At 61.2% G+C, this 56926-nt stretch carries 57 protein-coding genes (2 of these 57 cut by a window edge); 34 read left to right on the top strand and 23 right to left on the bottom strand.

The window, feature by feature from the left end:
• From CAF87_RS19940 to CAF87_RS19905, 8 genes are all read right to left on the bottom strand, one after another.
• Positions 1-3848, bottom strand: the 5' portion of a protein-coding gene (locus CAF87_RS19940) for a TcdA/TcdB pore-forming domain-containing protein (RefSeq protein WP_085732728.1). The gene continues 3286 nt to the left of window position 1, outside the view; 3848 of the gene's 7134 nt are visible here — the first part of the coding sequence; its start codon is at positions 3846-3848; its stop codon lies beyond the left edge, outside the window.
• A gap of 337 nt (positions 3849-4185) precedes the next feature.
• Complete coding sequence (cobJ, locus tag CAF87_RS19935; RefSeq protein ID WP_085732727.1) at positions 4186-5889, bottom strand: precorrin-3B C(17)-methyltransferase; 1704 nt, start codon at positions 5887-5889, stop codon at positions 4186-4188.
• The gene (locus CAF87_RS19930; protein WP_371850980.1) at positions 5889-6623 is read right to left on the bottom strand and encodes a precorrin-2 C(20)-methyltransferase; all 735 of its coding nucleotides are present in this window, start codon (positions 6621-6623) and stop codon (positions 5889-5891) included. Before CAF87_RS19930 ends, cobJ begins: the two co-directional genes overlap by 1 nt.
• Entirely contained in the window at positions 6620-7246 is a 627-nt protein-coding gene (locus CAF87_RS19925) for a precorrin-8X methylmutase (RefSeq protein WP_085732726.1), read from the bottom strand. Before CAF87_RS19925 ends, CAF87_RS19930 begins: the two co-directional genes overlap by 4 nt.
• Positions 7239-8537, bottom strand: coding sequence for a precorrin-3B synthase (gene cobG / locus CAF87_RS19920; RefSeq protein WP_256576033.1), 1299 nt, complete (start codon positions 8535-8537; stop codon positions 7239-7241). The genes CAF87_RS19925 and cobG overlap by 8 nt, the downstream gene beginning before the upstream one ends.
• A gap of 130 nt (positions 8538-8667) precedes the next feature.
• Positions 8668-9330, bottom strand: a complete 663-nt coding sequence (locus CAF87_RS19915) for a hypothetical protein (protein WP_085732724.1) — start codon at positions 9328-9330, stop codon at positions 8668-8670.
• 52 nt (positions 9331-9382) lie between these two features.
• Positions 9383-10198, bottom strand: coding sequence for a hypothetical protein (locus CAF87_RS19910; RefSeq protein WP_139831736.1), 816 nt, complete (start codon positions 10196-10198; stop codon positions 9383-9385).
• 125 nt (positions 10199-10323) lie between these two features.
• Entirely contained in the window at positions 10324-10956 is a 633-nt protein-coding gene (locus CAF87_RS19905) for a hypothetical protein (RefSeq protein ID WP_085741434.1), read from the bottom strand.
• Between the two features lie 252 nt (positions 10957-11208).
• Here CAF87_RS19905 and cbiE point away from each other — a divergent pair, with 252 nt between their 5' ends.
• The 23 genes from cbiE (at position 11209) to CAF87_RS19790 (ending at position 33741) form a co-directional block, all read left to right on the top strand.
• On the top strand, positions 11209-12420 hold the full coding sequence (gene cbiE, locus CAF87_RS19900; RefSeq protein WP_085732721.1) for a precorrin-6y C5,15-methyltransferase (decarboxylating) subunit CbiE: 1212 nt from the start codon (positions 11209-11211) through the stop codon (positions 12418-12420).
• Positions 12413-13510: a cobalt-precorrin-5B (C(1))-methyltransferase gene (locus tag CAF87_RS19895; protein ID WP_085732720.1), complete on the top strand. Its 1098-nt coding sequence runs from the start codon at positions 12413-12415 to the stop codon at positions 13508-13510. The genes cbiE and CAF87_RS19895 overlap by 8 nt, the downstream gene beginning before the upstream one ends.
• A complete protein-coding gene (locus tag CAF87_RS19890) occupies positions 13507-14235 on the top strand; it encodes a cobalt-precorrin-6A reductase (RefSeq protein WP_085732719.1) in 729 nt (242 codons plus the stop codon). The genes CAF87_RS19895 and CAF87_RS19890 overlap by 4 nt, the downstream gene beginning before the upstream one ends.
• 177 nt (positions 14236-14412) lie before the next feature.
• The gene (locus CAF87_RS19885; RefSeq protein WP_085732718.1) at positions 14413-14814 is read left to right on the top strand and encodes a DUF2946 domain-containing protein; all 402 of its coding nucleotides are present in this window, start codon (positions 14413-14415) and stop codon (positions 14812-14814) included.
• 48 nt (positions 14815-14862) lie between these two features.
• Positions 14863-15342, top strand: coding sequence for a copper chaperone PCu(A)C (locus CAF87_RS19880; RefSeq protein ID WP_085732717.1), 480 nt, complete (start codon positions 14863-14865; stop codon positions 15340-15342).
• A 21-nt stretch (positions 15343-15363) separates the two neighbouring features.
• On the top strand, positions 15364-15798 hold the full coding sequence (locus tag CAF87_RS19875) for a DUF2946 domain-containing protein (RefSeq protein WP_085732716.1): 435 nt from the start codon (positions 15364-15366) through the stop codon (positions 15796-15798).
• An 84-nt stretch (positions 15799-15882) separates the two neighbouring features.
• Complete coding sequence (locus CAF87_RS19870; protein ID WP_085732715.1) at positions 15883-18003, top strand: TonB-dependent copper receptor; 2121 nt, start codon at positions 15883-15885, stop codon at positions 18001-18003.
• Positions 18004-18082: 79 nt separating this feature from the next.
• Complete coding sequence (locus CAF87_RS19865; protein WP_085732714.1) at positions 18083-19462, top strand: PepSY domain-containing protein; 1380 nt, start codon at positions 18083-18085, stop codon at positions 19460-19462.
• Positions 19463-19653: 191 nt separating this feature from the next.
• Positions 19654-20442 (top strand): ABC transporter ATP-binding protein, encoded by a 789-nt coding sequence (locus CAF87_RS19860; RefSeq protein WP_085732713.1) that lies wholly within the window; start codon positions 19654-19656, stop codon positions 20440-20442.
• Positions 20439-21386 carry an ABC transporter substrate-binding protein gene (locus CAF87_RS19855; RefSeq protein ID WP_085732712.1) on the top strand — a complete coding sequence of 316 codons (948 nt, stop codon included), beginning with the start codon at positions 20439-20441 and terminating at the stop codon, positions 21384-21386. The genes CAF87_RS19860 and CAF87_RS19855 overlap by 4 nt, the downstream gene beginning before the upstream one ends.
• Positions 21383-22393 (top strand): iron ABC transporter permease, encoded by a 1011-nt coding sequence (locus CAF87_RS19850; protein ID WP_085732711.1) that lies wholly within the window; start codon positions 21383-21385, stop codon positions 22391-22393. Before CAF87_RS19855 ends, CAF87_RS19850 begins: the two co-directional genes overlap by 4 nt.
• 205 nt (positions 22394-22598) lie before the next feature.
• On the top strand, positions 22599-23864 hold the full coding sequence (gene urtA, locus CAF87_RS19845) for an urea ABC transporter substrate-binding protein (RefSeq protein ID WP_085732710.1): 1266 nt from the start codon (positions 22599-22601) through the stop codon (positions 23862-23864).
• Positions 23865-23947: 83 nt separating this feature from the next.
• Positions 23948-25450 (top strand): urea ABC transporter permease subunit UrtB, encoded by a 1503-nt coding sequence (gene urtB / locus CAF87_RS19840; protein ID WP_085732709.1) that lies wholly within the window; start codon positions 23948-23950, stop codon positions 25448-25450.
• Positions 25450-26529, top strand: coding sequence for an urea ABC transporter permease subunit UrtC (gene urtC, locus CAF87_RS19835; RefSeq protein ID WP_085732708.1), 1080 nt, complete (start codon positions 25450-25452; stop codon positions 26527-26529). The genes urtB and urtC overlap by 1 nt, the downstream gene beginning before the upstream one ends.
• The gene (gene urtD / locus CAF87_RS19830; RefSeq protein WP_085732707.1) at positions 26526-27398 is read left to right on the top strand and encodes an urea ABC transporter ATP-binding protein UrtD; all 873 of its coding nucleotides are present in this window, start codon (positions 26526-26528) and stop codon (positions 27396-27398) included. The genes urtC and urtD overlap by 4 nt, the downstream gene beginning before the upstream one ends.
• 14 nt (positions 27399-27412) lie before the next feature.
• Positions 27413-28111, top strand: coding sequence for an urea ABC transporter ATP-binding subunit UrtE (gene urtE / locus CAF87_RS19825; protein ID WP_085732706.1), 699 nt, complete (start codon positions 27413-27415; stop codon positions 28109-28111).
• A gap of 30 nt (positions 28112-28141) precedes the next feature.
• Entirely contained in the window at positions 28142-28981 is an 840-nt protein-coding gene (locus CAF87_RS19820; protein WP_085732705.1) for an urease accessory protein UreD, read from the top strand.
• Positions 28982-29014: 33 nt separating this feature from the next.
• Positions 29015-29317 carry an urease subunit gamma gene (gene ureA, locus CAF87_RS19815; RefSeq protein WP_085732704.1) on the top strand — a complete coding sequence of 101 codons (303 nt, stop codon included), beginning with the start codon at positions 29015-29017 and terminating at the stop codon, positions 29315-29317.
• A gap of 9 nt (positions 29318-29326) precedes the next feature.
• Complete coding sequence (locus tag CAF87_RS19810; RefSeq protein ID WP_085732703.1) at positions 29327-29860, top strand: GNAT family N-acetyltransferase; 534 nt, start codon at positions 29327-29329, stop codon at positions 29858-29860.
• 5 nt (positions 29861-29865) lie between these two features.
• Positions 29866-30399 carry a GNAT family N-acetyltransferase gene (locus CAF87_RS19805; RefSeq protein WP_064593169.1) on the top strand — a complete coding sequence of 178 codons (534 nt, stop codon included), beginning with the start codon at positions 29866-29868 and terminating at the stop codon, positions 30397-30399.
• Positions 30399-30704: an urease subunit beta gene (locus CAF87_RS19800; RefSeq protein ID WP_007950605.1), complete on the top strand. Its 306-nt coding sequence runs from the start codon at positions 30399-30401 to the stop codon at positions 30702-30704. Before CAF87_RS19805 ends, CAF87_RS19800 begins: the two co-directional genes overlap by 1 nt.
• A gap of 36 nt (positions 30705-30740) precedes the next feature.
• Entirely contained in the window at positions 30741-32441 is a 1701-nt protein-coding gene (gene ureC, locus CAF87_RS19795; protein WP_085732702.1) for an urease subunit alpha, read from the top strand.
• 172 nt (positions 32442-32613) lie between these two features.
• Positions 32614-33741, top strand: a complete 1128-nt coding sequence (locus tag CAF87_RS19790) for a sensor histidine kinase KdpD (protein ID WP_085732701.1) — start codon at positions 32614-32616, stop codon at positions 33739-33741.
• 4 nt (positions 33742-33745) lie between these two features.
• On the opposite strand, the gene CAF87_RS19785 is transcribed toward CAF87_RS19790, so the two are convergent.
• Positions 33746-34051, bottom strand: coding sequence for a chaperone modulator CbpM (locus CAF87_RS19785; protein WP_085732700.1), 306 nt, complete (start codon positions 34049-34051; stop codon positions 33746-33748).
• A gap of 23 nt (positions 34052-34074) precedes the next feature.
• Positions 34075-35022, bottom strand: coding sequence for a DnaJ C-terminal domain-containing protein (locus CAF87_RS19780; RefSeq protein WP_085732795.1), 948 nt, complete (start codon positions 35020-35022; stop codon positions 34075-34077).
• Between the two features lie 292 nt (positions 35023-35314).
• Between CAF87_RS19780 and CAF87_RS19775 the strand changes: the two genes are divergently transcribed.
• On the top strand, positions 35315-36589 hold the full coding sequence (locus CAF87_RS19775; RefSeq protein ID WP_085732699.1) for an Hsp70 family protein: 1275 nt from the start codon (positions 35315-35317) through the stop codon (positions 36587-36589).
• Positions 36590-36639: 50 nt separating this feature from the next.
• On the opposite strand, the gene CAF87_RS19770 is transcribed toward CAF87_RS19775, so the two are convergent.
• From CAF87_RS19770 to CAF87_RS19760, 3 genes are all read right to left on the bottom strand, one after another.
• The gene (locus CAF87_RS19770; RefSeq protein ID WP_085732698.1) at positions 36640-37653 is read right to left on the bottom strand and encodes an AI-2E family transporter; all 1014 of its coding nucleotides are present in this window, start codon (positions 37651-37653) and stop codon (positions 36640-36642) included.
• Between the two features lie 98 nt (positions 37654-37751).
• Positions 37752-38057 carry a PsiF family protein gene (locus CAF87_RS19765; protein WP_085711191.1) on the bottom strand — a complete coding sequence of 102 codons (306 nt, stop codon included), beginning with the start codon at positions 38055-38057 and terminating at the stop codon, positions 37752-37754.
• Positions 38058-38120: 63 nt separating this feature from the next.
• A complete protein-coding gene (locus CAF87_RS19760) occupies positions 38121-38915 on the bottom strand; it encodes a helix-turn-helix transcriptional regulator (RefSeq protein WP_085732697.1) in 795 nt (264 codons plus the stop codon).
• Between the two features lie 98 nt (positions 38916-39013).
• On the opposite strand from CAF87_RS19760, the gene CAF87_RS19755 reads away from it, so the two are divergent.
• A complete protein-coding gene (locus tag CAF87_RS19755; RefSeq protein WP_085732696.1) occupies positions 39014-39907 on the top strand; it encodes a DMT family transporter in 894 nt (297 codons plus the stop codon).
• Here CAF87_RS19755 and CAF87_RS19750 read toward each other — a convergent pair.
• The 3 genes from CAF87_RS19750 to CAF87_RS19740 all read right to left on the bottom strand — a co-directional run bounded on the left by CAF87_RS19750 (position 39904) and on the right by CAF87_RS19740 (position 41830).
• Positions 39904-40794: a triacylglycerol lipase gene (locus tag CAF87_RS19750; protein WP_085732695.1), complete on the bottom strand. Its 891-nt coding sequence runs from the start codon at positions 40792-40794 to the stop codon at positions 39904-39906. The two genes, CAF87_RS19755 and CAF87_RS19750, sit on opposite strands and share 4 nt — an antisense overlap.
• 91 nt (positions 40795-40885) lie before the next feature.
• A complete protein-coding gene (locus CAF87_RS19745) occupies positions 40886-41191 on the bottom strand; it encodes a multidrug efflux SMR transporter (RefSeq protein ID WP_085732694.1) in 306 nt (101 codons plus the stop codon).
• A complete protein-coding gene (locus CAF87_RS19740; protein WP_085732693.1) occupies positions 41192-41830 on the bottom strand; it encodes an FMN-dependent NADH-azoreductase in 639 nt (212 codons plus the stop codon).
• Positions 41831-41949: 119 nt separating this feature from the next.
• On the opposite strand from CAF87_RS19740, the gene CAF87_RS19735 reads away from it, so the two are divergent.
• Together CAF87_RS19735 and CAF87_RS19730 are read left to right on the top strand one after the other, a co-directional pair.
• Positions 41950-42852 (top strand): LysR substrate-binding domain-containing protein, encoded by a 903-nt coding sequence (locus tag CAF87_RS19735; protein WP_085732692.1) that lies wholly within the window; start codon positions 41950-41952, stop codon positions 42850-42852.
• A gap of 98 nt (positions 42853-42950) precedes the next feature.
• Positions 42951-43481 (top strand): bacterioferritin, encoded by a 531-nt coding sequence (locus CAF87_RS19730; RefSeq protein ID WP_064379129.1) that lies wholly within the window; start codon positions 42951-42953, stop codon positions 43479-43481.
• A gap of 102 nt (positions 43482-43583) precedes the next feature.
• On the opposite strand, the gene CAF87_RS19725 is transcribed toward CAF87_RS19730, so the two are convergent.
• The gene (locus CAF87_RS19725) at positions 43584-45659 is read right to left on the bottom strand and encodes an AsmA family protein (RefSeq protein WP_085732691.1); all 2076 of its coding nucleotides are present in this window, start codon (positions 45657-45659) and stop codon (positions 43584-43586) included.
• A gap of 377 nt (positions 45660-46036) precedes the next feature.
• Between CAF87_RS19725 and CAF87_RS19720 the strand changes: the two genes are divergently transcribed.
• From CAF87_RS19720 to CAF87_RS19690, 7 genes are all read left to right on the top strand, one after another.
• Complete coding sequence (locus CAF87_RS19720; protein ID WP_085732690.1) at positions 46037-46543, top strand: hypothetical protein; 507 nt, start codon at positions 46037-46039, stop codon at positions 46541-46543.
• A gap of 174 nt (positions 46544-46717) precedes the next feature.
• On the top strand, positions 46718-47350 hold the full coding sequence (locus CAF87_RS19715; RefSeq protein ID WP_085732689.1) for a TetR family transcriptional regulator: 633 nt from the start codon (positions 46718-46720) through the stop codon (positions 47348-47350).
• Positions 47351-47553: 203 nt separating this feature from the next.
• Positions 47554-48054 (top strand): urease accessory protein UreE, encoded by a 501-nt coding sequence (gene ureE / locus CAF87_RS19710; RefSeq protein WP_085732688.1) that lies wholly within the window; start codon positions 47554-47556, stop codon positions 48052-48054.
• On the top strand, positions 48051-48725 hold the full coding sequence (locus tag CAF87_RS19705; protein WP_085732687.1) for an urease accessory protein UreF: 675 nt from the start codon (positions 48051-48053) through the stop codon (positions 48723-48725). Before ureE ends, CAF87_RS19705 begins: the two co-directional genes overlap by 4 nt.
• 23 nt (positions 48726-48748) lie before the next feature.
• Positions 48749-49363, top strand: coding sequence for an urease accessory protein UreG (ureG, locus tag CAF87_RS19700; protein WP_008001031.1), 615 nt, complete (start codon positions 48749-48751; stop codon positions 49361-49363).
• A gap of 27 nt (positions 49364-49390) precedes the next feature.
• Positions 49391-49963, top strand: a complete 573-nt coding sequence (locus tag CAF87_RS19695) for a HupE/UreJ family protein (RefSeq protein WP_085732686.1) — start codon at positions 49391-49393, stop codon at positions 49961-49963.
• A 100-nt stretch (positions 49964-50063) separates the two neighbouring features.
• On the top strand, positions 50064-51197 hold the full coding sequence (locus tag CAF87_RS19690) for an AGE family epimerase/isomerase (RefSeq protein WP_085732685.1): 1134 nt from the start codon (positions 50064-50066) through the stop codon (positions 51195-51197).
• A 38-nt stretch (positions 51198-51235) separates the two neighbouring features.
• Here the strand turns inward: CAF87_RS19690 and CAF87_RS19685 are convergent, their stop codons facing one another.
• The 6 genes from CAF87_RS19685 to CAF87_RS19655 all read right to left on the bottom strand — a co-directional run.
• Positions 51236-52141: a cation diffusion facilitator family transporter gene (locus CAF87_RS19685; protein WP_085732684.1), complete on the bottom strand. Its 906-nt coding sequence runs from the start codon at positions 52139-52141 to the stop codon at positions 51236-51238.
• A 130-nt stretch (positions 52142-52271) separates the two neighbouring features.
• Positions 52272-53036: an SDR family oxidoreductase gene (locus CAF87_RS19680; protein ID WP_085701286.1), complete on the bottom strand. Its 765-nt coding sequence runs from the start codon at positions 53034-53036 to the stop codon at positions 52272-52274.
• 757 nt (positions 53037-53793) lie between these two features.
• Entirely contained in the window at positions 53794-54510 is a 717-nt protein-coding gene (locus tag CAF87_RS19670) for an ABC transporter ATP-binding protein (RefSeq protein WP_064388664.1), read from the bottom strand.
• On the bottom strand, positions 54507-55379 hold the full coding sequence (locus CAF87_RS19665; protein WP_065258801.1) for an ATP-binding cassette domain-containing protein: 873 nt from the start codon (positions 55377-55379) through the stop codon (positions 54507-54509). The genes CAF87_RS19670 and CAF87_RS19665 overlap by 4 nt, the downstream gene beginning before the upstream one ends.
• Positions 55376-56677, bottom strand: a complete 1302-nt coding sequence (gene livM, locus CAF87_RS19660; RefSeq protein WP_085732683.1) for a high-affinity branched-chain amino acid ABC transporter permease LivM — start codon at positions 56675-56677, stop codon at positions 55376-55378. Before livM ends, CAF87_RS19665 begins: the two co-directional genes overlap by 4 nt.
• Positions 56678-56680: 3 nt before the next feature.
• On the bottom strand, positions 56681-56926 hold the 3' portion of the coding sequence (locus tag CAF87_RS19655; RefSeq protein ID WP_007950661.1) for a branched-chain amino acid ABC transporter permease. It continues 669 nt past the right edge of the window; the window shows 246 of its 915 coding nt (coding positions 670-915); its start codon lies off the right edge, out of view; the stop codon is at positions 56681-56683.

Here is a 56926-nt window from a genome sequence, read left to right as displayed (position 1 = left end):
GTGGCAATCTCGACGTCATTACGGGCATTCGCCAACTGATAAATATCAAAGCCGACATTGGCCAGCCCCAGCACGGCCCCCACACCCTCGTTGGCCACGTGCCCGGCCACAGCGCCGAGCGCTCTGCCGGTCAACGGCTCGAGGGCTTCACCGACCACCTTCGAACTGGTCCGTGCAATCAGTTTTTCATCGCGCAGCGCGTTTTGCACCAAGCGGACCAGTCCTGCGACATCGACTGCATTGCCATGCACCAGCTGCGCATAGTTGACGTAAGCATGCCACTGCACCGCAGTGGTCAATGTGCGGTCTTCGCCCTCACGCCCGCGCAACGCATTCATCAGCGCCTGCACCGCAAACCCGGCATTGAGTGTGTGCACTGCGACTGCATCGGTCGGATCCACACTGCCTTCACGCTTGCGCCCCAGGGTCAAGAACAGCTCTGTCAGGTAGTTCCTGATTCGCAGCAGGCGGCCATCCTGGCTGGTGACATTGACTACCAGGTTGCCACTCTGCGGATCGATCATGCCCACCTGATAGCCTCCCTGAGGCGTCACCTCCAGCGAGTCGAATAACGGCACCAGTGGTTTCGCCGAGTCATGGCCCTCCCGCAAACGCGAAGTCGCATCGGCAATCTGCTCCGCCCACCAATCATTGTCTGCCGACAGCAGTGCACTGCCCAGGTGCGAATTTTCCATCAGCGATCGCCCGTGAGCACTATTGACACGCTGGCGAACGGACCTGAACGGTTTGCCGGGCAGCGGCTCATCCCTGAGCAACTCGGCCACCTTGAAGCCGCTCGACAGGGCCAGAGCCGCCACTTGTTCACCCTGAACATCGATCAGATCGAACTGTGGCCTGCCAGCGCTACCAAACACGGCGTAATGCCGAGCCATGTCCGTGTCCTTGAAGAATTGCTTCAGGGCCATTGTGAAAATCCCGGGGCTGTCGAATTCGAACAGACCGAAGTTCGGATCGTAGAAGTGATAAACGCTTGCTGCGCCGCTGACGGTTCGAGCGACCAGCATCGAGTGGTTGTCCGAGTTGAGCATCAGGGTTCGGGGGCCGGCGGATTCCTCGAGGCTCGCGACCACCTTGTCCAGATCGAGCCGCCCCAGCGCCGTACCCACCTCTGCGGCGTTCACGCCACGCATTTCTTCCAATGCACCGAGAAACGCAGCCGAGTCAGGTTGCTCCGGCTCAAGTACCGCGAGGAAAAAACGCTCGCGTAACTGGCGGGTCGCAGCCTCGCCCCGCGTGAGGGCAGCACTCATCGCCAACGCCAGCGGAAAACAGCGCCCGGCTGCGGTATCACCCGGCCCGTGCATCAACAGATCCTGAGGCACCATTTTGGCGGTGCCGGCTTCGAACTGATTGAGCACCTGCTCCACCCGTTCCTGTACCTTTTCGCGGTGTTCCTGAGTGGCCAGCCGCTGGATCTGCGCCACCTGACGCCCCCAGTCAAACAGCGTCACAGCGTTGGCCAGCGCACTTTTCTTCAGGCTCAATGCGGTGACCGGGCTCGCCCACAAACCATCCTCGACACTCGCCATCCCCGCCATGAACGCTGGCGTCCGACGCTGATAGAGATGCTGTTCGATCACCGCGTAACGCCCGGACGTCCCGCGCTCGCTGACACTGTTGACCAGATTGTCCAGCGCACTGCTCAGGGTGGAAAAGCTCTGACTGTCCAATGACTCGACGCCCAGCAATGCTCCAAGCGCCAAACGCTGCAAAGGGTTGAGCTGCTCAAGTTGCCAGGAGCCGGCACCAAGACCGATCAAGATTTCATCCAGCCCAAGATTTTGCGCGAGCTGATTTTTTGGGAATACCGGCGGTCGCAGGCGCGTGTCCTGACTGCGGATGGCCTGACGGTCATCGAAACTCAGCGGCAACCTGTCGGCGAATACAACCTTGCCGTCGTGGCCGCTCATCATTGCCTTGGTAAACGGTTCACCGAGGCCCTCGGCCATACGCTGCAACAGCTCGGTATTCAGGACATGTCGTCCTTCGATGAACGGCCAGCCGAGTTCGAATTCGACGGTCGTCTGCTTGAGCAACTCAGTAAGGTTCCCTGCGTAGCGGGCCTTGTATTGGCCGTCGCGCCAGCGTTGCTGCTCAGTCTCGAGCCACTTCTGAGTATCGGTTTCGTTTTCTTTCCAGGAGTGATCCAGCTCCTCTTCAGTGAGCTGATTAACCGTCTGCAGAGGTGCGATGGCCATTTCCCGCCGTGACGCCTGTGCACCCTCGGGCGTTAAAAATGCCTTTTCGAAATCGCCGGCGCCATCCTTGATCGCGACCGGTCCGGTCAAATAGATCGTCCCCTCATTTTTTGGTCGGATACCTTCGTTGTGGTATCCGGCGGCGGCATTCGCCAAATAAGACGCAAAGATGGCTTCCATTCCGGGCAAGTCAAACAAAGGCCCGTAAGACTTTTCCAGCACTTCACCGCTCAGCGAATCCATGGCTTCATGCTCTTGAAGACTGATACCTCTGTCAGTCGCCAGCCGTGCGGTGCCATCGATCAGCTCATAGTTGAACCTGAAGCGCTGAAGTACGGACTCAAGTACCGCCGAGCCGGCATGAGCCATCATGTAGGCGTTGCTGATCGTGTTTCCCTTTGCCACCGCGCGCAAAGCGTAGGGTCGGACAAGCAGATCCTGCGGAGGCTGAAACACCTGGGTCAAAGGTGGCCGGCTTTTGGCAAACGCTTGCAGTACCGCGCGATACTCTTCGGGTATTTGCAACAGTTTGTCTCTGTATCGCCCCCGCAACGCTTGTCGACCTGGCATCCAGTCAGGGTTCTGATCCAGCATCAACTGCAAAACACCGAGTCGCGCATCCTCACCAAAGTCGCTGATATCGACACCTGCAACGTCCTTCAGCATCGGTGGCAAGTTATCCACATCGCTGTAACTGCCACCTTCAAAGTGCAAGACCTCTGCTCTTACGATATCCGACGCAGCCGCCAGGTTGCCCCGCATGCGCATTTCCCGCTGATAAATATCCCGCAACTTCAAAGGTATTTCCGACCCTGCCAGATCGCGCACTCGAATGTTACCTCCGACCAGCGCATCGATACTTTCACGGTTCTTAGCTTTCAACTTCCTTAAATCCTGAGCGTTCTGCCCATAAGCACGGTTCAACAACTGCAATCTTGCTTCATCGGCGGATTCGCCTCTCGCAACCGCCGCATCAATGTGTTCGCTCATCTGTTTCTTCAAAGCGATAGCGCGGGCGACATACATCTCGCCCAGCACCTTATCGGAGATGCTGTCGACGCCTCCCCGCTCCATAGCGTCAGCCTTGGCCGCTTCGACCATCAAGCGATTGGCCTGCCAGGCCAACAACCCATCACTGTCATACCAGACGTTTATCTGGTAACCCTGACCGGCCAGCACCTGTTTCCAGACATTGATGTAATCACGCTGGATCTCGCCGATCCCGCCGCCGAGCCAGACGAAATGCAGTATCTTCGGAACTTGTGTCGCCGGTATTTTCATCAGTTCGATGCCGTATTGCAGCCGTGCTTCGAAATTGCTCACTCGTCCAAGGATTTGCGTCAGACCGGGAGCTGCCTCGTTATCGGGGCTCGGCGCGGGAGCCTGCTCCACTTCGCGACGTACACGACGCTGACCCAACTCTCCCAACGCCTGTCTGAACAACGCCAGAGGATGCTGCAGCCGCGGTGAATCGAGCAGGCCGATGCAGGCAAAGTAATAACGGATAACGGCATCGTATTGTCGGGTGTTCTTGTACGGCAACAGTGCCTGCTCAAGGTCTGCCAACTTGAACAAATTGACAAACTTTGCATACCCCCTATCAGCAGTATTAACTTTTGCATCTTGCATGAACCGACCTCCTTGAAACGTCCAATTACATACGCACAAAAAACAAGCGCGCACAAAAAAACTAGCCAAAGGAGAAAGTTTCCCATGACAAATAAAACAGTGAAGACCTAGCAATATTGAGCACAAAATTAGTACAAACGAACTTCACAGACAAACTTGAAACCATTCAAGCAATGTCAAAAGAAACATCCAAAAACATCAACTCAATATCTTTTACACCCATTAAACATCTACCTGAAAACAGGCCACGCAGAAACAGACAAGGCCGCGAGTTTTCATTCGCGGCCTTGTTATTGACATCCTTGGAGAGAAATAACAACGGATTACAACAGCGTTTTTATCCGGCCGGCTTTTCCCCGTACCAACGCGGCGTATACACCCACTCACCGCCCTCGCTGCGAGGGAAAATGCAGGTGGTGGACGAACCGATCAACACCATCGTGCGCATGTCCACCTGATCCGGTGTCAGTGCGCCCAACGTCGTCACTCGCAGTGTCTGCCCCGGCCGGCCAATATCGCGGCCCAGCACCACCGGCGTTTGCGGCGTGCGGTGTTGCGCGACGATTTCCAGCGCTCGCCCCAGTTGCCATGGTCGGGCGCGGGAGATCGGGTTGTAGAACGCCAACGCCAGATCAGCCTCGGCGGCCAGATCCAGACGTTTTTCGATAATCGACCACGGTTTGAGGTTGTCCGACAGCGACATCACGCAGAAGTCATGGCCCAGCGGCGCACCGGCCTGAGCGGCGGTGGCCAGCGACGCGGAAACCCCCGGCAGGATTTCCAGATCGACGCTGTGCCACGCCGGATCCGTCGACTCGTGCAACGCTTCGAGCACTGCGGCCGCCATGGCGAACACGCCCGGATCGCCGGACGAAACCACGATCACCGAACGGCCCTGAGCGGCCAGTCTGAAGGCATGGCGAGCACGCTGCATTTCTTCGCGGTTATCGGTGCAGTGCTGCACTTGATCGTCGCGGAACGGGCCGGCCATACGCACGTAAGTTTCGTAACCCAGAACGTCGGTGGCCCGGGCAAGTTCGGCCTTCACTGCCGGCACCATCAACTCGGCTGCACCCGGCCCGAGACCGATGACGGCCAGACGTCCGCGCGGACGACCGACCTGCGAAACATCCAGCGGCTGTTCGGCTACGGCGATGGCAATTTCGTGGGATGTTGTGATGATTCGAGCGTCCGGGACGGCATGACGTGCCAGCTCCGCAATGTCACTCGTTGACGCAACAAAGCGCAGCGGCACCGCGAGTTCAAGCGCCGCTTCACGCAATGCCGGAATGGTCATCTGAACATCGGCCGCCACCAGACAGGCCAACGATTGAATCGCCACACCGGCCTGCTGCAACGCATCGCGAATCGCACCTGGCAGGTCAGTCATTTCGGAACCGACCGCCACCGCCACGCTGCGCGGATAAATCAGCAACTCACTGGCGCTCGCCACGCGGGCATCGCTGCCGACATGAATCGAGCGTTGCGCCTGTGGATCCTCCGGCAGTTGCGCCTGCTCAAGCCACGGCGCGGCGCCATCGATGCGCACGCTGTGGCCTGCGAGCAGATCGGACACAAAGCGTTTGCCCTGCTCCAGATCGCCGAGGGCATAACCGCCGGGCGGGTTGAGCAGGCAGGTGCCGAAACGCAACTCGCCGCTGGTGGTGATTGCCGCTGCCACTTCAAATGCAGCTGCGATCTCGCGGGCCATGACATTCACCCCGCCCAGGCCGCCGAGCAGCGGCACCACGGCGCTGCCGTCTTCAGCCACGGCGAGCACCGGTGGCTCGACGCCTTTTTCCAGCAGCAGCGGCGCCAGGGTGCGGATGACAATTCCCGCCGCGCACAGGGCAATGATCGGCGTGTCCTGTTGATACAGCTCGCGCAGGGTTGCGCCGAACTCGCTGTAAGTCAGTTCGGCGCCTTCGACGCGCCCTTTCAATCCGTGAACCTGTGCGCCCGGATAGACCTGCTGAAGGCGACGGGCCGTGGCCAGTGCGCCCTGACCGAGAATGACGATGGCCGGTGTGGAATGGGTCATCAGCCTTGCCACCGTTCGCCGGGAACAATGATCAGCGAGAAGTACGGCGACGACATCGGTTCGACCTCATCCAGCGGCACGATCTTCTGGTTGGCCATGGTCGCGCGCTCGACGTACAGCGCACGCTCTGCCAGACCCAGCTCTGCCAAAACGTCGCGCACCTTCGGGAAGTTGCGTCCCAGCTTCATGATCACCGCCGCGTCGGCATCGGCCAGACGGCGCTTGAGCTCTTCGTGAGGCAGCACGCCGGACAGCACCGACAGGCTCTGATTGCGATAGACCAGCGGCGCACCCAGCACCGAAGCGCCACCAAGCATCGAGCAAACGCCCGGCACCACTTCAGCTTCGTAACGGCTGGCGAGGCGATCATGCAGGTACATGTAGGAACCGTAGAAGAACGGATCACCCTCGCAGATCACCGCCACGTCGCGACCGGCATCCAGATGCACGGCCACTTCCTCGGCAGCGTCATCGTAGAAATCGCTGATCACCTGTTCGTAGGACAGCGGCGCCGGCAGCACTTCAGTGGTCACCGGGTACACCAGCGGCAGCAGATTCTGCGCGTCCTGCAGGTGCGCCTCGATGATGCCGAACGCGTTGCCCTTCTTGCCCTTGGCCACGAAGTACGCCACCACTGGCGATTCGCGCAACAGGCGCAGTGCCTTGACGGTAATCAGTTCCGGATCACCGGGGCCGACGCCCAGGCCAATCAAACGTCCTTTGGCCTGCATCATTCGATCTCCGTGGCGAGGGCATTGACCGCAGCGGCGGCCATGGCGCTGCCGCCGAGGCGACCCTGCATGATCACGAACGGTACGCCACGGCTGTTGGCAGCCAGCTCGGCCTTGGATTCGGCAGCGCCGACGAAGCCCACCGGGAAGCCGAGGATCAGCGCCGGTTTCGGAGCGCCGGCGTCGAGCATTTCCAGCAGATAGAACAGCGCGGTCGGCGCGTTACCGATCACCACCACACTGCCTTCCAGATGCGGACGCCACAACTCCAGCGCCGCTGCCGAGCGAGTGTTGCCCAGCTCACGCGCAAGCTCCGGCACGCCGTCGTCGCGCAGGGTGCAGATCACCTCGTTGTTGGCCGGCAGGCGCGCACGGGTCACGCCTTCGGAGACCATCCGCGCATCGCACAGGATCGGCGCGCCAGCGGCCAGCGCATCGCGCCCGGCCTTGCCCGCGCCTTCGGAGAATTGCAGCCCGTCGATGGCCTCGACCATGCCGCAGGCGTGGATCACCCGCACGGCGAGTTTTTCCAGGTCGGCCGGGATACGGGCCAGGTTGGCCTCGCTGCGAATGATCGCGAAGGAGTTGCGATAGATCTCCTGACCGTCGCGGATGTAATCAAGCATCAATGGAGCTCCGTGAGCGGGCGGCGAGCAGGGTCGCGGCCGCTTCGATAGTAAGATTGTGGGCGTGCAGCGCGCCGAAACCGGGCATCGCTGCATCGCGAAAATAGAGATCGTAGTGACCGGGGCCGACCGCCAGCAGAGTCACGGCAGCCCGGTGTGCGGCGGCGCAGGAACGCGAGCAGCCGGACAGGTGCACATCCACGGCGTGTGGCAACAGCGTAGCCAGAAGGCGGGCATCGTGTTTGGTATCGGCCAAGCCTTTACCGCAGCCATTGGAGCCGGTGCAGGCGATCAGGTGTGACAGTGGGTGTTCGATCCGGGTCAGCAGGTTCAGTTTGCCCAGTGCTTCGAGCGTCTGAGCCGCATCAGCCGTTCGTACATTGGGCAGCAACAGACTCTGCCAAGGGGTGAAGCGCAGGCTGCCGTCGCCGAAGGTTCTGGCCAGTTGTGCGGCGCCACGCAGTATGCCCGGATCGAGGCGGCCGAGCGCCGGTGCGGCACCGACATAGACCTGACCGGCCGATTGCTGAGGATGGATCCCGATGTGCAAACCTTCCGGTCCGGCTTCGCATTGCCACTCTCCGACGGCTTTCAGGCTGATTCGCTGACCGAGCTTTTCCAGGAACACCGGCGCCGGACATTCATCCAGCAGATGGCGCATCCGCGTCTGCTCCGGCCGGGCCAGATCGAGGAACAGCTCCAGCACCGCCACCACCAGCGCATATCCGTCCGCCAGCGCCACGGCAGCCAGCGGTCGATCCGTCGGACAACCCGCCAGGCCGAACGCCAGCAGCGTATCGCCGCAATCATCGAATGCCGACAACCAAAGGTCATGGGGATGTTCGAGCATCGACAGTGCTTCACCGCCATCCAGTTGCACGGCGAATTTGGCGCTCAGCTCATGGAAACGCGAATGGCTTTGCAGGGTCTCGAGGATGTGCCCGGCCAATGGACGGGTATCAAAGCGCATCTGCCGATCGATACCGGCAGCCGGGCTGAGCATCAGGTTGCGCACATCGTCGCCCGCTGCGGTTCGCGGCCCAAGTCCGGCAGCCAGCAGGCTTTCGATCAGTGCGGCGGCCTGGTCGCCGATGCCGCGAATCTGCAGATTGCCCCGGTTGGTCGCCTCGATCGCCCCGCCGGCAAACCGCTCGGCGGCATCGGCCACCGCATCGGCCTGATCGGCCCTGATCGAACCGCCATCGAGCTTGATCCGGCAGATACCACCATCCAGCGCCTGGACAATACGCAGCAACCCCGGGCAAGCCGAGGGGCGTATGGCAGTGGACATCGTACGTTCGTTCAAGGGATGACCGGCTGACAGGCAGCGCTCTGGTGGGCGAAAGGTCGCCATTATGCCTGCTTTGCCTGACAGCATGAAAAGTCTGCCCGTCGGACAACCGATCGCCCCTCGTCAGTGCTCAAGCCAATGCGATGATCTGCTCTTGGCGCCGGTCGCCCAATAGCGCAATCACTTTGTCCCGGGAAAAGACGTAGTCTTCGGGATCAAACAGCGCCTTGTAGCCATCGATGGATACGTTACCCAGCACGTTCGCAGTATTGAATCGGTGGCACAAAAGATTGCCTTCAATGACCTCATCGACTTCGAACGCGATGAACACTGTCGACACACTCAGGTCCCGAGACAGAAGGCTGAAGCCGAACCGCACCCATTTGCCCTCATGCAGGGAGTGCTGGAGCAACACCTCCATTGCGTGCCCACTCGATGCCTGCATCGACAGCAACGTGAGGCTTGAACCCACGACCTCGTCGGTCGCAGCAGGAACCCACTGGTGAAAGATTCGACGGATCAATTCGGCAAGGGTAAAACTGCCCGGCATCGGCACAGGCAGGCTGGCGTGCGGGTTATCCAGCAACATTGCACCCGTTACTCTCAGTGCGGTCTTGTTGGCCTGATTCCATGAGTCGACCTGGGTGAGATCAGGACATTTGTGCGAGGCGACCAATTGAGCATAAAGCAGCGCATCCAAACCGTCGCACCGGTCCGACTCCAGCAACTCATCTGCGACCAGAACCACAGTACCGGCACATATGAACGTTTTAACACCGACATCTGTATTCATTGATTACTCCTTATAAAAAGCCAGAGGCCCATGCCTCTGGCTTCAATGAATATCAGGCGGCGCCAAACTCATAGCTGAGCGCTTTTTCACGCTCCGCGGTCAGTGCCTTGACGATCAGTGGCTCGACCGACAGGTAGTCTTCTTCGTCCATAGTCATGATGGCGGAGCCGTTATAGATGTCGACACTGGATGCAGTCCACTCGACAAACAGTACCTTGGTCGGTTGCGCCGCAGCCATGTACTGCACGGCCGCGATTGCCATGGTGATCGTACCGTCCTTGTCCTCCAGAGCACTCGACATGCAGAAGTTGCCGCCTTCCGCTTTCTTGGTGTTGCGTTCAAAAACTGTCAGCGCTTGCGGGACATCTTTCAGTGCGTCCATGGTGGTGTCTGCCACGTCCTTGAGTACTTTCAAGACGGCTGCACCCTGACCCACCGCCGCTGTCAGCGCGGTATTGATGATGCTCAGCGCAATGTTGTCCATGGTCAGTTTCGTGGAGGTGGCCTTGTAACGATTGTAAGGCTGACTGAAGGCAAACCAGCCCGACAGTTTCATCAGTCGCATGAATTCGTTGTAACGCTGTTCCTTCTGGCTGGCGGAAGGGTATTTGAGCAAGGACACCAGATCGGCGTACATATACGTATTTTTAACAATGCGCTTGCTGCGCTTGGACATACTTTCGTCAAAACCGGCAATGCCTGTCCCCATAATGGCCGCGTTAAGTTCATCCTTGTCGACCGGGAGTGTCGCGCCAGCGGAAAACTTCATTGCACGCGGAGCAGGCCGCGCGGCGATAAAATCATTACACTCTTGAATCAAAGCTACACGTTGCTCCGCGGCAACTACCTGCTTGGTAAATTCGTTCACAACATCCATTCCTTTAATTAAACCAATTACGCCCTCATGGCGAAAACTAACAAGCCAAAAAAAATTTATCAAACTCCATAGCATTCTAGACATTTCAAACAACACCGAAAAACAAGAGCTCACTATCACCTCATCAACTCGATTTCCTTCCTCCTCATCTCTTTTACCGCGTCACTCAGGCCAGACCGATGCTGGTCCATTTTTTTTGAAGTGACCACTAACCGTCTGGATTGAATATCAAGCTTGGACATTGAATGGTCTACCTCCCAGAACAGGTACCTGGAGCCCCAGTTATTGCTCAGCATGCGCACATTGCTGATGACCATTTCCAGTTCCTGACTGGAATTATAAAAGGCAGGAGAAAAGCTAAAGTCGCCCAACTTCCTAGTACTTTGAGTCAGCAGATCCAGCCCTTCAGGATGAGTTTCGAGCAGTTTGAAGGTCTCTCTCATCTGACTGATTTTTCCCCTGCTCAACAGCGTCGACATAGATTTCGCCCAGATATCGAGAACATTCCCGGAAAAGTTATTTTCCACGACAATTACTGGTGCACCTTCCAATTCCCAGCCTACGGACCAGAGTGTTCCCGAATAAAACTCAAACCAGTCGACCGGACGACGTTGTCTGTCATGACGTAGATTCGCCTGATACTCCGCCCATCGCATGCTGTCCTTGATGTATTGCTTTTCTTGATGACTCACTCCAGAGAAAAAAGCCAACAAGTTGCTTTCCACGACACTGGAACTACTCACTTCCATAAACTGCTCCATAGCCGCCCCGCCTCCAAGTACACACTCACATTTAAACCCTCACATCATAAAAATAAATGACAACATCAAACGCAACCTGAAAAACAGGAAGAACACCGAAACTAACAACAAACAAACCCTCTCAACAAATAACAACTTCGACACTTGATGTCCGAGCCTCGTAAAAATGCAAGGCAGCCAGTTCGAGACAGCCGCGTTATCATGTCGCCCATCCACGAAAAACCCATGATGAGGATCCGCATGACCCCTTGGCTGACGGTTGTAGGCATTGCTGAAGACGGTTTCAAAGGTCTTGGCAAAAATGCCCGGCGCGCCCTGCTGAGCGCTTCGCGGATCGTCGGCGGTCAGCGTCAGCTGGATCTGCTGCCGGTGTGCATCCGTGGCGAGCGCCAGTTGTGGCCAAGCCCGTTTTCGCTGGCTCCGGTTCTAGACCGCCATGGCGAAGCAGTGTGCGTGCTGGCCAGCGGTGATCCGATGTTCTACGGCGTTGGCGCGAGTCTGGCACGGCAGGTGCCGGGGGCCGAGATGCTGATTCTGCCGGCACCGTCCTCTTGCTCGCTGGCAGCGGCCCGACTGGGCTGGCCGTTGCAGGACGTCAGCGTGCTATCGCTGGTGGCTCGCCCGCTTGCGGCCCTCAACGCACAACTGTTTAGCGGCGTGCGCCTGTTGCTGCTGAGCAACGACGGTCAAAGCCCTGCGGCCGTTGCGGCATTGCTGCGCGAGCGCGGGTTCGGCGCCAGTCGCCTGAGCGTCCTGGAACATCTGGGCGGCAGCGCCGAGCGCCGGATCGACGGCACCGCCAACGACTGGAATGACCCGGTCATTGCCGACCTCAACGTGGTCGCCATCGAATGTCTGGCGGATCCAGGCACTCCGAGCCTGTCGCGCCTCGCCGGCCTGCCGGACTCTGCCTTCCGGCATGACGGCCAACTGACCAAACGCGACGTGCGCGCTATCACCCTCGCCCGCCTCGCACCGACCCCGGGCGAACTACTGTGGGACGTCGGTGCGGGCTGCGGCTCGATCGGCATCGAGTGGATGCGCGCTCACCCGAGCTGCCGCGCTCTGGCCATCGAGGCCGATGACGGTCGCCAGCAGTTGATTGAACACAACCGCGATGCGCTGGGTGTTCCCGGCCTGCAGCTGATTCGCGGCCGCGCACCGCAAGCCCTCGCCGGACTGGAACGCCCGGACGCGATTTTCATCGGCGGCGGCGTGACCCGCGAAGGCGTGCTGGAAACCTGCTGGGAACAACTCAAACCCGGTGGCCGATTGGTCGCCAACGCGGTGACCCTGCAAAGCGAAATGACCTTGATGAGCTGGCGCGAACGCCACGGCGGCGAACTGACCCGCATCCACATCGCCCAGGCGCAGCCCCTGGGCGAGTTCGACACCTGGCGCCAGGCCTTGCCGATCACCCTGCTCGATCTGGTCAAACCCCTCGATGCGTGACGAAACCGCCGAACAACCCGCACCCCTGCGCAGCGGCCTGACCACCGGCAGCTGCGCCACGGCCACCAGCCTCGCCGCCGCGCACCTGCTGCTCGGCGGAGTGGTGGCGGACGCCGTGCAGATCGTGTTGCCCAAGGGCAAGCAGGTGCAGATGCGCCTGGAGTTCTGTCGGCTGACCGATGACGGCGCCGAAGCGGGAACGATCAAAGATGCCGGCGACGACCCGGACGTTACTCACGGCGCCCTGCTCTATTCCCGCGTGCAACTGATGGCCGAGCCGGGGATTCGCTTCATTGCCGGCAAAGGCGTGGGCACCGTCACCCGCCCGGGGCTGGTGCTGGGCGTCGGCGAACCGGCGATCAATCCGGTGCCGCGCAAGATGATCAGCGATCACCTGACGCTGCTCGCCGAAGAAACCGGCTATCGCGGCGGCTTCGAGGTGACGGTCAATGTCGAGGGCGGCGAAGCCTTGGCACTGAAAACCATGAACCCGCGCCTGGGCATTCTCGGCGGCCTGTCGATCCTTGGCACCAGCGGCATCGTCCGGCCGTTTTCCTGTGCGGCGTACATCGCCTCGATCCATCAAGGCATCGACGTGGCGAAAACCAACGGCTACCTGCACATCGCCGCCTGCACCGGCAACGCCAGCGAAGACACTATGCGTCGGGTCTACGACCTGCCGGAAATCGCCCTGATTGAAATGGGCGATTTCGTCGGCGCCGTGCTCAAGCACCTGCGCAAGGTGCCTGTGGATAAACTCAGTCTGTGCGGCGGCTTCGGCAAGATCAGCAAACTGGCGGCCGGGCACATGGATCTGCACTCACGACATTCGAGCATCGACCTGCCGCAACTGGCCGACTGGGCGGCGGCGATTGGCGCTGACGACACCTTGCAGCAATCCATTCGCGGGGCGAACACCAGTCAGCAGGCGTTGGCGATGGCCAGTGCGGCGGGTGTTGCGCTGGGCGATGAAGTTTGCCGCCATGCACTGGAATTCGCCCGCAGCGTGGTCCCGGCGCAGGTGCAGGTCGAGGTGTTTGCGATCGACCGTCAGGGCGGCATCGTTGGCCGCGCGGGAGCTTTTGTATGAAACGGATCTTGTTGCTGGGCGGCGTGACTGAAGCGTTGGCCATCGCGCGCACTTTGGGGCCGGAACACATTTACAGCCTGGCCGGAGTGGGCCGGGTGCCGACTGATCTGACGTGTCAGGTGCGCGTCGGCGGCTATGGTGGTGCCGAAGGTCTGGCGCAGTTCATTCGCGATGAAGGCATCGATCTGCTGCTCGACGCGACCCATCCGTACGCCGCACAAATCAGCCACAACGCCGCCACCGCTGCGCAACACACCGGCATCCCCTGCTGGGCCCTGCGCCGCCCCGCGTGGCAACCACAACCGGGCGATGACTGGCGTGAAGTTGCCGACTGGGCGGAACTGATCGCCGCCCTCGCCCCCTTCCGCCGCCCGCTGTTCACCCTTGGCCGCGAACCGCTGCAACACCTCGATGAAATCCCGGCGCACCAGTTCTGGACCCTGCGCGCCCTCGACGCCTACCCCGGCAACGAGCGCTGCGAAGTCATCGGTGCCCGTGGGCCGTTTCTGCTGGAGGATGAGCGGGCGCTGTTCGAACGACGGCAGATCGACGTGCTGATCAGCAAGAACAGCGGCAGCACCGCAACCGAGCCGAAACTGGACGTGGCGCGGGCGCTCGGGGTGCCGGTGATGGTGTTGAAGCGGCCGGAGTTGGCGGGGGTTGATAGGGAGTTTGGGACGGTTGCTGACGTCATCTCGGCTCTTGAAAAACGTGATCGGGGCTGAGTTTTTTCCTCTCGCGATAGCTTCAGTTGTTGACGCAAGTCCCATGCAATGCAAATTCGAGCCGCTACACTCTCTTGAAAGTACGCTGCGACACCAAACCGCACGACGCTTTTTTACTTATCGGCCCTGATCAGGCTAAATAGCCGCGCCTGATCGCCCACCCTACGGATCTGTCCCATGAACCGACACCGGCTCGCATTTGCCTGGATCGCCTGCTTTGCAGTGCTGTTCAACATGCTCGCCATGCCGTTGACGGGAGCGATGGCGCAGGCCACGCAGACGCCGGCCGAGCAGTTGCTGTGGAGCAGTTTCTGCACCGGCAGCGGGACGAAGATGGTGGCGATCGACATCGGCAGCCTCGATCAGAAAGCGCCGCAAAGCGGTGACAATCATTCGACCATGCAGCATTGCTGGTGCTGTTCCGGATCGGCACCGGTGGTGGCGTTGCCGGGGCATTCGCCGCAGCTGTATTTCGCCCAATACGAAAGCAATCGCAGTGTGGCGCCCGCCGTGCTGCAAACCCCGACACCGCGCCAGCAATGGCCGAGCCTCAATCCCCGCGCTTCCCCTCTGGTTTGATTTGTTCCCGCATTTGACCTGCGTTTCAAATCGTTCTGGAGAACTGCCATGTTGAACAAACTCATCGTCATCGCTGCGCTGTTGCTGCCTGCGTGCTTCGCCCATGCCCACGAATACAAGGCCGGCGAGCTGGAAATCGCCCACCCGTGGTCGCAGGAACTGCCGCCGAATGCACCGACCGTTGCCGCGTATTTCATCATTCACAACGCTGGCAAAACCGCTGACCGCCTGCTCAGTGTCGATTCGCCCATCGCCCCGACAGCGGAACTGCACGAACACGTGATGCAGGGCGATCTGATGAAGATGCAACAAGTGCCGAACGTGGCCATCCCGGCCGGTGGAAACGTGACCTTCGCGCCGATGGCCTATCACGTGATGCTGATGAATCCGACCGACCGCAGCCTGTTGGTCGACGGCAAGCGCTTCCCGCTGACGATGCATTTCGAAAGGGCCGGTAACGTAACGGTCGAAGTCGCCGTGCAGAAGAAACCACCGCAGGACATGCCGGAACACGCGCACGCCCAATAACAGTTCCGGCAGACTCCGCCCGTGCGCCCGCGCAGCGCCGGGGCATCCGTGCAACGCCGTCAGACCGAACACCTGACACGCGGCAGCTGGATCGCCCTGTTCGCCATGTTGATGATCTTCATCGGCCCGCTGATTTCTCAGTCGATGCCGATGGATCAGCACGCCTCGACATCCATGCCAATGAGCATGGATATGGCGGGCATGGATCACTCCGCGCATGAAGCGAAACCCTCGGCCGAGCACTGCCCGCCGCAATCTGCCCACCATGTGCTGTGGGAAAAATGCGGCTACTGCAGCCTGCTGTTCAACTGCCCGGCGCTGACCGGTGGCGGCACTTTTGCCACGTTCAGCATCGCCCACGTCAACACCTTCACCCCACCCTCCCCGCGTCTGGGCCATGCCCGGCAGACCTTCTTCCCTGGCGCCCGCAGCCGCGCCCCGCCCGTCGCAGCGTAAACACCCACCTCTGATTGCACACGGTTGAGAAGACAGCTTCAGGCTGCCGGCCGTGTCGTTTACGACTGTTTGATGGAAATTGTCATGTCCAGGTTTTCTGCTGTCCTACGCTCGGGTTCTGCCCCGGCGTCCTTCGCCCTGAACGAATCGCGCATCCGTTTCAGGCACGCTACCGCCGTCCTTTGCGGCGTCCTGCTGTCCCCGCTGGTCCACGCCGATGAACACGCCGGCCACGCTGAAGAACTGAGCCCGACGGTGATCACCGCCATCGCCCCAAGCTCGCCGCTGACCATCGTCACCAACCCGAAAGACCCGCGCCAACCGGTGCCGGCCAGCGACGGTGGTGACTACCTGAAGACGATTCCCGGCTTCGCCCTGGTGCGCAACGGCGGCACCAACGGTGATCCGGTACTGCGCGGCATGTTCGGCTCGCGCCTGAACATCCTCACCAACGGCAGCATGATGCTCGGCGCCTGCCCCGGCCGGATGGACGCGCCGACCTCGTACATCTCGCCCGAGACCTACGACAAACTCACCGTGATCAAAGGCCCGCAAACCGTGCTCTACGGACCGGGCGCATCCGCCGGCACGATCCTCTTCGACCGTGAGCCGGAAAGCTTCGGCGAACTCGGCACCCGCGTGAATGCCAGCGTACTGGCCGGCTCCAACGGGCGCTTCGACAAAGTCGTCGATGCGGCGGCCGGCGGACCGCTGGGCTACGTGCGGGTGATCGGCAACACCGCGCACTCCGACGACTACCGCGACGGCAATAACGACACCGTCGCCTCGCGCTATGACAAGTGGAACGGCGACGTGGCGCTGGGCTGGACCCCGGACGCCGACACCCTGATCGAACTCACCGCCGGCAAGGGCGACGGCGAGGCGCGCTACGCCGGACGTGGCATGGACGGCTCGCAATTCCTGCGCGAAAGCCTCGGTCTGCGTTTCGAGAAATCCAACATCACCGACGTGCTGGAGAAGCTCGAAGCCCAGGTCTACTACAACTACGCCGACCATGTGATGGACAACTACACCCTGCGCACGCCGTCCGGCACCGGGATGATGGCAGGTCCCATGGCGTCCAACGTCGACCGTCGCACCCTCGGCGCGCGGATCAAGGCCACCTGGCGCTGGGCCGATATCCAGCTGATCACCGGCCTCGATGCGCAGACCAACGAACACCGTCAGCGCAGCGGCATGGGCATCGATACCTACAAGGATCAGCCATACACCAAGGACGCCAATTTCCATAACTACGGTGTATTCAGCGAGATGACCTGGTACGCCGCCGACCGCGACCGGCTGATCACCGGTGCCCGGATCGACCGAGCTTCGGCCAAGGATTATCGGCAGACCACCGGCTCGGGAATGATGTCCCGGCCGAACCCGACCGCCGGCGATACCCGCGCCGACACCCTGCCAAGCGGCTTCGTGCGTTACGAGCATGACCTGGCCGACAGCCCGACCACGCTCTACGCCGGCCTCGGCCATGCGCAGCGGTTCCCGGATTACTGGGAGCTGTTCTCGCCCAAGTCCGGACCGTCCGGCTCGGTCAATGCATTCGATTCGATCAAACCGGAAAAAACCACCCAGCTCGACTTCGGTGTGAACTACAAGGATGCCGACCTCGAAGCCTGGGCCTCGGGCTACATCGGTGTGGTGCGCGACTACATCCTGTTCGACTACACCCCGACAATGATGGGCATGAGCACCTCCCGCGCCGAAAACATCGACGCGCGGATCATGGGCGGAGAACTCGGTGCCGCTTACAAACTCAACGACAACTGGAAAGCCGATGCGACCCTGGCCTACGCCTGGGGCAAGAACAGCAGCGACGGCAAAGCCTTGCCGCAGATGCCGCCGCTGGATGCACGTTTCGGCCTGACCTACAGCGAAGACAACTGGAGCGCCGGCGCACTGTGGAGGGTGGTTGCCGCGCAAAACCGTATCGACCAGAACAAGGGCAACGTGGTCGGCAAGGATTACGACAAGAGTTCGGGCTTCGGCGTGTTCTCGCTCAACGGTGCCTACCGGATCAACAAAAACTGGAAGGTCAGTACCGGCGTCGACAACCTGTTCGGCAAGGCTTACGCCGAACACCTCAACCTGGCGGGCAACGCCGGGTTCGGCTACCCGGCCAACGACCCGCAAGCCATCAATGAACCGGGGCGCACGCTCTGGACCAAGGTGGACATGAGTTTCTAACCCTCAAGGGCACTCGCTCCCCTTGAGGAGCGAGTGACACCAGACAACTAGAAGATCCAAGCCAAGCGGAGCACTCGTGATGAAACAGCCCAAACCGAACTTCTACAACCTGGCCTGGCGTTGGCATTTTTATGCCGGATTGTTCGTCGCGCCATTCATGGTGATGCTGGCCCTGACCGGCATCATTTACTTGTTCAAGCCACAGCTTGATTCGCTGATGTACAGCAGCCTGCTGAACGTCCCCGCCGGGCATCACACCGTGCCGGCCGATGACTTGCTGCAAAAGGTCAAAAGCGCTTATCCACAGGGCCAGGTCACCCAGTACCTGCCACCCGCGAACGCCGAACGCAGCGCGCAATTCGTGGTGAAGAATGCCGGCCATGAGCTGAACGTGTTCGTCGATCCGTACCACGGCGACATCCTCGGCGAGCAGGATGCCAAGCAGAACCTGCAGGCGCTCGCCCGAGCGATCCACGGCGAACTGATGATCGGCACCGTCGGTGACCGATTGATCGAACTGGCCGCCGGCTGGGGCGTGGTGCTGGTGGTGTCCGGGGTTTTCCTGTGGTGGCCGCGCGGCCAGGCCGCGGGGATTCTGTGGCCACGTCTGAACAGTCGCGGTCGCGTGCTGTGGCGTGACCTGCATGCCGTTACCGGATTCTGGGGCGCGGCGTTGCTGCTGGTGATGCTGCTCAGCGGCATGACCTGGACCGGCTTCTGGGGCAAGCAGTACGCCCAGGTCTGGAACGTGTTCCCGGCGGCGATGTGGAACAACGTGCCGACCTCCGACGTCGAGGCCGGCAGCCTCAACAACGCCGCCCGCCAGACCGTCCCGTGGGCCATGGAAAACACGCCGATGCCGATGTCCGGCGACCACGCCGAACACATGGCCCACGGCGGCATGCAACACGGCCCCGCCGCGCCGATCATCAGCCTGCAAGACGTGCAGAACATCGCCATCGAGCGCAAGGTCGAGCCGGGCTACAGCATCACGATGCCGACCACCGCCACCGGCGTGTTCACCATCGCCGTGTTCGCCGACGATCCGCGCAACGATGCGACCCTGCACGTCGATCAGTACACCGGCAAAGTGTTGGCCGATGTGCGCTTCGAGCAGTACGGTGCTGTTGCCCGCGCTACGGAGATCGGCGTGATGCTCCATGAAGGCAAGATGTTCGGCACCTTCAACCAGATCATCGTGCTGCTGATCTGCCTGATGATCCTGCTCAGCGCCGTCAGCGGCGTGGTGATCTGGTGGAAGCGCCGGCCACAGGGCAAGTTCGGTGTTCCGCCGCTGCGCCACGATCTACCGAAATGGAAAATCGGGGTGGCTATCATGCTGATGCTGGCGGTGGTGTTTCCGCTGGTGGGCGCTTCGCTGGTGGTGGTTTGGGTGCTGGATCGACTGCTGCTGTCGCGTCTGGGCCGACAAGCTGAATCTGCCTCAACTTCATCATGAGACTGGCGAGATGCAGGTTTCAGACAAGTCCTTAAACTGCCGGACCTGATATTCGGCAGATTTAAGTGTTACTGTATAACCAAATTTCAGCTCATTGCCCGCCGCCCACGCTGCGGGCTTTCTTTTGCGCTGACCGACTGCGGGCGATGGAACGGCCGGATTCACTTCATGGACTTCAAGCTGAACAACACATGACCTCACTGTCCCTCACCGATCTCGCCTGGTCCCCCCTGGGCCACGACCGCTGCCATCACCAGTTCCAGCTGCGTGACGCCTCGTTACAAGTGGCCGCCGGTGAGTTCGTCGGGCTGATCGGGCCCAATGGCAGCGGCAAGACCAGCCTGTTGCGCTGCGCCTACCGCTTCAGTCAACCGGAGCACGGTGAGGTCAAACTCGAGCACCACAACGTCTGGAAGCAATCCTCACGCTGGTGTGCGCAACGCATCGCCGTGGTCCTGCAGGAATTCCCCGATGCCTTCGGCCTGACCGTCGAAGAAGTGGTCGCCATGGGCCGCACGCCGCACAAAGGCCTGTTCGATGGCGACACGCTGCAAGACCGCCAGCTCGCCACTCAGGCCCTCAAGTCCGTGGGTCTGGACGGCTTCGAAGATCACGCGTTCGCCACGTTGTCCGGCGGTGAAAAACAGCGAGTGATCCTGGCCCGCGCCCTGACCCAGCAACCGCAACTGCTGATCCTCGACGAGCCGACCAACCACCTCGACCCGCGTTATCAGCTGGAGCTGCTGCAGCTGGTCAAGCGTCTGCAGATCGGCACGTTGGCGAGCATCCACGACCTGAACCTGGCCGCCGCGTTCTGCGACCGGTTGTATGTGATCAACCACGGTCGCATCGTCGCCAGCGGCACCCCGCAAGAAGTGCTCACGGTTGAATTGCTGCGCGACGTGTTCGGCGTCGAAGCATTGATCGATCCACACCCCCTCCACGGCTACCCGCGAATCACCTGGATAACCCGACCATGACTGTGCGTTCCTTGCTTTGCCTCGCTCTGTTGCTGGGCACCACCCAAGCCTTTGCCGAGGCCACGAAGTACCCGCTGACGATCCACAGCTGCAACCGCGAAGTGACCTTCAAGGAAGCGCCGAAACACGCGGTCAGCCACGACATCAATATGACCCAGATGATGCTCGCCCTCGGCCTCAAGTCGAAGATGGCCGGCTACAGCGGCGTCAGTGGCTGGAAGTCTGTGACGCCGGAAATGCAGTCGCTGCTCGACGGTTTGCCGGAGCTGGCAGCCAAGTACCCGTCGGTGGAAACGTTGCTCAACGCCAACGTCGACTTCTTCTTCGCCGGCTGGGATTACGGCATGCGCGTCGGCGGCGATCTCACGCCGCAGACCCTGCAACCGCTGGGCATCAACGTCTATGAGCTGACCGAGTCCTGCGCCTTCGTGATGAAGCATCCGGCTGCCACTTTGGAAGACACCTACAACGACCTGCGCAACCTCGGCAAAATCTTCGACGTGCAGGATCGCGCCAACGCACTGATCGCTGACATGCAAAGTCAGGTCGCGGACATCCGCAAAGACCTGCCCGCCGAGAAACCGCGGGTGTTCCTGTACGACAGCGGCGAAGACCGCGCCATGACCTCCGGCCGCCTCGGCATGCCGCAAGCGCTGATCGACGCTTCTGGTGGGCGCAACATCCTCGATGACGTCGATGCGAGCTGGACGCGGGTCAACTGGGAAACGGTGGTCGAGCGCAATCCGCAGGTGATCGTCATCGTCGACTACAGCGAAATCACCGCCGAGCAGAAGATTGAATTCCTGCTGAAGAACAAGGCCCTGCAATCGGTGGACGCGATCAGGAACCAGCGCTTCATCGTCATCCCTTACGTGCAGGCCACGCCAGGGATCGACAACGTGCTGGCGGTTGAAACCCTGGCCAAAGGGTTCCACGGCGAATGATCAATCGTCGTTACGGCTGGCTGCTGATCGCCCTCGGCGCGGCGCTGCTGGTGTCGTGCGTGGTGTCGCTGGGCTTCGGCCCGGCGCGGGTGCCGGTGGACGTGGTGGGGCGGATTCTGCTGTACAAACTGTTCGGCCTCGGCGCGCCGGACTGGAGCGCCGGCCAGGAACACATCGTCTGGCTGATCCGCGTGCCGCGCACGCTGCTCGGTGCACTGGTCGGCGCCGGGCTGGCGTTGATCGGTGCCGTGCTGCAAGCGGTGACGCGTAATCCGCTGGCCGATCCGCACCTGCTCGGTGTCACCTCCGGCGCCACCCTCGGCGCGGTGATCGTGGTACTGCACGTCGGTGAAATCGTCGGTCTGCTGACCTTGCCGATTGCCGCGTTCATCGGCGCATTGTTGAGCATGTTTCTGGTGCTGGGCATCGCCAACCGTCAGGGTCGGCTGGACAGCGATCGCCTGTTGCTGTGCGGCGTGGCGGTGTCGTTCGTGATGATGGCGATCGCCAACCTGCTGCTGTTCATGGGCGATCACCGGGCCAGTTCGGCAGTCATGTTCTGGATGCTCGGCGGCCTCGGTCTGGCGCGCTGGGAGTTGTTGGCCGTGCCGGCACTGAGCGTGTTGCTCGGGTTGACTCTACTGCTGGGCATGGCCCGACCGCTGAACGCCTTGATGGCCGGCGAACAGACCGCCGTCACCCTCGGCCTGAATGCTAGAGCGGTGCGTCTACGGGTGTTCGTGATCGCTTCGCTGATGACCGGGGTGCTGGTGTCGATCAGTGGCTCTATCGGTTTTGTCGGCTTGATGGTGCCACACATTGCCCGGCGTCTGATCGGTGCTGAACATCGGCGCCTGCTGCCAGTCTGCGTATTGCTCGGCAGCGTTTTCCTCGTCTGGGTGGACGTCGCCGCCCGCACGCTGATCGCCCCCGAAGACCTGCCCATCGGCGTCGCCACCGCAGCGCTCGGCGGGCTGTTTTTCATCGGCCTGATGCGCCGCCGCTGAATCCACTGGGTGCGCCCCAATCTGGCGCACCCCGCTGCACCTTTGCATGCAACACGTCCCCTCGTGGTGCGCCGACTCCGTGCGCATTCGCTCTAAACCGACACTTTCCTGCCCAAACCCGACCGGGCACAGCCCTTGCAAAACACCCTTCAGTCGTTCGCATCTGCCAACCATAAAAAACTTTAACGTTCGTGGAGATCGCACAATGAAGCGTCGCAGTTTGATCAAGGCTTTCACACTCACGGCATCCATTGCCGCGATGGGCATGACCTGGACGGTACAGGCCGCCGAGACCATCAAGGTCGGGATTCTGCATTCGTTGTCCGGCACCATGGCGATCTCCGAAACATCGCTCAAAGACATGGCGTTGATGACCATCGACGAGATCAACGCCAAGGGCGGGGTGAACGGCAAGATGCTTGAACCGGTGGTGGTCGACCCGGCGTCGAACTGGCCGCTGTTCGCGGAAAAAGGCCGGCAGCTGTTGACGCAGGACAAGGTGGCGGTGGTATTCGGTTGCTGGACTTCGGTGTCGCGCAAATCGGTGCTGCCGGTGTTCGAAGAACTCAACGGCCTGCTGTTCTACCCGGTGCAATATGAAGGCGAAGAAATGTCGCCGAACGTGTTCTACACCGGCGCCGCGCCGAACCAGCAAGCGATCCCGGCGGTTGAATACCTGATGAGCGAAGAAGGTGGCGGCGCCAAGCGCTACTTCCTGCTCGGCACCGACTACGTCTACCCGCGCACTACCAACAAGATCCTGCGTTCGTTCCTGCATTCCAAAGGCGTAGCGGATAAAGACATCGAAGAGGTCTACACCCCGTTTGGCCATAGCGACTATCAAACCATCGTCGCCAACATCAAAAAATTCTCGGCCGGCGGCAAGACCGCTGTGATCTCCACCGTGAATGGCGACTCCAACGTGCCGTTCTACAAAGAGCTGGCCAACCAGGGCCTGAAAGCGACCGACGTACCGGTGGTGGCGTTCTCGGTGGGCGAAGAAGAACTGCGCGGTATCGACACCAAACCGCTGGTGGGCAACCTCGCGGCGTGGAACTACTTCGAGTCGGTGGAGAACCCGGTGAACAAGAAGTTCGTCGATGACTGGAAAGCCTACGCGAAGAAACACAACCTGCCGGGCGCCGACAAAGCGGTGACCAACGACCCGATGGAAGCCACTTATGTCGGCATCCATATGTGGGCGCAAGCGGCGGAAAAAGCCAAATCCACCGACGTCGACAAGGTCCGCGAAGCCCTCGGCGGCCAGACTTTCGCTGCGCCGTCCGGCTACACCCTGACCATGGACAAGACCAATCACCACCTGCACAAACCGGTGATGATCGGCGAGATCCAGAGCGACGGTCAGTTCAACGTCGTGTGGCAGACCGAAGGGCCGATCCGTGCGCAGCCTTGGAGCCCGTTCATTCCGGGTAACGACAAGAAGCCGGATTATGCGGTGAAGAGCAACTGAGTTAACCCGCTCAACCTGATCGTTCCCACGTCGAGGCGTCGAACCGTCTGCGTGGGAACGATCACCAAGCAAGGCCATTTCATATGCCCACTGCCCTTTACCGCTTGATCCTGGCCCTCGCACTTTTGCTGCCGATGGTCACCCACGCCGGGGACGCCGAAGACTTCGTCGCCGCCAACCCGATGCAACAGGCCAAACTGCTGGAAGCCTGGGCCGCGCAGCCCGAACCGGCCCGTGTCGAACTGATCAACGCCCTGCAACAAGGCGAACTGACCCTCGACGGCCAAACCAAGACCCTGCGCCTGAACAACCGCCTGCGGGGTCTGATCGACACCGCACTGGCCAGCCACCAATTGCTCGCCGCCGACGCCAAAACCCGTCTGAGCGCCGCGCAACAATTGCAGAAAAGCGCCAAACCGGCGCAGCTGAAATTCCTCGACCGGCAACTGGCTGGCGAAACAGATGAAAGCGTTCACGCCGCCCTGAGCCTGGCGCTGGCCAACCTGCAACTGGTCGACACTGACCCGGCGGTACGTCTTGCGGCTGTGCGGCTGCTCGGTGAAACCGGCGACCCGCTGGCCCGCACTCGCCTCGAAGGCCTGCTCGAACCCGGCGTCGAAGCCGACGCCAACGTGCACACCGCCGCCGAAACCAGCCTCGCCCAGGTCAAACGCAAACTGCTGATCGGCGAACTGCTCGGCCAGGCGTTCAGCGGCATGTCACTTGGTTCGATTCTGTTGCTTGCAGCCTTGGGACTGGCGATCACCTTCGGCCTGCTGGGTGTAATCAACATGGCTCACGGCGAGATGCTGATGCTCGGCGCCTACTCGACTTACGTCGTGCAGTTGATGTTTCAGCGCTACGCGCCGCAGGCCATCGAGTTCTATCCATTGATCGCGCTGCCGGTGGCGTTTTTCGTCACTGCCTCCATCGGCATGGCCCTGGAGCGCACGGTGATTCGTCACCTCTACGGCCGCCCGCTGGAAACCCTGCTCGCCACCTGGGGCATCAGCCTGATGCTGATTCAGCTTGTCCGGTTGCTGTTCGGTGCGCAGAACGTTGAAGTGGCGAACCCGGCATGGCTGTCCGGCGGGATTCAGGTGCTGCCGAATCTGGTGCTGCCGTACAACCGCATCGTGATCATCGCCTTCGCCTTGTTCGTAGTGGTGCTGACCTGGCTGCTGCTGAACAAGACCCGCCTCGGTCTGAACGTGCGCGCCGTCACCCAGAATCGCAACATGGCCGCCTGCTGCGGTGTGCCCACCGGGCGTGTCGACATGCTCGCCTTCGGCCTTGGCTCGGGCATTGCAGGACTCGGTGGCGTGGCCCTGAGCCAGATCGGCAACGTCGGCCCGGATCTGGGCCAGAGCTACATCATCGACTCGTTCCTGGTGGTGGTGCTCGGCGGCGTCGGCCAACTGGCCGGCAGCGTATTCGCCGCGTTCGGCCTGGGCATCGCCAACAAGATTCTCGAACCGCAGATCGGTGCGGTGCTCGGCAAGATCCTGATCCTCGCGCTGATCATTCTGTTCATCCAGAAACGTCCGCAAGGCCTCTTCGCACTGAAAGGACGGGTGATCGACTGATGAACCAGCCTCTACTAGTCACGGCCACACAAAAGGCCGGACCCAAAGTCACCCTCGCTGTCGGTGCCGTCGTTCTCGCGCTACTGATCGCGCTGCCGCTGTTTTCGTTGTTGCCACAGGACAACGCGCTGCACGTCTCGGCCTACACCCTGACGCTGGTCGGCAAGATCCTCTGCTACGCCATCGTCGCCCTGGCGCTGGATCTGGTCTGGGGGTATGCCGGTCTGCTTTCGCTGGGCCACGGTCTGTTCTTCGCCCTTGGCGGGTATGCGATGGGCATGTATCTGATGCGTCAGGCCGCCGGCGATGGCTTGCCGGCGTTCATGACGTTCCTGTCGTGGACCGAGTTGCCGTGGTACTGGAGCGGCACCGGCCACTTCCTCTGGGCGATGTGTCTGGTGGTGCTGGCGCCGGGGTTGCTGGCGCTGGTGTTCGGCTTTTTCGCCTTCCGTTCGCGGATCAAGGGCGTGTATTTCTCGATCATGACCCAAGCCCTGACCTTCGCCGGGATGCTGCTTTTTTTCCGCAACGAAACCGGTTTCGGCGGCAATAACGGCTTCACCAATTTCCGCACGATCCTCGGTTTCGGCATCACCGAACCCGGCACCCGCGCCGTGCTGTTTCTGGCAACGGTGTTGCTGCTGGTGGCGAGCCTGTTCATCGGTTGGCGCCTGGCCCGCAGCAAGTTCGGCCGGGTGCTTACCGCGCTGCGCGATGCGGAAAACCGCCTGATGTTTTGCGGCTACGATCCTCGCGGTTTCAAACTGTTCATCTGGGTGTTGAGCGCGGTCTTGTGTGGCTTGGCCGGCGCGCTGTACGTGCCGCTGGTGGGGATCATCAACCCCAGCGAAATGTCGCCGACCAACTCCATCGAAGCCGCCGTGTGGGTGGCTCTTGGCGGGCGCGGCACGCTGATCGGCCCGCTGCTTGGCGCCGGTGTGGTCAACGGCATGAAGAGCTGGTTCACCGTAGCCTTCCCCGAATACTGGCTGTTCTTCCTTGGCGCGCTGTTCATCGTCGTGACGTTGTACCTGCCCAAAGGCGTGATCGGTCTGCTGAAGAAACGAGGTGAATCATGAGAGTCACAGCGAGCGCTGAATTCATGCTGGAGCCAGCCTTCTTCCCGCCTCTGGAACCGAACAAGGACGCCGGCACCAGCCGTGATGCGCTCGGTCTCGGCCAGCGCGTCGGGCCGGGACTGAACACCCGTCACGGCACCATCCTGACCCTGGAAGACATCAGCGTCAGCTTCGATGGTTTCCGGGCGCTGAACAATCTGAACCTGTACATCGGCGTCGGCGAACTGCGCTGCATCATCGGCCCCAACGGCGCGGGCAAGACCACGCTGATGGACGTGATCACCGGCAAGACCCGCCCCAGTCATGGCAAGGCATGGTTCGGCGAAACCCTAGACCTGACACAGATGAGCGAAGTGCAGATCGCCCAGGCCGGCATCGGGCGCAAGTTCCAGAAGCCGACGGTGTTCGAAGCATTGAGCGTGTTCGAAAACCTGGAATTGGCGCAGAAGACCGACAAGTCGGTGTGGGCCAGTCTGCGAGCGAAGTTGAGCGGCGAGCAGAAAGACCGGATCAGCGAAGTGCTCGACACCATTCGCCTGATTACTTCGGTCAACCGTCCGGCGGGGCTGCTGTCCCACGGGCAGAAGCAGTTTCTGGAAATCGGCATGTTGCTGATGCAGGACCCGCAATTGCTGTTGCTCGACGAACCGGTGGCCGGCATGACCGACGCCGAAACCGAGTTCACCGCCGAACTGTTCAAGTCACTCGCCGGCAAACATTCGCTGATGGTGGTGGAACACGACATGGGCTTCGTCGGCTCGATTGCCGACCACGTCACCGTGTTGCATCAAGGCAGCGTGCTGGCCGAAGGATCACTGGAGCAGGTGCAGGACAACGAGCGCGTGATCGAAGTCTATCTCGGGCGCTGAAGAGGAATTCCAACATGCTGCAAGTCGAAAAACTGCACCAGTACTACGGCGGAAGCCACATCCTGCGCGGCCTGAGCTTTGACGTGAAGGTCGGCGAAGTGACGTGCCTGCTCGGCCGTAACGGCGTGGGCAAGACCACGCTGCTCAAATGCCTGATGGGCCTGCTGCCGGCCAAGGAAGGCGCGGTGAACTGGGAAGGCAAACCGATCACCACGTTCAAGCCGCATCAACGAGTGCACGCCGGGATCGCCTACGTGCCGCAGGGCCGGGAAATCTTCGGCCGTCTGACCGTAGAGGAAAACCTGCTGATGGGCCTGTCGCGATTTCCCGGCAGCGAAGCCAAAGAGGTTCCCGCGTTCATCTACGAACTGTTCCCGGTGCTGCTGCAAATGAAACAGCGGCGCGGCGGCGATTTGTCCGGTGGTCAGCAACAACAGCTCGCCATCGGCCGAGCGTTGGCCAGCCGTCCGCGACTGCTGATCCTCGACGAACCCACCGAGGGTATTCAGCCGTCGGTGATCAAGGAAATCGGTGCGGTAATCAAGAAGCTCGCGGCCCGTGGTGACATGGCGATTTTGCTGGTGGAACAGTTCTACGATTTCGCCGCCGAGCTGGCCGATCAATACCTGGTGATGTCCCGGGGCGAGATCGTGCAGCAGGGTCGCGGAGAAAATATGGAAAGCGAGGGTGTGCGCGGACTGGTTACGATCTAACCTGTAGCGTCCTAACGATAATCAGAAAACATGAACTTACCTTTAGCGACTGCCCTGTTTACCCCGAGCTGGCACGCCGAGCTTGAGCTGGCCTACGCCCGCTTCGGCGATTGCACGCGCCCTGTCCGTCGTCGCCACCTCGGCCCGCTGCGGGTGCAAAAGCATCTGTATGCCGAAGGGCCCGAGGTCTGCCAGCACATCATCGTCCACCCGCCGGGCGGGATTGCCGGCGGTGACCGGCTGGACATCAGCGCCCGCGTCGAACAATGCGCCTGGGCACAGATCACCAGCCCCGGCGCGGCCAAATGGTATCGCGCGGCGGGCCCCGCTTATCAGTCGCTGAACCTGCATGTCGCTGACGGCGCGACACTGGAATGGCTGCCTCAGGAAACCATCGTCTACAGCGCCGCCCAGGCTGAACTCTCGACCTCAATCGACCTTGAAGGCGATGCGCAACTGTTCTACTGGGACGTGGTGGCCCTCGGGCGCCCGGCCAGTGGCGAGCGTTTCGACCTCGGGCATTTCCAGGCCCATCTGGATATTCGCCGCGATGGCCGACTGCTTTGGCACGAACGCCAGCGCATCGTCGGCGCTGACGGTTTGCTTGATTCGCCGATCGGGCTGGATGGCAATCCGGTGTTCGCGACGTTGCTGGTGACCGGCGAGATCGATGCCGAATTGCTGGAGCGCTGCCGCTCGCTGGGCCACGACGTGCGCGGGGATCTGACGCAGTTGCCCGGTCTTTTGGTCGCCCGTTGCCTGGCCAGCGAAGCGTTGCTGGCTCGGGCATGGCTTATTGAATTGTGGCGATTGCTCAGGCCTGCGCTGCTAGGCCGCGAAGCCCTGCCTCCCCGTATCTGGAACACCTGATTTTCTTCAACTGCCGACAATGGATTTCAAACGATGGACCTGACCCCACGCGAAAAAGACAAGCTGCTGATCTTCACCGCCGGCCTCGTGGCCGAGCGGCGACTGGCCCGCGGCTTGAAGCTCAACTACCCGGAAGCCATGGCCTTCATCTCGGCAGCGCTGCTCGAAGGCGCCCGTGACGGCCAGACCGTGGCCGAGCTGATGCACTACGGCACCACCCTGCTGACCCGCGATCAAGTGATGGAAGGCATCCCGGAAATGATCCCGGAGATCCAGGTCGAAGCGACGTTTCCCGACGGCACCAAACTGGTCACCGTCCACCAACCGATCGTCTGAGGCCGCGCCATGACTTACACCATCCGTGATGCCCTGCACGCCGACCTGCCGGCGATCCGTGACATCTACAACGACGCCGTGCTCAACACCACGGCGATCTGGAACGAATCCCCGGTCGATCTCGGCAACCGTCAAGCGTGGTTCAGCGCGCGTCAGGCTCAGGGATATCCGATCCTGGTGATCGTCGACGCCGACAACACCACCCTCGGCTACGCTTCGTTCGGTGACTGGCGACCGTTCGACGGTTTCCGTCACACGGTCGAACACTCGGTCTACGTACGCAGCGACCAGCGCGGTAACGGCCTCGGCCCGCAACTGATGACCGCGCTGATCGCACGCGCGAAAACCTGCGGCAAACACATCATGGTCGCCGCCATCGAGAGCGGCAACGCCGCGTCGATCCGCCTGCACGAACGCGCCGGCTTCGTCACCACCGGGCAGATGCCGCAAGTCGGCACCAAGTTCGGCCGTTGGCTCGACCTGACCTTCATGCAACTGACCCTCAATCCTGGCGCGGAGCCGCCGCCCGCCAACAAGGAGTGACACCGATGAACCCCGCCCAACTGCGACGCGTCAACGCTGAAAGTTTTGCGCACTATCGTCAGGGCCTGATCGACCTGCTGCTCGACGCGGTGGGTTATGGCGCCAGCGTCGGTTTCATGGCCGACCTCGATGCCGCGCAGGCCCGCGCCTATTTCGACGACGTGCAGGACAACCTGAACAAGGGCAACGTCTTGCTCTGGGTGGTGGTCAAGGACGAACAGGTGCAGGCCAGCGTCCAGTTGAGCCTGTGCCAGAAGGCCAACGGCCTGAACCGCGCCGAGGTGCAGAAGCTGCTGGTGCGCGAACACGCCCGGCGGCGCGGCCTCGGTCAGCAGTTGATGGAAGCGCTGGAACTGACGGCCCGCCAGTACAAGCGCGGCATGCTTTACCTCGATACCGAGGCCGGCTCCCCGGCCGAAGATTTCTACAAGGCCCTGGGTTACACCCGCGCCGGGGAAATCCCCGATTACGCCTGCGACCCGAACGGCACCTATCGCCCGACGGCCCTCTATTACAAAGTCCTGCAAGGAGCGAACTGATGATTCCCGGCGAGTACAAAATCCAGCCCGGCGACATCGAACTCAACGTCGGTCGCCGCACCGTCAGCCTGAAGGTGGCAAACAGCGGCGACCGGCCGATCCAGGTCGGTTCGCACTACCACTTCTTCGAAACCAACGACGCCCTGACCTTCGACCGCGCCGCCAGCCGAGGCATGCGCCTGAACATTCCGGCGGGCACAGCGGTGCGTTTCGAGCCGGGCCAGAGCCGCGAGGTGGAACTGGTGGATTACGCCGGGCATCGCCGGGTGTTCGGATTTGCCGGGCGGGTCATGGGTGACCTCTGAGTCCGTGTGTGTCGTTATTTCTCTGAAGGACGCTAGATGAAGATTTCCAGACAAGCCTACGCCGACATGTTCGGCCCCACCGTCGGCGACAAGGTGCGCCTGGCCGACACCGAGCTGTGGATCGAGGTCGAACAGGACTTCACCACCTACGGCGAGGAAGTGAAATTCGGCGGCGGCAAAGTGATCCGCGATGGCCAGGGCCAGAGCCAGTTGCTGGCGGCCGAAGTGGTCGACACGCTGATCACCAACGCACTGATCATCGACCACTGGGGCATCGTCAAGGCCGATGTCGGCCTCAAGGACGGCCGCATCGCCGCCATCGGCAAGGCCGGCAACCCGGACGTGCAGCCCGGAGTGACCATCGCCATCGGCGCCAGCACCGAAGTAATTGCCGGTGAGGGCATGATCCTCACCGCCGGCGGCATTGATACTCACATCCACTTCATCTGCCCGCAGCAGATCGAAGAAGCGCTGATGAGCGGCGTCACCACCATGATCGGCGGCGGCACCGGGCCGGCCACCGGCACCAATGCCACGACCTGCACTTCAGGACCGTGGCACCTGGCGCGGATGCTCCAGGCGGCGGATGCGTTCCCGATGAACATCGGCCTCACCGGCAAGGGCAACGCCAGCCTGCCGGAGCCGTTGATCGAACAGGTCAAGGCCGGCGCCATCGGCCTCAAGCTCCACGAGGACTGGGGCACCACCCCGGCAAGCATCGACAACTGCCTGAGCGTCGCCGACCAGTACGACGTGCAGGTGGCGATCCACACCGACACCCTGAATGAATCCGGCTTCGTCGAAACCACCCTCGGCGCGTTCAAGGGCCGCACCATCCACACCTACCACACCGAAGGAGCCGGTGGCGGTCATGCGCCGGATATCATCAAGGCCTGCGGTTTCGCCAACGTGCTGCCGAGTTCGACCAACCCGACCCGGCCGTTTACGCGCAACACCATCGACGAACACCTCGACATGCTGATGGTCTGCCATCACCTCGACCCGAGCATCGCCGAAGACGTGGCGTTCGCCGAAAGCCGCATCCGCCGCGAAACCATTGCCGCCGAAGACATCCTCCACGACCTCGGCGCGTTCTCGATGATCAGCTCCGACAGCCAGGCCATGGGCCGCGTCGGCGAAGTCATCACGCGTACCTGGCAGACCGCCGACAAGATGAAAAAACAGCGCGGCCCGCTCGCGCAAGACGGCGAAGGCAACGACAACTTCCGCGCCAAGCGCTACATCGCCAAGTACACGATCAACCCGGCGATCACCCATGGCATCAGCCATGAAGTGGGTTCGGTGGAAGTCGGCAAGTGGGCGGATCTGGTGCTGTGGCGCCCGGCCTTCTTCGGCGTGAAACCGACGCTGATCCTCAAGGGCGGCGCCATCGCCGCCAGCCTGATGGGCGACGCCAACGCCTCTATCCCGACCCCGCAACCGGTACACTACCGCCCGATGTTTGCCAGTTATGGTGGCTCGTTGCACGCCACCAGCCTGACGTTCATCAGCCAGGCGGCGCAGGAATCCGGGCTGCCCGAAGCGTTGGGCCTGAAGAAAAAAATCGCGGTGGTCAAAGGTTGTCGCGACGTGCAGAAAACCGACCTGATCCACAACGATTACCTGCCCAACATCGACGTCGACCCACAGACCTATCAGGTCAAGGCCGACGGCGTGTTGCTCTGGTGTGAACCGGCCGAAATCCTGCCGATGGCGCAGCGTTACTTTCTGTTCTAGTTTCGCCGCCAAACGATAAAAGGCCTCAGACCGCACATGACGCGTGGGCTGAGGCCTTTTTCGTGATTGCCGCTTGTCTGGCCGTGACGAGGATTTACGGGAGTCGTGTGATTCTCGCAATAAGGTCTACGCTTCGAAACGCACGCTGCACATTCTGTTCGGGTAAACCTTCATGCGTCTTTGCGAATTCATCGAAACCCATGTTGATGTAATCGTCGGTGAATGGGAAAAATTCGCCCAGACCATCACCCCCGCAGCCGACTTTCTCGACGGTCCGGCCCTGCGCGACCACGCCCGTTCGATTCTGTTGGCGGCCGCCCGCGACATGAGCAAACCCCAGACGCCCCGCGAACAGATGGCCAAAGCCAAAGGCGAAGGTCCAGAGAAAACCCCGAGCCTGGACAAGGCTGGTGCCAGCCACGGCGAACTGCGCCACACGGTGGGCTTCGACCTGGTTCAGATGACGTCCGAGTTTCGCCACTTGCGTGCCTGTGTGATCCAGCTCTGGGTCAACCATCTGAAATCACCTGACATGACAGCTTTCCAGGACATGATCCGTTTCAACGAAGCCATCGACGAAGCGCTGGCCGAGTCGACGGCAGCCTACGCCGAACAGGTAAATCGCTCCCGGGACATTTTCCTCGCCATCCTCGGCCACGACCTGCGCGCGCCGTTGCAGGCGGTAAGCATGTCGACGGAAATGCTGATGCGTAAAACCCGCCTGGAAGGCGACGCATTGCTCTGTGCGCAGAACATCCGGCAGGGCGCGCGGCATATGGCAGCGATGGTCAGTGATCTTCTGGAACTGGTCCGCAGCCGTCTGGGCAAAAGCCTGCCGATCGAGCCGGCGCCGATGGATCTGGCCGACACTGCGCGGGCGGCGATTGCTGAAGCCTGCGCCGGCAACCCGCAAAGCGATCCAACCTTGAAAATCGAAGGTGACACACGGGGAGTCTGGGATGGTGGCCGACTGGCGCAACTGCTGCAGAATCTGATCGGCAACGCCTTGCAGCACGGGACGAACGCGCAAGATGTGCGGGTGACCCTACAGGGGGAATCCGACACCGTACGCCTGACCGTACACAACCATGGTGAACCGATTCCGGAAGACGCCATCGGCACGATTTTCGATCCGCTGGTACGCAATGCCGACGAAGAGCTCGGCCAACCGTCGACCAGCCTCGGTCTGGGTCTGTTCATCGTCAAGGAAGTGGTGACCGCCCACGGCGGGACGATCGAAGTCAGTTCAAGCGAAGCCGACGGAACGCTGTTCAGCGTGACGCTGCCCAGACAGGTTTGAAGCGCTACTCGACCACCAGGCGCCGCAGACGCTGACGGAGCATCCGGTTCTCGGCCCGCAGTTCCTGCACTTCTTCCAGCAGGTCCAGCGCCAGGGCGACGCCTTCCCATTCCAGCTCCAGGTCGCGCCGCAACTTGGCGGCGCGTTTGGCCAGGGCCAGTTCGTAGTCGGTGAAGCGCCACTCCCTGGGCTGCGCGCCCTGAGGTTCGAGGATGCCGTGTTCGACGATTTCGATCACGTGGACGTCCGACAGGTCGGCCGCCTCACAGAATTCTGCCATGTCCAGTTGAACGATCAGGGGGCTGCTCATGATGGGCTACTCCGTCGTCAGTATCAGAAGTTCTCGCGCGGATTGAAGGCGGCTTTCTTCGCCAGTTCCTGCCACAGTGCCTTGACGTCATCGCCGTTGGCTTTGGGCATCACGGCCTTGAGCTGGACGAACAGATAACCGCGTTCGCCGGCCTTGTTCTGCAAACCATGACCCTTGGCGCGCATGCGCTGGCCGTTCTGGCTGCCGGCCGGCACCTTGAGGTTGATCTTGCCGGTCAGGGTCGGCACGGCCACTTCAGCACCCAGCGCCAGTTCCCACGGTGCCAGCGGCAAAGTGATGATCAGGTTTTCGCCTTCGACATCGAATTTCGGGTGCGGCGCGAAACGGATGGTCAGGTACAGATCGCCATTGGCGCCGCCACCGATGCCCGGTGCGCCCTGCCCCTTGAGGCGAATGCGCTCGCCGTCGGTCACGCCCGCCGGAATCTTCACGTTCAGGCTCTTGCTGGTGTTGCTGACGTGCTGGCCCGAACCGTTGTATTGCGGCACCTGGAAGCTGATCTTTTTCGATTCGTTCGAAAGTGTTTCTTCCAGGAAGATCGGCAGTTCCAGTTCCACGTCTTGCCCTCGGCGCCCGGCGCTACGGGATTGCCGGCCTTCGCCGCCACCGAAACCGGGGCCGCGATTGCCGAAGATCGAACTGAAGAAGTCCGAGAAGTCACCGGTGTCGCCACCGCCGCCAAAGCCGCCACGGCTCTGCCAGCCCGGTGGGCCCTGAAATGGCTGACCGTGCTGGCCATAGCGACGCAGGTCGTCATATTCGGCGCGCTTGTCAGCGCTTTTCAGCGCTTCATAGGCTTCCGAGACGTCCTTGAACTTGGCCTCGGCGTCCTTTTCCTTGCTGACATCGGGGTGGTATTTGCGCGCCAGCTTGCGATAGGCAGCCTTGATCGCCTTGTCGTCCGCCGTCGGCTCCACGCCGAGTATCTTGTAATAGTCTTTGAAGTCCATCGAAGGAATCACCATCCGTTATCGATTTCGCGCCGTTGCCAGCATGCGCCGATTTGCGCGTGCCGGGTTGACCGATCTCAAATTTGTGACCGGGTGGCGCAGCAGAAGTTTATCGGCAGTGGACGGCGGTTCTTGCGACCACCGGTGTGTCTGCCGGCCCATGCCAGCAAGTTTGGGGCAAAGCGCCGACTTTCAAGCAAGCTTAGTCGCTAAATAGCAGATGACCGGCCTTCGAATCTGCCGCGCACTGACATACACTGCGCGGCCGTTTTTTTGACCGGAACCGAAAGACATGAAAGACGCCTCTCCAGCCCGTGCCTGCGGCATCGACTTTGGCACGTCCAACTCCACCGTCGGCTGGCTGCGCCCCGGCGTGGAAACGATGATCGCGCTGGAAGACGACAAGATCACCCTGCCCTCGGTGGTCTTCTTCAACATCGAAGAGCGCCGCCCGGTCTACGGTCGCTTGGCGCTGCACGAGTACCTGGAAGGTTACGAAGGTCGGCTGATGCGCTCGCTCAAGAGCCTGCTCGGTTCCAAGCTGATCAAGCACGATACCAGCGTCCTCGGCACCGCGATGCCGTTCAAGGACTTGCTCGGGCTGTTCATCGGCCAGCTCAAGAGCCGCGCAGAAGCCGCCGCCGGTCGTGAGTTCGAGCAGGTGGTGCTGGGCCGTCCGGTGTTCTTCGTCGACGACGATCCGCTGGCCGACCAGGAAGCCGAAGACACCTTGGTGGAAGTGGCGCGCAAGCTCGGTTTCAAAGACGTTTCGTTCCAGTACGAGCCGATTGCCGCCGCTTTCGACTACGAGTCGACCATCGAAAAGGAAGAGCTGGTACTGATCGTCGACATCGGCGGTGGTACGTCGGACTTCTCGCTGGTGCGCCTGTCGCCCGAGCGTCGGGGAATGGACAACCGTCACGACGACATTCTCGCCACCGGCGGCGTGCACATCGGCGGGACCGATTTCGACAAGCAATTGAGCCTGCAAGGCCTGATGCCGCTGTTCGGATACGGCAGCCGCATGAAGAGCGGTGCGCTCATGCCCACCAGCCACCACATGAACCTGGCCACCTGGCACACCATCAACTCGGTCTACTCGCAAAAATCCACCCTGGCTCTGGGCAGCATGCGCTACGACATCGAGGACACTGGCGGCATCGACCGTCTGTTCAAACTGATCGAACAGCGCGCCGGACACTGGCTGGCGATGGAAGTGGAAGAAACCAAGATCCACCTGACCCACAATGACAGCCGTCATGTTCCGCTGGATCGCATCGAGTCGGGGCTGAGCGTGGAGCTGAGCCGGGCCTTGTTCGAATCGGCGATCAATGCGCAGCTGGAGCGAGTACGCGGCAGCGTCACGCAATTGCTCGCGGACGCCAATGTGGCGGTGGGTCAGGTCGATACGGTGTTCTTCACCGGCGGTTCCAGCGGCATCCCGGCGCTGCGCAACAGCGTTTCGGCGATGCTGCCGAATGCGCGGCATGTGGAAGGGAACATCTTTGGCAGCATTGGCAGCGGTCTGGCGATTGAAGCCATGAAACGCTATGGCTCGATGAACTGAAACCGCACTGATCGTTCCCACGCTCGCGCGGGAACGATCAATCTACCCGCTTAAACCATCCCGCCCAGCTTCAACTCACTCTTCAGATACGCGTAATAAATCGGCCCCGCCACCACCCCCGGCAGGCCGAACGCGGCCTCGAATACCAGCATCGCCAGCAGCAACTCCCAGGACTTGGCACTGATCTGCCCGCCGACGATTCGTGCGTTGAGGAAGTATTCGAGCTTGTGGATAAAGATCAGGTAGCCCAGCGCGGCAATCGCCACCCAGATCGACAGCGACAGGCCGACGATGGTGATCAGCGTGTTCGACATCAGATTGCCGATCACCGGCAGTAACCCAAGCAGGAACGTCAGCACGATCAGGGTCTTGGTCAGCGGCAGCTTGATCCCGAACAGCGGCAGGATCACCGCCAGGAAAATCCCGGTGAAGAAGGTGTTGAGCAGGGAAATCTTGATCTGCGCGAACACAATGTTGCGAAATGCCTGGACCAGCAAGTGCAGGCGGTCAAACAGTGCAGCCGCCAGCGGCTTGCGCTTGGTCACGTCCGGTACCCGCTGCAAGGCGATGATCGCGCCGAGCACCATGCCGATCAACAAGGTCACGAACATGTGCGCCGCGTCCTTGCCCACCAGTTGCAGGTCGGACAGGTGCTTACTCAGCCATTCACCGATGGCCACTCGGAACTCCGCGGCACTGGCCGGCAAATAAGCGTCGATGAAGGGCGGCAACTGACTGCGTGCACGTTCGACCACGCCCATGAATTTATCCAGCGACGCGCCGGGGTTTTCCGCTTCGTGCATCAGGAAACTGATGGCCCCGGCGAAGATCAGTGCCAGGACGCTGACCACCAGCGTGCCCAGCAACGCTACCGCCAGCCAGCGCGCACGGCGGCCCTCGATCAATCGTTGCAGTTGCGGAGTGAGCATGTTGACCAGCTCGAACACCAGCAACCCGGCCAACAGACTGGGCAACAAACGCAGCGGCAGTACGAGCAGCAATCCGCCGAAAATGATGATGCAACTGACCCAGAACACAACATGACGCTCAGAAAACGTTGGCATACAGCCTCAAAACGAACGGCGTAAAAGGATTGGCAGTCTGCCAGCGATCCGGCGCCGAAGCGAGCGGATGCCCTGCCGCTCGCTGCGAACTGTCGATCTTATTTTTTCTTCAGACAATCACTCATGAACGCCTTGCGCGCATCACCGGTCAGGGCCTTGGTCTTGGCGTCGGCATTGCAGGTCTTCATCTTTTCCTGCTGCGGGGTCAGGGTCTTGGCGTCATTGGCCGCCGGCGCTGCCTTCAGGCAAGTACTCATGAAGGTCTTGCGCTCATCGCCTTTCAGGCTCTTGGCCGTGGCATCGGCGTTGCAGGTGGTCATCTTGTTCTGTTGCGCCGTGGCGGCAAAACCCTGGGAGCACAGCAGCAGACCGATCATCAACAAAGGGACACGCAACATCTTCATGGAGTTTTCTCCTTGTCGCCGCATCGATTGAGGCGGCCTCCGGCTGAGTGTAGTCAAAGCTTGTTACACCTTCCTACCCTCATGGTGACTGCGTCGGTATTGCTCCGGCGTACACCCGGCCTGCCGGGCAAACATGGCGATGAACGCCGAGCCGCTGCTGTAACCGAGATCGAAGGCGATTTCCTGCACGCTGCGCGTACTTTCCAGCGCCTCGATGGCGGCGAGATAGCGCAGCCGCTGGCGCCATTCACCGAAACTCATCCCCAACTCCCGCACGAATTGCCGAGCCAGGGTGCGCTCGCTGACATGCACCTGCGCCGCCCAGTGCGCCAGCGGCTGGTTGTTGCCGGGCTCGGCCTGCAGTGTTTCGAGGATTGCCAGCAATCCGGGGCTGCTGGCGTACGGCAGATAGCATTGATGAACCGGTGCCTGGCGCAGTTGATCCACCAGCACCTGGGCCAGGCGCTGGTCGGCGTCGAACGCGGGGATCTTCACATCCCGGGCGGCGAAGTCCTTGAGGATGGCCTTGAGAATATCGCTGATCGCCAGCGTACAAGCCTGCGCCGGCAAATCCGCGCAGACCTCGGGCGTCAGGCACACCGCCCGATAATTCACCGGTTGATGACTGTAGAAACTGTGCTCGACCTGCGGCGGCACCCACACCGCGTATTGCGGCGGCGACATGAAACGGCTGCCGTCGACATCCATGTGCAGCACGCCGTGGGCCGCGTACTCCAGCGTGCCCCACGGATGGCGGTGCGGCGCGGCGTATTCATGGGCATTGAAGTCGGCGTAGCGGAAGTACACCGCCGACGGCAGTTCGCTGAAATCCAGCAGATCGATGTGTTTACTGTTCATGCTGTCCGGAATCAGGGGCGGGTTGTCCGGTTCGCAGTATAGGCCTGCATCCAGACAGGGGATAATCACCGTTCATCAACGTACTGGTTTCTCCTCCCATGCAATACGCGTTTCCCCTGCTGGCGATTTTCATCTGGGCCGGCAACACCGTGATCAACAAGTTGGCTGTCGGCGCCATCTTCCCCGCCGAGATCGGCTTCTACCGCTGGCTGCTCGCCGGCCTGCTGTTCACCCCGTTCATGCTCAGTAAGGTAATCGCGCACTGGCCGCAGATCCGTCCGAACCTGGGCAAGATTTTCATCCTCGGCGTGCTCGGCATGGCGGTCTACCAGAGCCTGGCCTATTTCGCCGCGACCATGACCAGCGCCACCAACATGGGCATCATCCTCTCGCTGATGCCGTTGATGTCGCTGGCCATGGCGATCATCAGCCTCGGCCAGCGCCTGACCGCCGGTGCGCTGGTCGGTGCGGTGCTGTCATTCGCCGGGGTGCTGGTGGTGGTGTCGTCCGGCAGCCTCGGCGCGCTGCTGCAACACGGGGTGAACCTGGGCGACGCGATGATGCTGATCGCCACCCTGGCCTATGCGATCTACAGCACGCTGCTGAAAAAATGGCAGCTGCGCCTGCCGCCGCTGGTGTTGCTGTACTTGCAGGTACTGGTGGCGGTGGTGGTGCTGTTTCCGCTGTACGCCATGTCGCCGAAAACCGGCCTGACCCTGCAGAACATCCCGCTGGTGCTATACGCGTGCCTGCTGGCCTCGATGCTCGCGCCGCTGGCGTGGATGCAGGCCGTGCAGCGCTTGGGGCCGAGCCGGACCACGCTGTACTTCAACCTGCTGCCGTTGATCACTGCGCTGATTGCCGCAGTGGTGTTGAAGGAACAACTGGCGATGTATCACCTGGTCGGTGGCTTGCTGACGCTGGGCGGGGTGGTTCTTTCCGAGCGCTGGACCACCGTCCTCGGCCGCTCCCGCACGCCAGGCGCCGCCTAGACCCCGGCGGCTTTCAATCGCGCCGCATGCTCGACGAACAGTCGCACCGGATCCGCGCCTTTGCCGACCAGTCCCAGTGACTGGTTGACGATGTCGAAGTGATCCATCGGGTAGTCATCGCCGATGACCGTGCCCAAGTGCGAGCTGTAGCGTCCGACCATGCCGTCGCACTGTCCCGGCTCGTGCACGAAGGTTTTGGCGAACAACCGGCAACTGCGGTTGGTGCCGTCGAACAGGTTGCTGCCACGGTCGGTCTTGCCTGGCTGCAAGGTGCCGGACCACGAGTAATAACGCACGCCGTTGACCTCCTCCGGCCCGTGCCCGCCCCAGGTATCAGGCAGGCCCTGTGGGTAACGCTGGTTGAACAGCGCCACGCCTTCGGTGGTCAGGGAGTTGTGCGAGGCATGGATATCCACCGGCAGTTTCGGCCCGTGGTAGCCAGTTTCCAGCAGCGCCATCAGCCAGCCGACAAAACGCAACAGCGCCTCGAGGATGCGACCCCGGGCACTGTCTGCCGGATAATGTTTCGCCAGATAGTCGGCCAGCTCAGAACCGTGATTGGGCCCGGCCACCGACGTGACTGAAGCCACCAGATCCGGACGTTTGGCCGCCGCATAACGCGCCGTCAGCGAGCCTTGGCTATGGCCGAACAGATTGACCTTGGCCGCGCCGGTCTCACGGAGAATTTCATCGATGCGCGTCAGCAACTGCTCGCCGCGCACCTCGGTGGAATTGAGCGGCGACACCTGCACCGCAATCACCGTCGCACCACCCCGGCGCAACGCCTTGATGATCCCGTACCAGTACGGGTACAGCACCAGACGGATAAAACCGAGCATTCCCGGCACCAGCACCAGTGGATAACGTGTGGCCGAATCCTGCGACATGGGCAGACATCCCTGTGGTCGGTGGGTGGAGGCATGACGTGCAAAACGCCCGCCAAGCATCCTCCTCGATGATGACAACTCCACGACCAGCCTACTTCAGCCCCACCACCCCCGCCATAATCAGCCCCACCGAAAGCAACTTCATCAGCGTCAGGCTCTCGCCCAGCAGCGCGAAACCGAGAAACACCGTGCCGAGCGAGCCGATGGCGGTCCAGATCGGGTAGGCGATGCTTACCGGCAGCTCGCGCATCGCCAGAGTCAGGAAATAAACCCCGCCCACCGCCGCGACCACGGTAATCAGCGACGGCCACAGCCGGGTGAAACCTTCGGCGTATTTCATGCCCATGGCGAAAGTGACTTCGAACCCGGCGGCGATCAGCAGGAACAGCCAGGCCACCTAGAACTCCCGGGCCAGGTCGAGCAAGCGCTGCTCGGCCTCGGCCACCGACACCGCGAAGGTGCGTTCGGCGGATTCTTCGCCCTCGGCGGCGACCACCGTGACGTCGTTGATGCCGATGAAACCCAATGCCGTGCGCAACCATGGATCGGCGTGATTCAGCGCCTCCAGCTCCCCGCCCGGGCCGAATCCGAAACCACCGCGACTGGTAACGATCAGCGCCTTCTTGCCGTGCAAAAGCGGTGTGTACTGGGCGATGCCGTTGTCCAGCGTATGGTCGAACGTCAGGCCCAACCGCACGATCTGATCGACCCAGGCCTTGAGGCCGCTGGGCACGTTGAAGTTGTACATCGGCGTGGAAATCAGCAGCAGATCGTGATCGAACAACTCGCCCAGCAGTTGATCGCTGAGCGCCAGATCGGCCTGCATCGACAACGGCCGTGCCTCGGGCTCCGGATAAAACGCTGCGGCGACAAACGCCTCGTTGACCGCCGGAATCAGCGCACGCCCAACCTCTCGGCGGGTGACTTGAGCCTGTGGATGACGGACTTGCCAGGCACTGAGAAAACTTTCCGCCAGACGCCGCGAATGGGAACGCTCACCGCGTGGGCTGGCATGGATCGCAAGAATCTTGCTCATCTTAAACTCCTTGGGACTAGACTTTAGTGACTGTGTAGCGCCAGATTGCGGCGCTCATGTCATCGGCTCAAATGAGCAAAAATCAGTCTGGATGAATTTATTTCACCCATGGAGTTTCCATGTTCGCTTCACTGCCACTGACCGCCCTGCGCGCCTTCGAATCCGCTTCACGCCTGTTGAGCTTCAAGGCTGCCGCCGAAGAACTTGCGGTGACACCGACAGCGATCTCCCATCAGATCCGCTCGCTGGAGGACTGGCTCGGCGTGGCGCTGTTCGAACGCCTGCCGCGCCAGGTGCGGCTGACCGAGGGCGGCGAGCGGCTGTTTCGCAGCCTGCACGGCGCGTTTCTGGAGGTGGCGCAAAGCGTCGACACCCTGCGTCCGCAGCGCAGCGGCAGCAACCTCACGCTGTCGACCACCGCCGCGTTCGCTGCGCTGTGGCTGGTGCCACGCCTCGGTCGGTTTTATGCAAAACACCCGAACATCAATGTGCGGCTGGACACCCACTGCGAAGTCATCGACCTGCATCAGGACGCCAGCGTCGATCTGGTGTTGCGCTACAGCCTCGATGATTACCCGAACCTCTACGGGTTGTGCCTGTTCGATGAATCGTTCGGCGTGTACGGCTCGCCGGAACAGGTGGCACTGGCTGCCCGTCGCACCCCGGCGCTGATCAGCGTCCGCTGGCACAACTCGAAACTCTACGCCCACGGTTGGGAAGCGTGGTGCGCGCAGTCAGGCGAGAACTGGTTGAATCAGCATCCGGCCGTCCGCGAATACGACGAAGAGCATTACGCCCTGCAAGCGGCCATCGCCGGGCAAGGGCTGGTGCTGGCGAGCAACATTCTGGTGTCGGAGAGCGTCGCCAATGGCTTGCTGGTGCCGTACAAGGGTGAGGTGCAGGTCGACGGTGCCGGTTACAGCGCCCTCTGTGTACCGGGCCGTGAGCGGCATCCACCGGTGAAAGCCTTTTTTGCCTGGCTGCGCGAAGAAGCACAGCTTTCCGGGCATGTCCCGCGCTGAATCCGACAAAACTTTTTGCAGTGTTCATCACTCACAACCAGGTAACGATCACGTCAGCAGAACGTGACGCCAATGGGATTAGCCTCCAGGAGACTGAAATGAGTGACCTGCATTTGTCTGATGTTCAAACCCTGCGCGAGCGCGCACGACAACACGTCGAAAACGGCGCGGTGACCGAAAGCTATAGCGCCAACCGTGAAGAAGTGCTGCGCCTGCTCAACGAATCGCTGGCCACTGAACTGGTCTGCGTCCTGCGCTACAAGCGCCACTACTTCATGGCCAACGGCCTGAAAGCCAACGTCGCCGCCGACGAGTTCCTCGAGCACGCCACTCAGGAAGCCGAACATGCCGACCGTCTCGCCGAGCGCATCGTGCAACTGGGCGGCGAGCCTGAGTTCAACCCTGACCTGCTGTCGAAGATGTCCCACGCGCAATACGTGGCCGGCAACACCTTGAAGGAAATGGTTTACGAAGACTTGGTGGCCGAGCGGATTGCCATCGACAGCTATCGCGAGATCATCCAGTACATCGGGGAAAAGGATCCGACCACGCGCCGGATCTTTGAAGACATCCTGGCTCAGGAAGAAGAGCATGCCGATGACATGGCGGACATCCTCAAAGACCTCTGATTCCTCCAGATCCAATCGCGGGCAAGCCCGCTCCCTCAGGGTTTTCACTGAACCTGTGGGAGCGGGCTTGCCCGCGATTGCTTTCTGATAAACGCTAAAGAATCATTTGGTGGGTTTGACGGTCACGGGCGCCTTGCCCGCCTTCATCTGCTCCAGCAACGGAGCACACTGATTCGGCTCGCCGCCGCTCGGCGCCACCAGTGCCAGCAGCCCCGCCGCCGGCGCGGCGATCACACCCAGCGCCACCATGCCTGCGCCGCGCAGCATCAGCGGCACCGCTTTCACCCCGGCATCCGGCTTGATGAACTTACCGCGCACATACAACGGCGAGCGCAGGGATATCAGACGCCAGCCCTTGGATTCCGGGGTCACGGTCAGGTCCAGTTGCTCGGTCGCCATGTTCGCCGTGCCGTCGATGTAGATGATCGCGTTCTCGGTATCGAACACGAACAGCCGGGTGGTCGCCAGCCCGGTCTTGATGTCGAAGTCGGCTGCTGCGCAGTTGATCTTCACTTCCTTGTCGCCAAAGACCTTGCCGACCACGTAGTTGCCGACGTTGAGGCCCGCCAGCTCCATCAGCTCACGACTGATCGCGCCGTCATTGATCAGCATCTTCAGGTTGCCGTTGGCCCCGCCCAGCAGCTTGGCCACCGAGTTGCCGCGACCACTGATGTCGGCGTCGCCGTTCAGTTCGCCGAAACTGGTTTTCATCGGTTCAAAAGTCGGGAACAGTTGCTTGAGCTTGAACTTGCGCGCGGTCAGTTTTGCCCGGCCTTCCAGCGGCTCGGTGCGGCCATTGAGGCGGATCTGCGCATCGAGGTTGCCGCCGGCCACGCCGAAGCGCAGCGGTTCCAGGCTCAGTTCGCCGTCGTTGAGTTTGAGGTGGGTATAGAGGTCGGTGAACGGCAGCTTCTCGCTGTGGACGATGCGTTTGCCAGTGAATTCGACGTCGGCGTCCATGTCGCGCCAGCGCTCAGTCTTGAACTCTTCCACCGGCAGCACTTTGTCCGCCGGTTGTTTGCTTTCACCGCCGCGGGCCTTTTGCTTGTCATTGGAGTCGGCACCGATCAGCGGCGCGAGGTCGGCGAACAGCAGTTGATTGGACAGCAACGCGCCACTCAGCTTGGGCCGTGGCTTGCTGGCGACGTAGGCGAGGTCGCCGTGAATGTCGCTGCCGCCGATCTTGCCGTTGAACTGTTCGTAGCGGAACTGTGCGCCGTCCGGCTCATGTAGCTTGGCGATCAGATGACCGTCAGTGGAATACGGCGGCGTGTCCGGCAGGGTGACGCCAGTCAGCGGATAGAGATTGCCGAGGCTGACGCCCGCCAGTTTCAGACGCAGGTCGAGGGCACCGAGATTCAGCGGATCGGTCAGCGTGCCGGCGAGTTCGATGCTGGTGTCGCCGATTTTCGCCTGGGCCTGCAGCGGGAACGGTTTGGCCGCATCCTGCAAGGCAAGCAGGCCGCCGATTTTGCCTTGGCCGGCGAGTTTCTGACCGTGGTACTGGCCTGTGACTTTCAGTGCGAAGGCGTAATCCTGGGGTGCGCCGCCCTTTTCCAGCGCGGTTTTCGCCGCTTTGTCGCCGACGATTTCGCTGAAGGGAATCGGCTTGCCCAGCGGGTCGATCAACAGGTCGAGATTGGTCTTGAGGGTCTGGTCGTCCAGAGTGACGTGACCCTTGTCGAAACCGATAGCGCCGATGTCCACCACCCAGTTCGAGGGCTCGGCATTCGGGTCCTTGGGATCGAACTTGAAGGTCCAGTTGGCGCGGCCATCGGCCAAACGTTGCAATTGAGCGGTGGGTTCGGTCAGGTCGATCCGAGGAATTGTCACCCGTTGTGCCAGCAGCGCCAGTGGTGAAATGCGCAGTTCGACCTTTTTGAGGGTGACCATCTGCGGCTGCTTCGACCAGTCCGGGTTGCCCAGCGTCAGGTCTTCGGCCACCACATGCGGCCACGGCACCCAGGCGCGCCAGCCGCCCTCGTCGAGTTCGCGCCGCCAGACCACCGACAGGTTGCCGTTGATGGCGAACGGTCGGTGCAGTTCTTCCGAGACTTTGGCGTTGAGGGACGGTTTGATCCGGTTCCAATCGAAGAACACGATGATCAGGACCAGCACCGCCAGCAACAGCATGAGGGTGGCGAAGGTCCAGGCGAAGATTTTACGCGTGCGCGTCATTGCACAAAGCTCCTGAAAACGACTGCGGATCGACGCCGCTGAAACGACGGGCCTGATAGGGCCCTCATGAAGTCTACGACTGACAAACCGCCCGCAGGTTTAATCGAAAGCCCCGATTGGGGCCGAAAAGCGGTCGCCATTCTGACCGATCGGTCGACTCGATGTTACCGGCCCCGCACTTTTGCAGAGCGCAAGTGGGTGAAAAATACCCACCGCAGTGCAAAACCGTCAGCCTGAAACGCCCGGGCTAGAGCCTCCCGGGCGAACAATCAATTCTGTTGATTATTACCATTGTGTTTATGAACTTTTATATCGACTTATCGAGAGTAGCATTGCCCTCGTACCCACTTTATCGCCCTCCCAAGGAGCAACCGATCATGAAACGCCAACTTCTGTTCAGTCTTACCCTCTCGATGCTGGCCAGCACCGCTTTCGCTCTGCCAGCTGCCGACCAGGCTACCCCGCAAGTGAAATCCAGCCACTCGGTGTTCAGCCAGACTGTTGCCGCTGACGGTTCGGACCGCACTCCACAAGGCCAGACCCTGGCTGAAAACGGTCGTAACCGCCTGGAAGAAAAAGGTCTGGTTCAAGATGGCTATGACAAAACCCCACAAGGCCAAACCTTAGCTGAAGGCGGCCGTGATCGTCTGGAAGAAAAAGGTCTGGTCCAGGACGGTTATGACAAGACTCCACAAGGTCAAACCCTGGCTGCTGACGGCTACGACAAGACCCCACAAGGCCAGACCCTCGCTGCTGATGGCTACGACAAAACCCCACAAGGTCAGACCCTGGCTGCTGACGGCTACGACAAAACCCCACAAGGCCAAACTCTGGCCGAAGGTGGTGGTGACCGCGTGATCGAACGCAACAGCGCCTTGAGCTAAGCCCGTGGCGGCCTGGAAAAAAAGCCCAATCCCCGGATTGGGCTTTTGATTTTTCAGCAGCCGGTATAAAGAAGTCGCGATTTCCCGCTTCCATCTCCCCCGCTGCCGTTCGACGCCGACAAAGCCGATTTGCTAGAGTGCGGCGCTTGTCTTGCCTAAGAACACACCCTTGCGATGCTGCCCCGCGCCGAACAGAAACAACAGACCCGCAACGCCCTGATGGACGCTGCCCGCCACTTGATGGAAAGCGGCCGAGGATTCGGCAGCCTGAGCCTGCGTGAAGTGACGAAAACCGCCGGCATCGTGCCCACCGGTTTCTACCGGCATTTCACCGACATGGATGAACTCGGCCTGGTACTGGTCAGCGAAGTCGGTCAGACCTTCCGCGAAACCATCCGCCTGGTGCGCCACAACGAATTCGTCATGGGCGGGATCATCGATGCCTCGGTGCGGATCTTCCTGGACGTAGTCAGCGCCAACCGTTCGCAGTTCCTGTTTCTCGCCCGTGAGCAGTACGGCGGATCGTTGCCGGTGCGTCAGGCGATCGGTCGCCTGCGCGAGAACATCAGCTCCGACCTGGCGGCGGATCTGGCCTTGATGCCCAAGCTGCAGCACCTGAACCATGAAGGCTTGAGCGTGATGGCCGACCTGATCGTCAAATCGGTGTTCGCCACCCTACCGGACATCATCGACCCGCCGGCCGAAGCCCTGCCCGAGCATCTGACGCCCCAGGCGAAGATCACCCAGCAGCTGCGCTTCATCTTTATCGGGCTCAAGCACTGGCAAGGGCTCGGTAGTACCGAGTGAGAAAGCAAAAAATCGCAGCCTGGAGCTGCGATTTTTTTGCGCCGCAAATTGGTGCATGTAAAAAACTTCATGCACCAAAACACCTCACAATCCTGCAACATCTTGAAACATCCGCTAGTCTCCGACAGGGTTTTCCTACGTCTCGTCCGATTGGCAAGCCCCTTGCTCTAGCCTGAGCATTGTTCTTAGCAGGAAGCTTTCCGATGCTGGTGATTCATCGCAGAATCGATCCCCAACCCGTCTGGGCCGCCGAGTTGCACCTGACCTTCGAGGCCAGGAGCAAAAGCCGCCTGCGCTGTTTCAGTGCCGACGGCGAAGACGTCGGACTGTTTCTGGAGCGCGGCCAGCCGCCGCTGCATGACAGCGAATGCCTACAGGCTGAAGATGGCCGGATCGTCAGGGTCTGCGCCCGTCCCGAGCAACTGCTGCACGTCACCTGCGCCAACGCCTTCGAACTGACCCGCGCGGCCTATCACCTGGGCAATCGCCACGTCGCGCTGCAAGTCGGTGACGGCTGGCTGCGTCTGCTCGACGATTACGTACTCAAGGCAATGCTTGAGCAGTTGGGCGCGCAGGTCGAATCGATCGAAGCGCCGTTCCAGCCGGAACACGGCGCCTATGGTGGTGGCCATCACCATTCGCGGCACGGTGACGAGGACTTCAACTACGCGCCGAAACTCCACCAGTTCGGCGTCCGTTTGTGAACCCGGCCTGGGCGCTGTTGCGCCTGGCCAGTCCGCAATTGCCAATTGGCGGCTACAGCTATTCCCAGGGCCTGGAAATGGCTGTGGATAACGGTCGCGTCGACAGCCCGGACAGCGCCCGCCGCTGGATCAGCGATCAATTGCTGCTCAATCTCGCGCGGTTCGAGGCCCCCATGCTACTCGCCCATTGCCAGACCGCAGCGGACGAAAACTGGAATGAACTGCGCAAGCTCTGCGAAAGCCACCGCGCCAGCCGCGAAACCCGCGAGCTGCATCTGGAGAGCCGGCAGATGGGCTACTCGTTGCAGCAATTGCTCAACGGTTTGCCCGAGCTCGACGCACCGGCCCGCGATTTTCTTGAGCAATGCACCGAACCGCACCTGGCCCTTTGCTGGGCATTGGCAGCGCGTGCCTGGCAGATCAGCCCGCAGGACGCCCTCGCCGCGTGGCTGTGGAGCTGGCTGGAAAACCAGCTCGCGGTGCTGATGAAAACCCTGCCGCTGGGCCAGCAAGCCGCCCAGCGCCTGACCAGCGAACTGCTGCCGCTGCTGCAACAGGCGCAGCAGGACGCCACCCGAATCAATCCCGAACGCCTCGGCAGCGCCGCGTTCGGTCTGTCCCTGGCGTGCATGGCCCATGAGCGCCAGTACAGCCGCCTGTTCCGTTCCTAGGGCCTTTTTATCTGGAGAATCACATGAACACACAACCCCTGCGCGTCGGCATCGGCGGCCCGGTCGGTTCCGGCAAAACCGCATTGACCCTGGCCCTGTGCCTGGCGCTGCGTGAGCGCTACAACCTGGCCGTGGTCACCAACGACATCTACACCCGCGAAGACGCCGACTTCCTGGTACGCAATGAAGCCCTGGCGCCTGAACGCATCATCGGCGTGGAAACCGGCGGCTGCCCGCACACGGCGATCCGCGAAGACGCCTCGATCAACCTCGAAGCGGTGGATCAACTGAACCGGCGCTTTCCGGGGCTGGACCTGATTCTGGTGGAGTCCGGTGGCGACAACCTTTCCGCGACCTTCAGCCCGGAACTGTCCGACCTGACCATCTACGTGATCGACGTGTCGGCCGGCGACAAGCTGCCGCGCAAGGGCGGCCCCGGCATTTGCAAATCCGACCTGCTGGTGATCAACAAGATCGACCTCGCGCCGCTGGTCGGGGCCTCGCTGGAGATGATGAACAGCGATACCCAGCGCATGCGCAACGGCAAGCCGTTCGTGTTCAGCAACCAGAAAACCGGTCAGGGCCTGGAAGAAATCATTGCCTTCATCGAACGCCAGGGCCTGCTGACCGCAGCCTGATTCACTGATCAACAAGGAAGCTTATCCATGACACTCAAACGCATTCTCGGCGCCGTCGCACTCCTGCTGACACCGGCCCTGGCCTTCGCCCACCCCGGCCATGGCGACTCTGGCCTGGTGGCCGGCATCAGCCACCCGATCGGCGGCCTCGATCATTTGCTGGCGATGGTGGCCGTCGGCTTGTGGGCGGCGCAACAACAAGGCGCGGCGCGCTGGGCGCTGCCGTGCACGTTTGTCGGTACCATGCTGATCGGCGGCCTGCTCGGGTTTGAAGGGCTGGAGTTGCCGGCGCTGGAAAGCGGGATTGCCGCGTCGGTGCTGGCGCTGGGCCTGGCGGTGGCACTGGCGGTGCGTCCGCCGCTGGTGATGGCGGTGGCGGCGACGGCGCTGTTTGCGCTGTTCCACGGCGTGGCCCATGGTCTGGAGTTGCCGGACATGTCGAGCCCTTGGGCGTATGCCACCGGTTTCGTGGTCGCGACAGCTGCGTTGCATGCAGCGGGTTATGCGGTGGTTCGTTTTCTGCCTCAGGCTGCCGCGCCGCTGGTTCGACTGGCCGGAGCGGCTTCGGCGGTGACCGGCGCGTGGTTGCTGGCCGGCTGATTTGTACCTCTGATCGTTCCCGGGCATGGCGCGGGAACGATCGATCGCCACTCTCTGCTACCATGTCGCGCAATCGCCCCTGCCGTGACGACGTCCGCCCATGCCCCACGCTTCCCGCTCCACCTCCCTGCCTGAATTGACCACCCTGTTCGGTGAAGTGCAACAGCACTTTCTGGACGTGATCGTGCCCCTCTGGCAAGGACCGGGCTGGAACGCCGACATGGCGCTGCCCTACGAGGCGCTGGACGCCGCGCACCAGCCGCTGCCACCGCAGCGCTATCGGGCCATGGCCTGCGCACGGCAGCTGTATTTGTTTTCCAGCCTGATCGGGGTTGTGGATAACGCCGAAGTTCGGGCAGCCGCTCTGTTCCGCTCACTGCAACGACACTTCCACGATGCCGAGCACGGTGGCTGGTTCTACAGCATCGATCCCCAGGGCAAACCGCTGGATCAGCGCAAGGACCTCTATACCCACGCCTTCATCCTGTTCGCCTGCGCGCATTACTGGGAAAAGTCCCGCGAGCCCTTGGTCGAATCGACCCTGAACGCTGCGCTGGAAGTCATCGGCCGGCGTTTCGCCACCGGTGACGGCCTCTATGAAGCCTGCCTCGACCGCGACTGGATCACGCTGGAAACCGGCCCGCTGCAAAACCCGCTGATGCACCTGGCCGAAGCCTTCCTGGCCACGCTGGCCGTGCGCGAAGATGCACAGGTCAAGCAGGCGCTGAGCGAGTTATGCACAGCCATGCACAAGCACTTCGTCGACCCGCAGGGCGGTGTGCTGATGGAGAAACCGCTGGGGGCTGTGGATAACTGGTATGAGCCGGGCCATCAGTTCGAGTGGTATTTCCTGCTGGAGTCCTCGCCGCTGCTCCGCGGCTCGAAACTGCATGCCGCGCTGGACCGGGCCTTTGCCTTCACCGAGCAGTACGGCGTGGTGCAATCGTCCGGTGCCGTGCGGGCCATGCTCGATCTGAACATGGACGGGCGACCGAAAGATTCGACCCAGCGCATCTGGGCCCAGGCCGAATATCTGCGCGCCCTGACGCTGCGTCCGGGCAGCGAAGCCGTCGTGCTGCGCCAGTTGCAGGCATTGCAGCAGCGCTTCCTGCATGCCGGTGGCTGGCATGAATGCCGCAACGAGCAGGGCGAGATCAGCCGCAAGGACATGCCGTCGACTACGCCGTATCACCTGGCGACCTGCTATCGCGGCCTCGCCGACTATCTGAGCTGACATCCGTGGCGAGGGAGCAGGCTCCCTCGCCGCAAACATCAGGCAATCCACTTCCTGTCACCAGTGAAGCTGATGGTCAGCCAGCGCGCCGCATCCGGTTTGCCCAGCTTCGCGGAAATCTCCTCACGCAGCACATCCAGCTGGCCGACGCTCTGCAGCCGGTAATCCGCCGGCAACACCACATGAATCTCGATGAACCGCGCCCGTCCGTGCTTCTGCACGTAGGACACGTAGTCGTCGAAACCATGCTCGACCTTCGCCGCCTCCATCACCTCGCGTACTTGCTCATCCAGCGTGTCCGGCGCAATGCCGAGCACGTCACGCAGCGCCGGGCCAAGGATCTTGAAGGCCGGCGGCAGCATGGTCAGGGCCAGCACGATGAGAATCAGCGGGTCGACGAACTTCGCCCATTCGCCATAGCCCTGGGACTTGAGCAGCAGCGCCGCGAGGAAACTGATCAACAGGCCCACAGACAGCATCGCGTCCACCAGCCAACTAATGTTGTCGAACTGGATCAGGCTCGACTTGAGCTTGCGATTGCGGTGGCGCACGTAGAAGAAGTAGGCGAATTCGACAACGGTAAACACCGCTGCGTAGATGATTACCAGCCCCAGTTCGATTTCACGACCGCCATTGATGATGCCGAACACGCCGTTGAGAAACGCGTAGATCGCGATCAATAACAGGAAACTGCCCTCGATCAGCAGCACCATCGGTTCCAGATGCCAGAAACCGAACTGGAAGCGGTGGTTGCTCTGCTTGGCGATCAGCTTCGCCGTGATCAGCATCAGGACTTTGATGAACGTTGCAATCAGCGAAAAAAAACCATCGAACAGGATGGATTGGGAACCCGATACAAAACCGGTGACGATCCCGGCAATCGACACGGCAAACATCAGAAGGGTCGATTGTTTGAGCAGCGACTGCTCACCTCGGTTACTCACTTGAACTCCTCGAAAAACCTTGAAAACCGCAGGGTACGGTGGGGTTGTTGAGGGATGAGTATACCTTACTGCCACATTTTGGCCGATTTGCCCTCTTCGCCAGCAGGTTGGCGAAGAGGGCAAAACCCTATCAAGCCTTGTTGCGCTCGATGGCAAAACCGGCCCAGGTCTGGCTCACCGGCATCAGTTCCAGGCTGTTGATGTTGATGTGCGCCGGGGCATTCAGTACCCAGAAAATCGTCTCGGCGATGTCCTGCGGCTGGATCGGCTCGGCACCGGCGTAGGTCGCGTCGTAACGCGCCTGATCACCGCCAAAACGCACCAGCGAGAACTCGCTCTCGCACAGGCCCGGCTCGATGTTACTGACGCGCACGCCAGTGCCCTGCAAGTCGCAACGCAGGTTCAGCGAGAACTGTTTGACGAACGCCTTGGTCGCGCCGTAGACGTGGCTGCCCGGGTACGGGTAGTTACCGGCGATGGAGCCCAGGTTGACGATGCCGGCGCCGCGACCGTGGGCGATCAGGCGTGGCAGCAGCAGACGCGTGCTGTACATCAGGCCTTTGACGTTGGTGTCGACCATGGTGTCCCAATCGTCGAGGTCGCACTTGGGTGCAGGGTCCACGCCCAGCGCCAGCCCGGCGTTGTTGATCAGGCCGCGCAGCTTGGCAAAGGACGGCGGCAGGTTAGCAATTGCCTCCTCCATCGCCTTGCGATCACGCACGTCCAGCACCAGGCCATGCACTTCGGTCTGCTTCGACAGCTCGGCGCACAGCGCGTTGAGGCGTTCTTCACGACGACCGGTCAGCACCAGTTTCCAGCCGGCCTCGGCAAAACGACGGGCACAGGCTTCACCAAAACCGGACGTCGCGCCGGTGATAAACAGGGTGTTGGACATCGTGTTCTCCTTGCTTCGGCCACCCGGGGCAGCCATTGGAATAGAAAATCAGCAGGCAGCATGCCCGGCCCGGCATTCACGAGCAACCACCGACTGGCGTGCATTTCCGCTCATAATTTGATCAATGCTCTCAACGCCTTGAATGGCGTGGCCTGTAGCCACATGCGCGCACGTTATCCACAGCCCCTTCCACAGTTTCCGGGGGCAAGTGGAAATGCGCAAAGCCGCGCCACACAAGGCTTTGCGCGGCAAAAGCAAAGTTTTTCGCTTGACCCTGATCCGCCGATTGTGCCGGGCAAGGCATTCTGCACGACCGGCCGGTCACCGCCGTGATTGCGCAGGGCCAGTAATCACGGCCCTCTGCGCAGTCTTTCCAGAGTTTAATCACAGACTTATCCACAGGCTTTCCCACATGCATTCGCCTGTTTTGCCATGGCCATAAAAAGGTTGACAAACGGGTCGCCAGCAACCGGGAAAAGCCCTGATCAAAAAACAATCACACGCCTGCAAGCCACGGTTTTAAAGGTTCTTAGCCAGCTACTCCCACGTTATTCACAGCCGGCTCCACAGCAAACGGGGACAAGTCAAAACTGTGGAAAAACAGCGATTTGCAGCGTCTATATGTCGCGCTTTGGCAGGTTGGGGATTTTGTTTTCCACAATCTCGGGAATGGCGTGGATCGTGATCGATTCTGGATACAAAAAAGCCCCGGGACTCGCGTCTCGGGGCTCTGTATCGCTGTGGAAAACCTGAGAACTCAGTGCCCGCCGAGATAGGCGTTACGCACCTCCTCGTTCACCAGCAATTCCTTGCCGGTGCCCGTCAGGCGGATCTCGCCGTTGACCATCACGTACGCCCGGTCGGACAGTTTCAACGCGTGGTTGGCGTTCTGCTCGACGAGGAAAATGGTCATGCCGGTCTTCGCCAGTTCCCGCAGGGTGGCGAAGATCTGTTTCACCACGATCGGCGCCAGGCCCAGGCTCGGCTCATCCAGCAGCAAGAGCTTGGGTCGGCTCATCAGGGCCCGGGCGATGGCCAGCATCTGCTGTTCACCACCGGACATGGTCATAGCGCGCTGGTTACGGCGCTCTTCGAGCCGCGGGAACAGCTCGAACATGCGCTGCATGTCTTCCTTGGCGTACTTGTCGCCGATCGGAATGGTGCCCATCAGCAGGTTTTCCTCGACGGTCATGTCGGGGAACACCCGCCGCCCTTCCGGCGACTGCGCGATGCCGTTGGAGGCGATGTAGTGCGATGACTTGTGGGTAATGTCCACGCCCTGATACAGGATCTGCCCGCCCGCCGCCCGTGGCTGGCCGAAGATCGACATCAGCAGCGTCGACTTGCCGGCACCGTTGGAGCCGATCAGGCTGACGGTTTCCCCTTCGTTGATCTGCAGCGAGACGCCTTTGAGGGCCTGGATCGGGCCGTAGAAAACGTCCAGATCCTTGAGTTCGAGGATGGGTTGCGTCATACGACTTCCTCTTCGTCGGCGCCCAGGTAAGCCGCAATCACCTTCGGATCGTGGCGGATATCGTCCGGACCGCCCTCGGCGATGACGATGCCGTGGTCCAGCACCACGATGTGATCGGAAATGCTCATTACCATGCCCATGTCGTGTTCGATCAGCACCACGGTCAGATCGTGCTCGTCGCGCAGCAGCCGGATCATCGCGCTCAGCGCTTCGGTTTCCTGAGGGTTGAGGCCGGCGGCCGGTTCGTCGAGGCAGATGATCTGCGGCCGCGTGCACATGGCCCGGGCGATCTCCAGACGGCGCTGCTGGCCGTAGGACAGTTCACCGGCCAGACGATTGGCGCAGTCCACCAGATCCACCACTTCCAGCCAGTAGAACGCGCAGTCCAGCGCATCGCTTTCGGCCTTGCGGTAACCCTTGGTGTTGAGGATGCCAGCCAGCATGTTGCGGTTGACCCACATGTGCTGGGCCACCAGCAGGTTTTCCAGCACCGACATTTCCTTGAACAGGCGAATGTTCTGGAACGTCCGAGCCAGGCCCGCGCGGTTCACCAAGTGGGTGCCGCCGAACATCTTGTAGTACAGGCGACTGGCGAAGTTCTTCGGCGAGACGAAATCGGTCGGTTTGAACGATTCGCCCAGCAGCTTGATGACGTTGGTCTGCTGACCGCGCACGTTGAGTTCGATCTTGCCGCCGGAGGCCTTGTAGAACCCGGTCAGACAGTTGAACACCGTAGTCTTGCCGGCGCCGTTGGGGCCGATCAGGGCGAAGATCGAGTTGCGTTTGACCTTCAGGCTGACGTCGCTCAAGGCCTTGATGCCACCGAAGTGCATCATCAGTTTTTCAACAGAGAGTACGACTTCACTCATGGCGCAGTCCTCTCATAGTGAATGGCACCTTTGCGTGGAGTGACCCCCGTACGGCTGATACGGATCAGCCCGCGAGGTCGCCAGATCATCATCAACACCATCAGGATCCCGAACAGCAGCACACGGTATTCGGCGAAGCCGCGCAGCAGTTCCGGGGCGACGGTCAGCACGAACGCTGCGATCACCACGCCGATGGTCGAGCCCATGCCGCCAAGCACGACGATGGCGAGGATCAGCGCCGATTCGAAGAAGGTGAACGAGGTCGGGTTGACGAAGCCTTGGTAAGTGGCGAAGAACACACCCGCCAAACCGGCGGTAGATGCGCCGATGGTGAACGCCGAGAGCTTGACCAGCACGTGGTTGAGGCCCATCGAGCGGCAGGCGATTTCGTCTTCACGCAGGGCTTCCCAGGCGCGACCGACCGGCATCTTCACCAGACGATGCTTGATGTACAGCACGGCCAGAACCACCAGGAACAACACCGTATAGATGAAGTAATACTTCACGTCCGGGTTGTAGGCGATGCCGAAGAACTCGTGAAACGGCACCCCGCCATCCTTCGCCCGCTTGCCGAACTCCAGACCGAAGAACGTCGGCAGTGGTGCCGGCATGCCGTTTGGACCGCCGGTCAGCGACAGCCAGTTGTTGAGGATCAGACGGATGATTTCACCGAAGCCCAGCGTCACGATCGCCAGGTAGTCACCGTGCAGGCGCAATACCGGGAAACCGAGGATGCAACCGGCAAGGCCAGCGGTGATCGCCGCCAGCGGCAGCACCGTCCAGAAGCCCAGCCCGAGGTACTGATAACCGAGCGCCAGACCGTAGGCGCCGATGGCGTAGAACGCCACGTACCCGAGGTCGAGCAGGCCGGCCAGGCCGACCACGATGTTCAGCCCCAACCCCAGCAGCACGTAGATCAACCCGAGAATGACCACGCCCAGCAGGTAGGAGTTGGAAACGAATGGCACGATCACGGCCAGCACGATCAGCAGCGGGATGATCCAGCGCAGCCTGGATTTGTGATCGGCGGGCAGCACATGCACGCCGGAACCAGTGCTTTCGAATCCTTCGAGGATTTTCAGGCCTTTGGGCGTCTGCAGGAACAGGCTCAAGGCAAACCGGCCAGCCATGACGATGGCAATGATCCACGCCACGCGGGTCGCTTCGAGGTTGAAGCTGTAGCCGTCGAGTACCACGCCGACAATCGGCCCGAACACGATCAGGGCGATCAAACCGGCGAGAATCGCCTCAACCAGGCTTTTTTTGACATCAATGGATTTTGTAGTGGTTGAAGACATCGCTTACACCTTCGACACAAGAGGACGGCCCAGCAGGCCCTGAGGCCGGAAGACCAGAACAAGTACGAGCAGCGAGAAGCTGAACACGTCTTTGTAGTCGGAGTTGACCAGGCCCGAGAACAGCGACTCGGAGATCCCGAGGATGATCCCGCCCAACATGGCGCCAGGCAGCGAGCCGATTCCGCCGAGCACCGCGGCGGTGAACGCCTTGATGCCGATGACGAAGCCTGCGTAGAAGTCGAACGTGCC

The sequence above is a fragment of the Pseudomonas sp. R38(2017) genome, assembly GCF_002112395.1.
Taxonomy (GTDB): domain Bacteria; phylum Pseudomonadota; class Gammaproteobacteria; order Pseudomonadales; family Pseudomonadaceae; genus Aquipseudomonas.
Note: the sequence above shows the minus strand (reverse complement) of the source record. Positions and strands in the feature narration are given on the sequence as shown.

Excerpts from the sequence above, each read along its gene's own strand:
- cobJ (WP_085732727.1), bottom strand. The coding sequence starts at position 5,889 with ATGACCCATTCCACACCGGCCATCGTCATTCTCGGTCAGGGCGCACTG.
- CAF87_RS19930 (WP_371850980.1), bottom strand. The coding sequence starts at position 6,623 with ATGATGCAGGCCAAAGGACGTTTGATTGGCCTGGGCGTCGGCCCCGGT.
- CAF87_RS19925 (WP_085732726.1), bottom strand. The coding sequence starts at position 7,246 with ATGCTTGATTACATCCGCGACGGTCAGGAGATCTATCGCAACTCCTTC.
- cobG (WP_256576033.1), bottom strand. The coding sequence starts at position 8,537 with ATGTCCACTGCCATACGCCCCTCGGCTTGCCCGGGGTTGCTGCGTATT.
- CAF87_RS19915 (WP_085732724.1), bottom strand. The coding sequence starts at position 9,330 with ATGAATACAGATGTCGGTGTTAAAACGTTCATATGTGCCGGTACTGTG.
- CAF87_RS19905 (WP_085741434.1), bottom strand. The coding sequence starts at position 10,956 with ATGGAAGTGAGTAGTTCCAGTGTCGTGGAAAGCAACTTGTTGGCTTTT.
- cbiE (WP_085732721.1), top strand. The coding sequence starts at position 11,209 with ATGACCCCTTGGCTGACGGTTGTAGGCATTGCTGAAGACGGTTTCAAA.
- CAF87_RS19895 (WP_085732720.1), top strand. The coding sequence starts at position 12,413 with ATGCGTGACGAAACCGCCGAACAACCCGCACCCCTGCGCAGCGGCCTG.
- CAF87_RS19890 (WP_085732719.1), top strand. The coding sequence starts at position 13,507 with ATGAAACGGATCTTGTTGCTGGGCGGCGTGACTGAAGCGTTGGCCATC.
- CAF87_RS19885 (WP_085732718.1), top strand. The coding sequence starts at position 14,413 with ATGAACCGACACCGGCTCGCATTTGCCTGGATCGCCTGCTTTGCAGTG.
- CAF87_RS19880 (WP_085732717.1), top strand. The coding sequence starts at position 14,863 with ATGTTGAACAAACTCATCGTCATCGCTGCGCTGTTGCTGCCTGCGTGC.
- CAF87_RS19870 (WP_085732715.1), top strand. The coding sequence starts at position 15,883 with ATGTCCAGGTTTTCTGCTGTCCTACGCTCGGGTTCTGCCCCGGCGTCC.
- CAF87_RS19865 (WP_085732714.1), top strand. The coding sequence starts at position 18,083 with ATGAAACAGCCCAAACCGAACTTCTACAACCTGGCCTGGCGTTGGCAT.
- CAF87_RS19860 (WP_085732713.1), top strand. The coding sequence starts at position 19,654 with ATGACCTCACTGTCCCTCACCGATCTCGCCTGGTCCCCCCTGGGCCAC.
- CAF87_RS19855 (WP_085732712.1), top strand. The coding sequence starts at position 20,439 with ATGACTGTGCGTTCCTTGCTTTGCCTCGCTCTGTTGCTGGGCACCACC.
- CAF87_RS19850 (WP_085732711.1), top strand. The coding sequence starts at position 21,383 with ATGATCAATCGTCGTTACGGCTGGCTGCTGATCGCCCTCGGCGCGGCG.
- urtA (WP_085732710.1), top strand. The coding sequence starts at position 22,599 with ATGAAGCGTCGCAGTTTGATCAAGGCTTTCACACTCACGGCATCCATT.
- urtB (WP_085732709.1), top strand. The coding sequence starts at position 23,948 with ATGCCCACTGCCCTTTACCGCTTGATCCTGGCCCTCGCACTTTTGCTG.
- urtC (WP_085732708.1), top strand. The coding sequence starts at position 25,450 with ATGAACCAGCCTCTACTAGTCACGGCCACACAAAAGGCCGGACCCAAA.
- urtD (WP_085732707.1), top strand. The coding sequence starts at position 26,526 with ATGAGAGTCACAGCGAGCGCTGAATTCATGCTGGAGCCAGCCTTCTTC.
- urtE (WP_085732706.1), top strand. The coding sequence starts at position 27,413 with ATGCTGCAAGTCGAAAAACTGCACCAGTACTACGGCGGAAGCCACATC.
- CAF87_RS19820 (WP_085732705.1), top strand. The coding sequence starts at position 28,142 with ATGAACTTACCTTTAGCGACTGCCCTGTTTACCCCGAGCTGGCACGCC.
- ureA (WP_085732704.1), top strand. The coding sequence starts at position 29,015 with ATGGACCTGACCCCACGCGAAAAAGACAAGCTGCTGATCTTCACCGCC.
- CAF87_RS19810 (WP_085732703.1), top strand. The coding sequence starts at position 29,327 with ATGACTTACACCATCCGTGATGCCCTGCACGCCGACCTGCCGGCGATC.
- CAF87_RS19805 (WP_064593169.1), top strand. The coding sequence starts at position 29,866 with ATGAACCCCGCCCAACTGCGACGCGTCAACGCTGAAAGTTTTGCGCAC.
- CAF87_RS19800 (WP_007950605.1), top strand. The coding sequence starts at position 30,399 with ATGATTCCCGGCGAGTACAAAATCCAGCCCGGCGACATCGAACTCAAC.
- ureC (WP_085732702.1), top strand. The coding sequence starts at position 30,741 with ATGAAGATTTCCAGACAAGCCTACGCCGACATGTTCGGCCCCACCGTC.
- CAF87_RS19790 (WP_085732701.1), top strand. The coding sequence starts at position 32,614 with ATGCGTCTTTGCGAATTCATCGAAACCCATGTTGATGTAATCGTCGGT.
- CAF87_RS19785 (WP_085732700.1), bottom strand. The coding sequence starts at position 34,051 with ATGAGCAGCCCCCTGATCGTTCAACTGGACATGGCAGAATTCTGTGAG.
- CAF87_RS19780 (WP_085732795.1), bottom strand. The coding sequence starts at position 35,022 with ATGGACTTCAAAGACTATTACAAGATACTCGGCGTGGAGCCGACGGCG.
- CAF87_RS19775 (WP_085732699.1), top strand. The coding sequence starts at position 35,315 with ATGAAAGACGCCTCTCCAGCCCGTGCCTGCGGCATCGACTTTGGCACG.
- CAF87_RS19770 (WP_085732698.1), bottom strand. The coding sequence starts at position 37,653 with ATGCCAACGTTTTCTGAGCGTCATGTTGTGTTCTGGGTCAGTTGCATC.
- CAF87_RS19765 (WP_085711191.1), bottom strand. The coding sequence starts at position 38,057 with ATGAAGATGTTGCGTGTCCCTTTGTTGATGATCGGTCTGCTGCTGTGC.
- CAF87_RS19760 (WP_085732697.1), bottom strand. The coding sequence starts at position 38,915 with ATGAACAGTAAACACATCGATCTGCTGGATTTCAGCGAACTGCCGTCG.
- CAF87_RS19755 (WP_085732696.1), top strand. The coding sequence starts at position 39,014 with ATGCAATACGCGTTTCCCCTGCTGGCGATTTTCATCTGGGCCGGCAAC.
- CAF87_RS19750 (WP_085732695.1), bottom strand. The coding sequence starts at position 40,794 with ATGTCGCAGGATTCGGCCACACGTTATCCACTGGTGCTGGTGCCGGGA.
- CAF87_RS19740 (WP_085732693.1), bottom strand. The coding sequence starts at position 41,830 with ATGAGCAAGATTCTTGCGATCCATGCCAGCCCACGCGGTGAGCGTTCC.
- CAF87_RS19735 (WP_085732692.1), top strand. The coding sequence starts at position 41,950 with ATGTTCGCTTCACTGCCACTGACCGCCCTGCGCGCCTTCGAATCCGCT.
- CAF87_RS19730 (WP_064379129.1), top strand. The coding sequence starts at position 42,951 with ATGAGTGACCTGCATTTGTCTGATGTTCAAACCCTGCGCGAGCGCGCA.
- CAF87_RS19725 (WP_085732691.1), bottom strand. The coding sequence starts at position 45,659 with ATGACGCGCACGCGTAAAATCTTCGCCTGGACCTTCGCCACCCTCATG.
- CAF87_RS19720 (WP_085732690.1), top strand. The coding sequence starts at position 46,037 with ATGAAACGCCAACTTCTGTTCAGTCTTACCCTCTCGATGCTGGCCAGC.
- CAF87_RS19715 (WP_085732689.1), top strand. The coding sequence starts at position 46,718 with ATGCTGCCCCGCGCCGAACAGAAACAACAGACCCGCAACGCCCTGATG.
- ureE (WP_085732688.1), top strand. The coding sequence starts at position 47,554 with ATGCTGGTGATTCATCGCAGAATCGATCCCCAACCCGTCTGGGCCGCC.
- ureG (WP_008001031.1), top strand. The coding sequence starts at position 48,749 with ATGAACACACAACCCCTGCGCGTCGGCATCGGCGGCCCGGTCGGTTCC.
- CAF87_RS19695 (WP_085732686.1), top strand. The coding sequence starts at position 49,391 with ATGACACTCAAACGCATTCTCGGCGCCGTCGCACTCCTGCTGACACCG.
- CAF87_RS19690 (WP_085732685.1), top strand. The coding sequence starts at position 50,064 with ATGCCCCACGCTTCCCGCTCCACCTCCCTGCCTGAATTGACCACCCTG.
- CAF87_RS19680 (WP_085701286.1), bottom strand. The coding sequence starts at position 53,036 with ATGTCCAACACCCTGTTTATCACCGGCGCGACGTCCGGTTTTGGTGAA.
- CAF87_RS19670 (WP_064388664.1), bottom strand. The coding sequence starts at position 54,510 with ATGACGCAACCCATCCTCGAACTCAAGGATCTGGACGTTTTCTACGGC.
- CAF87_RS19665 (WP_065258801.1), bottom strand. The coding sequence starts at position 55,379 with ATGAGTGAAGTCGTACTCTCTGTTGAAAAACTGATGATGCACTTCGGT.
- livM (WP_085732683.1), bottom strand. The coding sequence starts at position 56,677 with ATGTCTTCAACCACTACAAAATCCATTGATGTCAAAAAAAGCCTGGTT.